The organism is Paraburkholderia dipogonis, from assembly GCF_046027395.1.
GTDB classification, from domain to species: domain Bacteria; phylum Pseudomonadota; class Gammaproteobacteria; order Burkholderiales; family Burkholderiaceae; genus Paraburkholderia; species Paraburkholderia dipogonis_A.
In genome coordinates this window covers 1-55215 of sequence record NZ_JAQQEG010000023.1, presented here as the reverse complement: position 1 = coordinate 55215, position 55215 = coordinate 1, and the positions used below count along the sequence as shown (strand labels likewise).

The 55215-nt window shown below is 61.1% G+C and carries 58 protein-coding genes and 1 pseudogene (1 of these 59 only partly in view); 31 read left to right on the top strand and 28 right to left on the bottom strand.

The features are described from left to right. Both PQR32_RS23685 and PQR32_RS23680 read right to left on the bottom strand, forming a co-directional pair. A protein-coding gene (locus tag PQR32_RS23685; protein ID WP_408206136.1) for a PDR/VanB family oxidoreductase crosses the window boundary here: on the bottom strand, positions 1-591 show its 5' portion. It extends 372 nt beyond the left edge of the window; only the first 591 of its 963 coding nucleotides appear in the window; the start codon lies at positions 589-591; the stop codon falls past the left edge of the window. A gap of 27 nt (positions 592-618) precedes the next feature. Continuing rightward, the gene (locus PQR32_RS23680) at positions 619-1941 is read right to left on the bottom strand and encodes a Rieske 2Fe-2S domain-containing protein (RefSeq protein WP_408232382.1); all 1323 of its coding nucleotides are present in this window, start codon (positions 1939-1941) and stop codon (positions 619-621) included. 281 nt (positions 1942-2222) lie between these two features. Between PQR32_RS23680 and PQR32_RS23675 the strand changes: the two genes are divergently transcribed. From PQR32_RS23675 to PQR32_RS23665, 3 genes are all read left to right on the top strand, one after another. After that, complete coding sequence (locus PQR32_RS23675) at positions 2223-3578, top strand: MFS transporter (protein WP_408232379.1); 1356 nt, start codon at positions 2223-2225, stop codon at positions 3576-3578. After that, positions 3575-4657, top strand: coding sequence for a CaiB/BaiF CoA transferase family protein (locus PQR32_RS23670; RefSeq protein WP_408232376.1), 1083 nt, complete (start codon positions 3575-3577; stop codon positions 4655-4657). The genes PQR32_RS23675 and PQR32_RS23670 overlap by 4 nt, the downstream gene beginning before the upstream one ends. Positions 4658-5189: 532 nt before the next feature. Continuing rightward, complete coding sequence (locus PQR32_RS23665; RefSeq protein ID WP_408232373.1) at positions 5190-5627, top strand: hypothetical protein; 438 nt, start codon at positions 5190-5192, stop codon at positions 5625-5627. Between the two features lie 125 nt (positions 5628-5752). On the opposite strand, the gene arsN2 is transcribed toward PQR32_RS23665, so the two are convergent. Genes arsN2 through PQR32_RS23650 form a run of 3 tightly spaced genes read right to left on the bottom strand, consistent with a single transcriptional unit; the run spans position 5753 to position 8203 of the window. Next, the gene (gene arsN2 / locus PQR32_RS23660; RefSeq protein ID WP_408206146.1) at positions 5753-6202 is read right to left on the bottom strand and encodes an arsenic resistance N-acetyltransferase ArsN2; all 450 of its coding nucleotides are present in this window, start codon (positions 6200-6202) and stop codon (positions 5753-5755) included. A gap of 34 nt (positions 6203-6236) precedes the next feature. After that, the gene (locus tag PQR32_RS23655; protein WP_459251909.1) at positions 6237-7496 is read right to left on the bottom strand and encodes an MFS transporter; all 1260 of its coding nucleotides are present in this window, start codon (positions 7494-7496) and stop codon (positions 6237-6239) included. Between the two features lie 5 nt (positions 7497-7501). Beyond that, positions 7502-8203, bottom strand: a complete 702-nt coding sequence (locus PQR32_RS23650; RefSeq protein ID WP_408232368.1) for a hypothetical protein — start codon at positions 8201-8203, stop codon at positions 7502-7504. 246 nt (positions 8204-8449) lie between these two features. Between PQR32_RS23650 and arsH the strand changes: the two genes are divergently transcribed. Genes arsH through PQR32_RS23635 form a run of 3 tightly spaced genes read left to right on the top strand, consistent with a single transcriptional unit; the run spans position 8450 to position 9962 of the window. Further along, positions 8450-9139: an arsenical resistance protein ArsH gene (gene arsH / locus PQR32_RS23645; RefSeq protein ID WP_408232586.1), complete on the top strand. Its 690-nt coding sequence runs from the start codon at positions 8450-8452 to the stop codon at positions 9137-9139. A 10-nt stretch (positions 9140-9149) separates the two neighbouring features. Further along, complete coding sequence (locus tag PQR32_RS23640; protein ID WP_087645399.1) at positions 9150-9488, top strand: ArsR/SmtB family transcription factor; 339 nt, start codon at positions 9150-9152, stop codon at positions 9486-9488. After that, positions 9489-9962, top strand: coding sequence for an ArsI/CadI family heavy metal resistance metalloenzyme (locus tag PQR32_RS23635; RefSeq protein WP_408232365.1), 474 nt, complete (start codon positions 9489-9491; stop codon positions 9960-9962). Positions 9963-10074: 112 nt separating this feature from the next. Here PQR32_RS23635 and PQR32_RS23630 read toward each other — a convergent pair whose 3' ends face one another. After that, positions 10075-10416 (bottom strand): ArsR/SmtB family transcription factor, encoded by a 342-nt coding sequence (locus PQR32_RS23630; RefSeq protein WP_408232362.1) that lies wholly within the window; start codon positions 10414-10416, stop codon positions 10075-10077. Between the two features lie 198 nt (positions 10417-10614). On the opposite strand from PQR32_RS23630, the gene PQR32_RS23625 reads away from it, so the two are divergent. Both PQR32_RS23625 and arsB read left to right on the top strand, forming a co-directional pair. Beyond that, on the top strand, positions 10615-11130 hold the full coding sequence (locus tag PQR32_RS23625) for an arsenate reductase ArsC (protein ID WP_408232360.1): 516 nt from the start codon (positions 10615-10617) through the stop codon (positions 11128-11130). Positions 11131-11132: 2 nt separating this feature from the next. After that, positions 11133-12206, top strand: coding sequence for an ACR3 family arsenite efflux transporter (arsB, locus tag PQR32_RS23620; RefSeq protein WP_408232357.1), 1074 nt, complete (start codon positions 11133-11135; stop codon positions 12204-12206). Positions 12207-12290: 84 nt separating this feature from the next. Here arsB and PQR32_RS23615 read toward each other — a convergent pair whose 3' ends face one another. Continuing rightward, positions 12291-12599: an acylphosphatase gene (locus PQR32_RS23615; RefSeq protein ID WP_408232354.1), complete on the bottom strand. Its 309-nt coding sequence runs from the start codon at positions 12597-12599 to the stop codon at positions 12291-12293. Between the two features lie 46 nt (positions 12600-12645). Here PQR32_RS23615 and PQR32_RS23610 point away from each other — a divergent pair, with 46 nt between their 5' ends. After that, positions 12646-12840 carry a hypothetical protein gene (locus tag PQR32_RS23610; protein ID WP_408232351.1) on the top strand — a complete coding sequence of 65 codons (195 nt, stop codon included), beginning with the start codon at positions 12646-12648 and terminating at the stop codon, positions 12838-12840. Between the two features lie 40 nt (positions 12841-12880). Here the strand turns inward: PQR32_RS23610 and PQR32_RS23605 are convergent, their stop codons facing one another. Further along, positions 12881-14479, bottom strand: a complete 1599-nt coding sequence (locus tag PQR32_RS23605) for a hybrid sensor histidine kinase/response regulator (protein WP_408232348.1) — start codon at positions 14477-14479, stop codon at positions 12881-12883. A 502-nt stretch (positions 14480-14981) separates the two neighbouring features. Here PQR32_RS23605 and PQR32_RS23600 point away from each other — a divergent pair. After that, entirely contained in the window at positions 14982-15212 is a 231-nt protein-coding gene (locus PQR32_RS23600) for a response regulator (RefSeq protein WP_408232345.1), read from the top strand. A gap of 222 nt (positions 15213-15434) precedes the next feature. Here PQR32_RS23600 and PQR32_RS23595 read toward each other — a convergent pair whose 3' ends face one another. Further along, positions 15435-16469, bottom strand: a complete 1035-nt coding sequence (locus PQR32_RS23595; protein WP_408232583.1) for a flavodoxin family protein — start codon at positions 16467-16469, stop codon at positions 15435-15437. A gap of 252 nt (positions 16470-16721) precedes the next feature. On the opposite strand from PQR32_RS23595, the gene PQR32_RS23590 reads away from it, so the two are divergent. The 3 genes from PQR32_RS23590 to PQR32_RS23580 all read left to right on the top strand — a co-directional run bounded on the left by PQR32_RS23590 (position 16722) and on the right by PQR32_RS23580 (position 19814). After that, positions 16722-17858 carry a glutathione-independent formaldehyde dehydrogenase gene (locus tag PQR32_RS23590; RefSeq protein WP_408232342.1) on the top strand — a complete coding sequence of 379 codons (1137 nt, stop codon included), beginning with the start codon at positions 16722-16724 and terminating at the stop codon, positions 17856-17858. A 239-nt stretch (positions 17859-18097) separates the two neighbouring features. After that, positions 18098-18931, top strand: a complete 834-nt coding sequence (locus tag PQR32_RS23585) for an aromatic-ring hydroxylase C-terminal domain-containing protein (RefSeq protein ID WP_408232339.1) — start codon at positions 18098-18100, stop codon at positions 18929-18931. A 10-nt stretch (positions 18932-18941) separates the two neighbouring features. Then, a complete protein-coding gene (locus PQR32_RS23580) occupies positions 18942-19814 on the top strand; it encodes an alpha/beta fold hydrolase (RefSeq protein WP_408232580.1) in 873 nt (290 codons plus the stop codon). A gap of 767 nt (positions 19815-20581) precedes the next feature. On the opposite strand, the gene PQR32_RS23575 is transcribed toward PQR32_RS23580, so the two are convergent. The 6 genes from PQR32_RS23575 to PQR32_RS23550 form a co-directional block, all read right to left on the bottom strand. Further along, positions 20582-21406, bottom strand: coding sequence for an SIR2 family NAD-dependent protein deacylase (locus PQR32_RS23575; protein ID WP_408232337.1), 825 nt, complete (start codon positions 21404-21406; stop codon positions 20582-20584). Positions 21407-21505: 99 nt separating this feature from the next. Continuing rightward, entirely contained in the window at positions 21506-21850 is a 345-nt protein-coding gene (locus PQR32_RS23570) for a putative phosphothreonine lyase domain-containing protein (RefSeq protein WP_408206178.1), read from the bottom strand. A gap of 132 nt (positions 21851-21982) precedes the next feature. Further along, positions 21983-22609, bottom strand: a complete 627-nt coding sequence (locus tag PQR32_RS23565) for an RNA 2'-phosphotransferase (protein ID WP_408206180.1) — start codon at positions 22607-22609, stop codon at positions 21983-21985. Positions 22610-22664: 55 nt separating this feature from the next. Continuing rightward, the gene (locus tag PQR32_RS23560; RefSeq protein ID WP_408232333.1) at positions 22665-23042 is read right to left on the bottom strand and encodes a hypothetical protein; all 378 of its coding nucleotides are present in this window, start codon (positions 23040-23042) and stop codon (positions 22665-22667) included. Between the two features lie 33 nt (positions 23043-23075). Then, positions 23076-23762, bottom strand: coding sequence for a hypothetical protein (locus tag PQR32_RS23555; protein WP_408232330.1), 687 nt, complete (start codon positions 23760-23762; stop codon positions 23076-23078). Between the two features lie 95 nt (positions 23763-23857). Further along, complete coding sequence (locus PQR32_RS23550; protein ID WP_408232328.1) at positions 23858-24277, bottom strand: hypothetical protein; 420 nt, start codon at positions 24275-24277, stop codon at positions 23858-23860. A gap of 385 nt (positions 24278-24662) precedes the next feature. Here PQR32_RS23550 and PQR32_RS23545 point away from each other — a divergent pair, with 385 nt between their 5' ends. Then, a complete protein-coding gene (locus PQR32_RS23545) occupies positions 24663-24902 on the top strand; it encodes a helix-turn-helix domain-containing protein (protein WP_408206188.1) in 240 nt (79 codons plus the stop codon). A 390-nt stretch (positions 24903-25292) separates the two neighbouring features. On the opposite strand, the pseudogene PQR32_RS23540 reads toward PQR32_RS23545, so the two are convergent. Beyond that, positions 25293-26063 (bottom strand): annotated as a pseudogene (locus PQR32_RS23540) (thymidylate synthase); the annotation flags it as partial. Positions 26064-26327: 264 nt separating this feature from the next. Next, on the bottom strand, positions 26328-27722 hold the full coding sequence (locus PQR32_RS23535) for a sigma-54 dependent transcriptional regulator (protein ID WP_106283797.1): 1395 nt from the start codon (positions 27720-27722) through the stop codon (positions 26328-26330). A 536-nt stretch (positions 27723-28258) separates the two neighbouring features. Here PQR32_RS23535 and PQR32_RS23530 point away from each other — a divergent pair. From PQR32_RS23530 to PQR32_RS23490, 9 genes are all read left to right on the top strand, one after another. Then, positions 28259-28756, top strand: coding sequence for a hypothetical protein (locus tag PQR32_RS23530; RefSeq protein ID WP_408232326.1), 498 nt, complete (start codon positions 28259-28261; stop codon positions 28754-28756). 95 nt (positions 28757-28851) lie between these two features. Next, positions 28852-29379 carry a FapA family amyloid fibril periplasmic chaperone gene (locus PQR32_RS23525; RefSeq protein WP_408232323.1) on the top strand — a complete coding sequence of 176 codons (528 nt, stop codon included), beginning with the start codon at positions 28852-28854 and terminating at the stop codon, positions 29377-29379. Continuing rightward, the gene (locus PQR32_RS23520; protein ID WP_408232320.1) at positions 29376-30011 is read left to right on the top strand and encodes a FapB/FapC family functional amyloid domain-containing protein; all 636 of its coding nucleotides are present in this window, start codon (positions 29376-29378) and stop codon (positions 30009-30011) included. The genes PQR32_RS23525 and PQR32_RS23520 overlap by 4 nt, the downstream gene beginning before the upstream one ends. A 26-nt stretch (positions 30012-30037) precedes the next feature. Next, positions 30038-31429 carry a FapB/FapC family functional amyloid domain-containing protein gene (locus PQR32_RS23515; RefSeq protein WP_408232317.1) on the top strand — a complete coding sequence of 464 codons (1392 nt, stop codon included), beginning with the start codon at positions 30038-30040 and terminating at the stop codon, positions 31427-31429. A gap of 99 nt (positions 31430-31528) precedes the next feature. Next, a complete protein-coding gene (locus PQR32_RS23510) occupies positions 31529-32242 on the top strand; it encodes a C39 family peptidase (protein WP_408232314.1) in 714 nt (237 codons plus the stop codon). Between the two features lie 7 nt (positions 32243-32249). Beyond that, complete coding sequence (locus PQR32_RS23505; RefSeq protein ID WP_408232311.1) at positions 32250-33077, top strand: peptidase C39; 828 nt, start codon at positions 32250-32252, stop codon at positions 33075-33077. 102 nt (positions 33078-33179) lie between these two features. Further along, complete coding sequence (locus tag PQR32_RS23500) at positions 33180-34616, top strand: hypothetical protein (protein ID WP_408232308.1); 1437 nt, start codon at positions 33180-33182, stop codon at positions 34614-34616. 24 nt (positions 34617-34640) lie between these two features. Next, positions 34641-36209, top strand: a complete 1569-nt coding sequence (locus tag PQR32_RS23495; protein WP_408232305.1) for a sigma 54-interacting transcriptional regulator — start codon at positions 34641-34643, stop codon at positions 36207-36209. A gap of 219 nt (positions 36210-36428) precedes the next feature. Further along, positions 36429-36929: a dihydrofolate reductase gene (locus PQR32_RS23490; protein ID WP_408232302.1), complete on the top strand. Its 501-nt coding sequence runs from the start codon at positions 36429-36431 to the stop codon at positions 36927-36929. A 144-nt stretch (positions 36930-37073) separates the two neighbouring features. Here the strand turns inward: PQR32_RS23490 and pmbA are convergent, their stop codons facing one another. Next, positions 37074-38444: a metalloprotease PmbA gene (gene pmbA / locus PQR32_RS23485; protein ID WP_408232299.1), complete on the bottom strand. Its 1371-nt coding sequence runs from the start codon at positions 38442-38444 to the stop codon at positions 37074-37076. A 289-nt stretch (positions 38445-38733) separates the two neighbouring features. Here pmbA and yjgA point away from each other — a divergent pair, with 289 nt between their 5' ends. Next, positions 38734-39348, top strand: coding sequence for a ribosome biogenesis factor YjgA (gene yjgA, locus PQR32_RS23480; protein ID WP_408232296.1), 615 nt, complete (start codon positions 38734-38736; stop codon positions 39346-39348). After that, entirely contained in the window at positions 39329-39985 is a 657-nt protein-coding gene (gene mog / locus PQR32_RS23475; RefSeq protein ID WP_408232293.1) for a molybdopterin adenylyltransferase, read from the top strand. The genes yjgA and mog overlap by 20 nt, the downstream gene beginning before the upstream one ends. 107 nt (positions 39986-40092) lie before the next feature. Here mog and orn read toward each other — a convergent pair whose 3' ends face one another. Continuing rightward, positions 40093-40704: an oligoribonuclease gene (gene orn, locus PQR32_RS23470; protein WP_408232290.1), complete on the bottom strand. Its 612-nt coding sequence runs from the start codon at positions 40702-40704 to the stop codon at positions 40093-40095. A gap of 146 nt (positions 40705-40850) precedes the next feature. Here orn and PQR32_RS23465 point away from each other — a divergent pair, with 146 nt between their 5' ends. Genes PQR32_RS23465 through PQR32_RS23455 form a run of 3 tightly spaced genes read left to right on the top strand, consistent with a single transcriptional unit; the run spans position 40851 to position 43379 of the window. Continuing rightward, positions 40851-42110: a M48 family metallopeptidase gene (locus PQR32_RS23465; protein WP_121307382.1), complete on the top strand. Its 1260-nt coding sequence runs from the start codon at positions 40851-40853 to the stop codon at positions 42108-42110. Then, positions 42107-43057, top strand: a complete 951-nt coding sequence (gene rsgA, locus PQR32_RS23460) for a ribosome small subunit-dependent GTPase A (RefSeq protein ID WP_408232286.1) — start codon at positions 42107-42109, stop codon at positions 43055-43057. The genes PQR32_RS23465 and rsgA overlap by 4 nt, the downstream gene beginning before the upstream one ends. Position 43058: 1 nt before the next feature. Next, entirely contained in the window at positions 43059-43379 is a 321-nt protein-coding gene (locus tag PQR32_RS23455) for a putative signal transducing protein (RefSeq protein ID WP_408232283.1), read from the top strand. A 186-nt stretch (positions 43380-43565) separates the two neighbouring features. Here the strand turns inward: PQR32_RS23455 and PQR32_RS23450 are convergent, their stop codons facing one another. From PQR32_RS23450 to rpsP, 6 genes are all read right to left on the bottom strand, one after another. Next, complete coding sequence (locus tag PQR32_RS23450; protein ID WP_408232280.1) at positions 43566-44504, bottom strand: CobD/CbiB family protein; 939 nt, start codon at positions 44502-44504, stop codon at positions 43566-43568. A 114-nt stretch (positions 44505-44618) separates the two neighbouring features. Further along, entirely contained in the window at positions 44619-45335 is a 717-nt protein-coding gene (locus tag PQR32_RS23445; protein WP_408232277.1) for a CoA pyrophosphatase, read from the bottom strand. Positions 45336-45428: 93 nt separating this feature from the next. Then, the gene (gene rplS, locus PQR32_RS23440; protein ID WP_106283809.1) at positions 45429-45818 is read right to left on the bottom strand and encodes a 50S ribosomal protein L19; all 390 of its coding nucleotides are present in this window, start codon (positions 45816-45818) and stop codon (positions 45429-45431) included. A gap of 145 nt (positions 45819-45963) precedes the next feature. After that, positions 45964-46731 (bottom strand): tRNA (guanosine(37)-N1)-methyltransferase TrmD, encoded by a 768-nt coding sequence (trmD, locus tag PQR32_RS23435; RefSeq protein ID WP_408232273.1) that lies wholly within the window; start codon positions 46729-46731, stop codon positions 45964-45966. A gap of 25 nt (positions 46732-46756) precedes the next feature. Beyond that, a complete protein-coding gene (rimM, locus tag PQR32_RS23430; RefSeq protein ID WP_408232270.1) occupies positions 46757-47491 on the bottom strand; it encodes a ribosome maturation factor RimM in 735 nt (244 codons plus the stop codon). Positions 47492-47611: 120 nt separating this feature from the next. Continuing rightward, a complete protein-coding gene (gene rpsP / locus PQR32_RS23425; protein WP_007180912.1) occupies positions 47612-47866 on the bottom strand; it encodes a 30S ribosomal protein S16 in 255 nt (84 codons plus the stop codon). Between the two features lie 172 nt (positions 47867-48038). On the opposite strand from rpsP, the gene PQR32_RS23420 reads away from it, so the two are divergent. Both PQR32_RS23420 and PQR32_RS23415 read left to right on the top strand, forming a co-directional pair. Further along, on the top strand, positions 48039-49223 hold the full coding sequence (locus PQR32_RS23420) for a PQQ-dependent sugar dehydrogenase (protein WP_408232267.1): 1185 nt from the start codon (positions 48039-48041) through the stop codon (positions 49221-49223). A gap of 273 nt (positions 49224-49496) precedes the next feature. Further along, the gene (locus PQR32_RS23415; RefSeq protein ID WP_408232264.1) at positions 49497-49964 is read left to right on the top strand and encodes an NINE protein; all 468 of its coding nucleotides are present in this window, start codon (positions 49497-49499) and stop codon (positions 49962-49964) included. A 16-nt stretch (positions 49965-49980) separates the two neighbouring features. Here the strand turns inward: PQR32_RS23415 and PQR32_RS23410 are convergent, their stop codons facing one another. Beyond that, positions 49981-51126, bottom strand: a complete 1146-nt coding sequence (locus tag PQR32_RS23410; RefSeq protein ID WP_408232261.1) for a PA0069 family radical SAM protein — start codon at positions 51124-51126, stop codon at positions 49981-49983. 97 nt (positions 51127-51223) lie between these two features. Beyond that, positions 51224-51712, bottom strand: a complete 489-nt coding sequence (locus tag PQR32_RS23405; protein WP_073427188.1) for an Lrp/AsnC ligand binding domain-containing protein — start codon at positions 51710-51712, stop codon at positions 51224-51226. Between the two features lie 166 nt (positions 51713-51878). Between PQR32_RS23405 and PQR32_RS23400 the strand changes: the two genes are divergently transcribed. Continuing rightward, the gene (locus PQR32_RS23400; RefSeq protein ID WP_408232257.1) at positions 51879-53165 is read left to right on the top strand and encodes a D-amino acid dehydrogenase; all 1287 of its coding nucleotides are present in this window, start codon (positions 51879-51881) and stop codon (positions 53163-53165) included. A 120-nt stretch (positions 53166-53285) separates the two neighbouring features. On the opposite strand, the gene PQR32_RS23395 is transcribed toward PQR32_RS23400, so the two are convergent. Next, entirely contained in the window at positions 53286-55076 is a 1791-nt protein-coding gene (locus PQR32_RS23395) for an acyl-CoA dehydrogenase (RefSeq protein WP_408232254.1), read from the bottom strand. Between the last annotated feature and the right edge of the window lie 139 nt (positions 55077-55215).

Below are 55215 nucleotides of genomic sequence, written 5' to 3'. Positions count from 1 at the left end.
GCAGCAATAAAAATGGGTGCCACCGGGGGCTTCAGAGACGAGCCGTCGAATGTCTATGCGGGCGCCTTCGCTTTCAAGATGTAGCTTGACCCTGTTGTCTGCTTCGGGAACCAGCGCGAGCTCTTCTGCATATGCCGCCCGAGCGCGATGGCGAGCAGCGAAATGCAGCTGCCACCTCGCGCCCAGGCGCTCAAGCCGGCGAATCATCGACACCACCGGCGTGATGCCAATGCCGCCGCAAATCAACACGGAGTTCTCAGCTTGTTCGTTCAGAGGGAAGTTGTTGAGCGGCGCAGAGATGGTGAACCGGTCTCCTACTCGCGGCGTCATGTGCATCCACGCCGAGCCACCGCGTCCCGAAACCTCACGCTGTACCGCAATCACATAGCGATGTCGTTCATGTGGGTCATTGAGGAGTGAGTAGCTCCGCACCCGGTTTTCGGGAAGATAAAGGTCGATATGTGCGCCTGCTTCGAATGCCGGAAGCAAAGGAGCATCAATCGGGCGGAACTCATAGGATGCGACGTCATCCGCTTCAAGCCGAATTTGGGTAAGGCGGACGTCGATTCGGTCGGCGTTAGGCTGGGACATAGTGACCTGGCAATGAGCGTTCGACGATTAGGGCGTGTATCCGAAGTCGGTACCGAGCCGAGCCTTCATGAACTCCGCTCCATCTGCGGTCCAGGATGAACCAGCTGGCATCGTGAGGGAGACCGCGCGGACCATCCACAAGTCTGGCTTGTCCAATGGGACCGGAGATGTCCGCTCAGATGCGAGCTTGCGGATGTTCTCGAGCAGCATGCGGCGCGTCATTGCAATGCCGGTGTCGCTTATGCCGAGGTTTTCCTTGCGGCGGTCATAGATGGGCGATACGCCCGATTGGCAGGCGGCGTCCTGTACCCACAGGCCGGGCAACCCCGAGAACCAGGTCTTGGTCTGAGCGTCGTAATTAAACAAAAATCCCGACGCGAGATTGAACTTGGTCCAATACTTCGCGTACGGCTGGGATACCGGACGGGGCTCGAACGCGTCCTTGCTGGCGTGGCCGGTCTCACGACCACCGTAGCCTTCCTTGAACACCTTGCGGGACTTCTCGTACAGCGGCGTGGCCGGTGTGTAAGAGAACATCAAGCAGAGCGTGTTCTCGTCGTCGATGGGTACCCAGGCGTGGCCGCTGAGCTCGGGATACTTCGACTGAGGAGGCACCAGCGTGTAGAACGGGAATAGGAACTGGTTCACACGCCAGTAGTGGTTCTTCTCGTCGAGCGCACGACGAGACGCGATGCTGATGCCGAAATCGCGCCGTTGGCATTCGAACACCGGGCGCAAGTCTTTCTTGGCGGTCCAGTCGTTGATAGAACCTTGCGCGTCGATACGGCCATGAAGAATCGGGGCATGGGCTGAATCGATTTCGCCCTCGACAGCCTGCAGCCAGTTGCATTCCTGGACACGGAAGCTGAAGTGCACGTTCTCCATGGGAACCATGTTCCATTCGAGGTCCGGCAGTGGAGGCAGTGCATCACGCGGCGCTTCGCCCATGTATGCCCACACGATGCCGTTGCGCTCCTGACACGGATAGTTCTTGATGCGGACCTTCTCCTTCAGGCGGCTCTCTTCGGGCTCGGCCGGCGTATCCAGCACGCGACCGTCGACGCCGAACTGCCAGCCGTGATACACGCAGCGCAGACCGCACTTCTCATTGCGACCGAAGACTAGCGGCGCGCCGCGGTGAGGACAGACATGGTCAATGAGACCCACTCGCCCCTCGCTATCGCGAAACGCGAGCAAGTCTTCACCCAGCAGCCGCACACGTTGCGGCTCGCCGTCGGCGACCAGGTCCGACGACGGCAAAAACGGCAGCCAGAAGAGGCGCATGAACTGACCGGTGGGGGTACCTGCGCCGACGCGAACCAGCGCTTCGTTGTCTTCGTGAGAAAGCATTGTGGGACTCCACATTTTCAAATTGGTGGGACCAATTTAAGTGAAGACGCAGGGTTGGTCAACTGCTCAAGGAGGGGAAAACTTGGCTTCTGAACGAATCAATGCATCGATGCCCATACGCATAATTTGCCGCAAATTATTGATTTATATACGTTTACTTCTCGCACGACACGGCTTCAATCCTCCTCGATAGGGATTTCCCGGACTTGGTAGGATTTCTGCGAAATCTTATATTTGCACCCACCAGATTGGCCCATCCACATATAAAACTTGGAGAACACGTGTCCCTGCCACAGAGAACGACCATCGAAGCGGCTCTCGACGACGGCCGCCCCGCAGCCGCGATTGGGATTGACGGCGCGCGCACGGTTTCCCGCATCGGCCAGCGGCTGATGTGGTACTTGATTGCCCTTTATGTCGTGTCGGTGCTCGACCGCGGCAATCTGAGCTTTGCCTCGTTTTCGATGAACAAGGAGCTCGGGCTTACTCCGCAGATGTACAGCATCGGGCTGGGCATCTTGTTTCTGGGCTACTCGTTGTTTGAGGTGCCGAGCAACCTTGCGCTGGCGCGATTCGGGGCGCGAATTACGTTGACACGTATTGCCATGCTGTTCGGATTGGTGACCATGTGTATGGCGTTCGTGACTGGACCAATCAGCTTCTATACCGTGCGCGCGCTGCTTGGTATTGCCGAAGCGGGGCTGACCCCGGGTGTGTTCTTGTACTTGAGCTACTGGATTCCCGACAACTACCGCGCGCGATACAACGCAATCTTTACGTACTCGGTTCCGGCAGCGTACGTTCTCGCGTCGTTGGTGTCCGGCGCCATCCTGCAGCTCAATGGAACATTCGGGCTTCCCGGCTGGAAGTGGCTGTTTCTGCTGGAGGGTTTGCCAGCTGTAATGCTCGGGGTGTTCGGGATTTTCTACCTCACCGACCGACCGAATCAGGCGAAGTGGCTCTCGAGAGACGAGAAAGCCTGGTTGGCCAACGAACTCGAAATCTCGAATTTGAAGAAATCGCCGACTGCGGAACTGAATACCTTTGCAGCCCTCCGGCAGCCTGTGCTCTGGGTGCTCATTCTGGGATACGTTGGCATCTTCTGCGGCAACGCGACGGTTGGTGCTTGGTTGCCCCAAATCCTTCATCTTTACGGCGTGCCGTTAACCCACATTGGCCTGGTAGCAGCGATTCCGCCGCTTGCCGGCATGGTTGGAATGACAATGCTGTCGCGTCGCTCCGACCGCCTAAAGGAACGAGTCGGGCATACAGTCGCGTGCACGCTCATTGCCGCCATTGGATACGCGACGGTTGCCATCTCCAGCAACCTTTCGACGGCGCTCATCGGCTTCATGCTCGCCAACATCGGGGTCTACGCATCGTTGGCTATCTTCTGGTCGATTCCGCAGACCTATCTCCCCCAACGGATTCGCCCCGCTGTGATTGCAGTCATCAGCTCATTCGGGGCAATCGTAGGCGGCTGGCTCGCTCCGTTGCTAATCGGCCGCATACAGCAGCAAACCCATAGCCTATCCACTGGAATGGTCGTTGTCGCAGTGCTGTTCCTGCTCTCTTCCATGTGCGTGCTTTTCGCCGGCCGGAGACTCGCCACACAAGCTAAGAAGGATGCTCAATGAGCTACGTAGGACCTCTGAAGGGACTTAAGGTAGTCGAGTTTGGTGCTGTTGGCCCGGTACCTTTCTGCGCGATGCTTCTCGCGGATATGGGCGCAGATGTGATTCAAATCACTCGCCCTACGGCCACCGTCAGCCAGAGCGATTTCACCCAACGTGGGCGCCGCTTCGTTTCGCTCGACCTCAAGAGTCCGGAGAACAGAGACGAAGCGCTGCGCCTCATTTCGGTCGCCGATGTTGTCCTCGAGGGTAACCGCCCTGGCGTGATGGAGAAGCTAGGCCTCGGTCCGGACACTTGCATGGCACGTAATTCGCGACTCGTCTATGGACGGATGACAGGATGGGGGCAACATGGCCCGCTTGCAACCAGTGCCGGACACGACATCAACTACATCGCCATCACTGGCGTGCTCGACGCTATAGGCACGCAGGGACGCCCGGTCGCTCCCCTGAACCTCGTGGGCGACTATGGCGGCGGCTCGATGTTCCTCGCCTTCGGCATTCTGGCGGCGGTGCTAGATGCCCGCGCTAACGGACAAGGCCAAGTGATTGACGCTGCCATGGTCGACGGTGCGAGCTACCTGATGTCGCTGTTCTACCGTCTTCGCGCGCAAGGGAAATGGCAGGGACCGCGCGCCACGAATGAACTCGACGGTGGCGCGCCGTGGTATGACACGTATCAAACGGCGGACAAAAAGTGGGTCGCAGTAGGCGCAATTGAAGAACCGTTCTGGCAGCTGATGCTCACGAAGTTGGGATTTGCTCCCGAAAGTTTTCCGTCGAGAAAGGACAGGGGCAACTGGCCAACTATCCGAGAGAAGCTGGAGAATGCATTCGTCGGGAAGACGCGCGAAGAATGGAGCGCAATCTTCGATGGAACCGATGCATGCGTGAGCCCCGTCTTGTCCATGGACGAAGCGCACCAGAACGACCACCTGAAGGCAAGAGAAACATTCGTCGATGTCGGCGGCGTCGTACGGCCTGCGCCAGCTCCTCGGTTCAGCAACTCGAAGCCCGCTCATCAAAGGACTGACCCAGCCAAGGTCGAGATTGCGACCTTGATTGCGTATTGGAGCCACTAGGATAATCGTCGCCTTTAAGAGATTCGGGTACAAGGCGAGGCTGTCCTGTCGAAGAACCTTGGAGGCGGCGAGACGCACCTTCGCTTCGAATTTCGCGCATCCCAAGCGTCGCGTTTGGCTACTCGTCAAACGAAGGCGACGCGCCAATTAATGTACTTGCGACTGATATTTGAGGTGCGCACCACAGCGAAGACGATACATCGTGTATTCCAAAAAGACACCGGGATGTCTTTTGCCCAGTGGCGCCAACAGGCGAGGCTCTTTTCGCGCTTCGTCGGATAGCAGACGGAGAGCGAGTCATTGACGTTGCTTTAGACAGCGGGTACGCCAACTAAAGTGCGTTCGCGGTGTTGTTCAAGAAGCATTTTGGCGCGCCCCCTTGGGCCTTCTACAGCTGACCCGTCCGCGGTTCGTAGACACTTCACTCCGCGGCCGCGTCGAGCAACTTGAGTGTCGCGGCCGCCGCGCCCTCAAATCCAAGTCCATGTTGCGGACTCGTGTTTGGCTCCCGAAGATTAATCCGAATGAGCCTATGAGCTGCATTCCGCTCACTGAACCGCCGCCCCGTGGGCAGCAACTTAGTCGACAACGGTCTTGTCGCCGATACTACCGTCGTATCGTCGACAGTGGCGGAGCCGCTGAAGGTGCGCGTTTGCATCTCGCATATCAGTTGGCTCTTTATCACCTCATTGAGATTCATGGTACCGAGGTGGTCAGTGCATTGATACTGGATACCCCGAACCAGCAGGACCAGGCGCAGATGAACTACGAGGTCATCCATAAGGCAATTATGAAGTATGTGCGGAACGATACTCAGTTGATTCTTTGCGCGACGCGGTCTCCCGCTCTCAAGGCGTATGAGATGGGCGCGCACGTAATCGAACTGAATAGCAAAAAGCTGCTCACAGAGAGAGCTTTCGGTGACGTGCAGGTGCACTTCGACGAGGTGCGTTCGGTGTGGAACGGATAGCTTAGGCCCCCGGAAAGTGCAAACAATCATACTAACGAAGAAGCGGGATTGGTTGGCGTTTCCGGCGTCGCGCATGGGGGGATAACCACGACACGTGCTTCGCCGTCCTGTCGACGACGTGGGTATTACGCGCGAGTGGATTTCAGCTTCTTTCTCATGCAGACGGCAGTACTTGGACAAAGCTGCGCGAACTGCGTGCTGGTCTGAATCCCCGCTGGCGCGCTCGGGCGGTCGTCGAATGCGTAGCCGGCCCGCCGAAAGAAGTCGGTCGCGGTCGTCGTGAGCAACCATAACTCCGATATGCCCGAAGCGAGCGCCGTCTCTTCTGCATGTGCGAGCAGCTTGCTTCCCAATCCAGCCCTGCGCTCAGGCCCTGCAACCGCCAATGACCGCAGTAGCGCGTCGGCTCCAAACCTCTCCAGGCCAACGCTGCCGACCACTGACCCGTGGGCATCTTCTGCGACGGCAAAATCGCGTAACAGGTTGGGTGTGACATCGGAAGCCGGCAACTCATTCATTGCGAGCAATGCCGCAATGGCGTCGAGGTCTTCGCTTCGCGCGGAACGTACCTTCATAGTCGGAGTTGTCTCTTACGATTTAGAAGCGAAATCAGGCGGCTCTAGTTGCCGTGTGACGGCTGACTCGAACAGCGACGAAGAACGCAATTGCTGACACTATCGAAACAAGGAACACGGTCCACTCGACAGCTAAATAACCGCGAGTGAAGCTCCAAATGCTGGCCGCGGCAATCGGCGCTATTCCCTTGGCGACGTTCGACGGGAACGAAAGCATGCCGCTAACTGCGCCGTAGCCTTCGGTCCACATCAGGTCCTGCACGATGGTGCCGCGGAGGATGGTCATCATGCCATTCGCAGCGCCGTAGCAAAGCGCGAATAACCAAAGCATTGCAGCCGAATGACCGGCACCTATCAGAATAACGGTCGAGAGCGGGAATAGCGTCACGATGATGATGCCCACGGTACTAACATGAACCGTGCGACCGAAGGTGAACCAGACGGCCCGTGCGGCTACCTGAGCGGGTCCGATGAGCGCCATGGTCGTTACCAGCACGGCGTTCGACACGCCGCGCTCGACCATGAGCGGCACCAGATGAAATGTGAGTGCCGCGAACGTCGCGTAGTAGGCAGTGAAGCAGACAGCGAGCGCCCAGAAAATTGGCGAACGAAGCGCGCGGCGGGTAGCCGCATCGTTCGCCAGTTTGACCTCACCACTGGTCGGCCGTACTCCCGCGTCAGCCTTCGACGAACGGATTGCCAGCACGTGGATAGGAAGGCAGACGAGGAGGTTCAGTGCAGCCAGGACAACAAGCGACGTGCGCCACCCGACTGAGCCAACGAGGAACTGGGTCAACGGAATAAAGACCGTACTGGCGAACCCGGCCACCAGCGTAATGAGCGTGATTTTGTTACGGAAGCTTCGTGGATACCGGTGCGTTACAACGGCGAAGACAGGGTCGTAGAAGGTGGCAGCCATCGAAATCCCGAGGCCTATCCATACAACGAAGAGGACCGTCAGCGAATGCGCGCCTGCCCAGAGCAGCAGCATGGCCGCGGCGACGACCGACCCGATAGCCATGATGCGACGCCCCAGTCCATGGTCAATCCAGCGCCCGATGGGATAGGCCGCGAACCCTGAAACCAGTAACCCTACGGAGAGCGCGGCGTTCATCGCCGTCCGACTCCAGCCCATGGTTTGCTCCATGGGAACGACCAGCAGGGAAAAAGAATAATAAACGGAACCCCAAGACACCAGTTGTGCCAGCGCCAAGGCCCACGTAACGAGCCGGTCTTGGATGTCTGCTGGCGCGGTACCACTCGCGTTCTCATCCCGAGTTGACATCGTGCTCAATTTCTTCAGCCTCTCATCTGGTTCAGTGTGTTGACGGTGGCACCGCCGGTGCGGAATGCGTCGCAGCAAAAGAACGTAGTGGAAGCGAGTCTGTGGGCGATGATGGTGCCGACCCGCTCATGGAGGGGCCAACTATTGCGTGTCACCGCCATCGGCGGGGTTGTCTGTACGGCGCCGAGAAAGCCGATTCCTTCCCGTTCGCAATACCGCTGGACGCGTAGCGCGACGAACCGCTCTCTCAGGCGTGCAGATGCCCCAGTGACGCCTCCTTTCTCATGACGCGCGGTCAATGCGACAAAAAACTTCGAGCCCTCGTCGGCGAGACGATTGCGGACTCGCAGCAACGGCGTCTTCCAGTCACACGGCGGCCAGACACGGCTCAGGACTTCCGCATCCATGACGAGGACAGCCGCCGACGAGCCGTCTGCAGCCAGGAATCGCGCAAGCTCAAGTTTCTCGTCGACCGCTGCTGTTAATGCAATCGCTGATGTCGCGTATCCAGTCTCCAACTCAAACGCCTGTGCTACGTCCGCCGGGAGCGACCCGCACCATGATTTTGTCGTAGCGCGCCCGCCAGCAGATTGTGTCGCTGCTTCAGCAGTTCGCCCGTGTGCCATCAGCATGAGGAATCCCCGCATGGAGCGGCAATGCCACCCTCCCGATACCGGTAGGAGCGAGTCAGTCAAAACCTGGTCGTCGTAGTCCATGGCAGCCTCAGAAGATTTCACATTTCCAGAATACCGGAAATGTCGTAGAATGCAAGTATCGGAGTGAGAACGTGGCCGTATTCGGCAGGGCTGCAAAGCCGTCTTGAATCGACGGAACGCCTCCATATAATTGGAAATGTCAAATAGCAGGGTAATGAGATGACAGTTCACGCAATCAATGGCGACCGGACCTTCCCGGCCGCCAGGACAGATTTTTTCGACACCGATATTGCAGCGCGCCTCGGCATGGAGGGGCAGCCACCGGTCAGGATTCTGCTGCTCTACGGTTCGCTGCGTCAGCGCTCGTACTCGCGGTTGCTCGTCGAGGAAGCTGCTCGCCTGTTGCAGACGTTCGGTGCGGAAACGCGGATTTTCGACCCGCGCGGTCTGCCACACGCGGACGACATCGACGTGAAGAACCATCCCAAGGTCAAGGAGCTGCTCGAGCTGTCGCTGTGGTCAGAGGGGCACGTGTGGTGCAGCCCAGAGCGCCACGGCACCATCACCGGTCTGATAAAGACGCAGATTGACCATCTGCCGCTGGTGAGCGGCGGTATCCGTCCGACGCAGGGGCGCACGCTCGCCGTCATGCAAGTCAGTGGTGGCTCGCAGTCCTTCAACTCGGTTAATCAACTGCGTCAGCTTGGCAGGTGGATGCGGATGTTCACCATCCCCAACCAGAGTTCTGTCGCAAAGGCGTTCGAGGAGTTCGAAGAGGATGGGCGAATGAAGCCGTCCCCGTACTACGACCGCTTGGTTGACGTCATGGAGGAACTCGTCAAATTCACGCTGCTACTTCGCGGGCGTGCCGACTATCTTGTCGACCGGTACAGCGAACGTGTGAAGGAACACCGTCCGCTCGACCCGGCGACCGACCTGGCCTCCCAAGCAATCGCTGGTCATTCCCGCAAAGAAGCGCAGGCGAGCAATCATTAAGAGGCACGTCATGGCAACCCTGGATTCGAAGCTGGCAGTCAAGGCGCTCGCAGCGCTCGCACATGAAACCCGTCTCGCGGTCTTCCGTCTTCTGGTGACAGCTGGACGCTCGGGTATGAGTCCAGGAGCGATTGCCGAAAAGCTGGGGCTCCCGGCGCCCACGCTGTCATTTCACCTGAAGGAGCTCGCCCACGCGGAGCTCATTGAAGGCAAGAGTCAGGGCCGGTTCATCATCTACTGCGCCAGCTATGACCACATGCAGACGCTCATGGATTTCCTGATGGAAAACTGCTGCGCGGCGGAGCAAGCAGAGCAATGCGGCTGCGCGACCAACGAAACGGAGGCGTAAATGAAGCGATTTCACGTGCACGTTGTTGTCCCGACGCTTGACGAAAGCGTGCGTTTCTATAGCACCATGTTCGGCGCGGAACCGTCGGTACTCAAGGACGATTACGCGAAGTGGATGCTGGAGGACCCCCGCATGAACTTCGCCATTTCAGCGCGTGGCGGTGAGACTGGCGTCAATCACCTCGGCTTTCAGGTCGACAGTGACGAAGAGTTGGCTGCTCTTCGCGAACAGGTCGTAGCCGGTAGCGTCGCGGTACAGGACCAACCTAGCGCCCAGTGCTGCTACGCCAGCTCGAACAAGTACTGGACGCAGGACCCGGCTGGCGTCCCGTGGGAGACGTATCACACCCTCGGCGGCATCCCGATGTTCGGAGCGGACAGCCGGGAGTCGGCCGCTCCTGAAGCGGGCGGGGCCTGCTGTGCCCCGGTTACCTCGATTCCGGCCGTGATTGAGAAAAAAGTCGGCTGCTGCTGATTGGCGGCGACAAAAACAAACGGCCGCCCAAGGTTACGAGGCGGCCGTTGCAGTTGGATGATGCGCAGGATGGAAGTGTGTTTCTGCGCGACTTACCGCATTAAGCGTCTGTTCATGCGGTCACGGGCTTGCACTTCACTCTCTTGGCGGGCTTGCATGCAGCCGAGCCCACTCCCTGGCAGCAGTTCTCGGTCAGAAAGCCAACCAGGTCGTTCATGTGCTCGATTTCGGGCCCGTAGTATACGAAGCGCCCTTCCTGGCGAGACGTTACCAGGCCAGCATGCGTCAGCTCCTTGAGATGGAAGGAGAGCGTCGCGCTAGCCAGGTCAAGATGCTCCTGGATGACTCCGACGTTGAGACCCTCCGGCCCGGCTGTGACGAGCAGGCGAAAAATAGCCAGGCGCGTCGGCTGTGCGAGCGCGGCCAAAGCTTTGATGGCGTCTTTTTCCTTCATAAGGCTCTGTCTTCAAGGTTATGTGCCGATTCTAACGCGACGCCGCCGGCGTCGGGCGGAACTGCAGCCCCACGAATGTCACGGCTGCTTGTGACGAACGCACATTGCGCCCGCGCTTGCTGCGTCACAACGTTTCCATTATATTGGAGATATAGAGTTAACCATTCCACCGCGACTAGGCGTCGTCAGGAGAAGTCTGTGACAGAACACCGAAAATACAATGTCTTATTCCTCTGTACCCACAACTCCGCACGCTCCATTCTGGCGGAAGCGGCATTGAATGAACTCGCGAGCGACCGCTTCGTGGGGTACAGCGCCGGCAGTCACCCTGGCACTGCTCCGAACCCTTTTGCGCTTGACCTGCTGCGTTCACAGGGGATTTCGACCGAAGGGCTACGCAGCAAGAGCTGGGACGAATTCGCTGAAGACGGCGCACCGCAAATCGATTTCATTTTTACTGTCTGCGACAACGCAGCTGGCGAGGTATGCCCGATTTGGCCCGGTCACCCTGCGAAAGCACACTGGGGCGTAGCTGACCCCTCGACGGCCGAAGGCTCTGACGACGCCAAGCGCAAGGCATTCCTGCAGGCCTACGTGCAGATGAAGAAGCGCATCGAGCTCTTCGCGAATCTGCCGCTCGAAAAGCTGGACCGCGTTGCGGTCCAGCAGGAAATGCAGAACATCGGCACGTCGCTGCGTGAGAAGGGAGAGTAACGATGGCAGGCAGTCAACCAGTCGCGAAGGCCGCTCGGCGGGCGCCGAGCGGCATCGGTTTTTTCGAGCGCTATCTGTCCGTGTGGGTCGCGCTATGCATTGTGGTCGGCATCGTTCTCGGCAAGCTGTTGCCCGGCGCTGTCCACACCGTATCTACGCTGGAGTTCGCCCACGTCAACATCCCCGTCGGGATTCTGATTTGGGTCATGATTATTCCGATGCTGTTGCGCATTGACTTCGCATCGCTCGGCAAGGTTCGCACCCAGCTGAAAGGCATTGGCGTGACGCTGGTCATCAACTGGGCGGTCAAGCCGTTCACGATGGCGTTTCTGGCATGGGTCTTCGTGCGGCACGTATTCGCGTCGCTGCTGCCCGCTGACCAGCTCGACAGCTACGTGGCCGGCCTGATTCTTCTGGCTGCAGCGCCTTGCACAGCGATGGTCTTCGTCTGGAGTCAGCTGACGAAAGGTGACCCGTACTTCACGCTGTCCCAGGTCGCGTTGAACGACCTGATTATGGTGTTCGCGTTCGCCCCGGTCGTGGGTCTGCTGCTCGGCATCTCGAACATTGCGGTGCCTTGGGATACATTGCTGACCTCTGTGGTGCTCTACATCGTCATCCCCGTCATTATTGCGCAGGTTATTCGCAAGACTCTCCTACGTCAGGGCGAGCAGACCTTCCAGAAAGCGCTCTCGAAGATTGGCCCATTCTCCATCGCTGCGCTGCTACTGACACTTGTGCTGCTCTTCGCGTTCCAGGGTGAGCAAATCATTGCTCAGCCTCTCGTCATCCTGCTTCTCGCGGTGCCTATCCTGATTCAGGTGATTATCAACTCGTCTCTCGCCTATCTGGCGAACCGGCAACTGGGCGTATCGCACGACGTTGCTGCACCGTCCTGCCTGATTGGCGCGTCCAACTTCTTTGAACTTGCTGTTGCAACGGCCATCAGCCTGTTCGGTCTGAAGTCCGGTGCTGCACTTGCAACAGTGGTCGGCGTGCTCATCGAAGTGCCGGTCATGCTGGTCGTAGTCAAGGTCGTCAACTCGTCTCGTAACTGGTATCAACGGTCGTCGTGACTGACTCAGCCGCTTTCCGCTGCGAAGACGGCACCGCGCGAATGCGGAAAGACGCCTTCTTTCATCGGAGCGGTTTGCTTGCCTTTACAGCGTGGGCAAACGCTCGAAGTTGTCAAATCGGGCAAACGGTGGCGGCACCTCGGTTACCTCAAGCGCGTCGACAAGCGCTGCGGACATGCCCTCGCTGAGCCAGGCGCACATGGCTGCCAGTTGCTCCGGCGAGCCCTGCAGCATCGCCTCCACCGAACCATCCATGCGGTTGCGGACCCAACCGGTGACGCCCAGTTTTCTCGCGCGACGTACACAGGCCTCCCGATAGCCCACGCCTTGCACCTGACCACGGACCTGAACCAGTCCGGTCTCGAGCGGCTCGTCCTTTTCGTGAGATTTCATGCGCGCCTACTGCAGTTACAGGTCGATGCACTTGCGGGGACGGTCAATGAAGCGGCTCGGCCGCAGCCGCATGCTTGCGCATCTTCTCTCCCACAGGCGCTTCGCGGAAATGCCAAGGGCAAGAGATGGCCTCAGAAACGCGGCGCTGCTGCAGCAAAAGCGCACCGTGATGGAACACGATTTCGCACGCTGTTTTGTGCCGTCCAGCGGAGCGCGCATATCCATTGCGGCTGCCGTGTGAAACCCGTCTTCCCTCGTTTTTTCATCGGGGTTACTCAACCCTATGAAGCTCGTAGAACATCTGCGAGGTCATCGAGCGACAGCGGCTTGGTCAGATGACCGTCAAATATCCGTTCGTCAGTCTGGAGCCTGCCGGCAGCGTTGGTGTAGCCCGTCAATGCCACCAGCTTCGTCAGGCAGCACTGCGCCCGCAGACGAAGCAGTTGCGCAAGCTCAAGGCCGTCCATGCCAGGCATTGTGATGTCAATCAGGGCAACATCCGGAGTAAATGACTCCACTATCGAGAGCGCGTCGGCCCCGCTCTGCGCGCGCTTCACTTCGTGCCCCTCCAGTTCCAGCAATGTGCCTACTGCCTCCGTCGCGTCTGCGCTGTCGTCTACAAGGAGGATGCGCATCGGCGCCATCGTGCGCCTCGCGAGTATGGTGACCTCGCCCGTGCTTTCGCAGACGATGGGGAGCTGCAGGCTGACTTCCGTCCCCTGGCCTTCGCCAGCGCTCGCAATTGTGACGGTGCCGTTGTGTGCCGTCACCAGATGCTTCACGACGGCCAGTCCAATTCCGAGTCCGCCTTCTACATGTCGGCGCGCCGAAGCCGACTGGGCAAACATGTCGAAGACGTGTGGCAGCAATGAAGATGAAATGCCAGCGCCGTTGTCCCTCACCGTGATGACCGCAGTGCGGGGCGATGAATCGTGTATCGACCCGGTACTGAGGTCTGGTGCCTCTACCAATAGAGTGATGTCGCCGCCGGGGGGGGTGTATTTCACCGCGTTCGACAGCAGATTCGACACGACCTGCGTGAGACGGGCGGCGTCCGCGTGGACGGTCACCGGATACGGCGGAGCAATGATATGCAGTCGATGCTGACCGTTGTTGGCGTCAGCTTTCATCGCCGTCACCGCGTCCCCCACGATGTCCTGAAGTAACCCGTAGGATGGACGGACGGAAAGTTTGCCGTGCCGTATCCGGGACGCGTCGAGCAGGTCGCTCACGAGACGTTTCAATAGCCGAATCTGCCTGTCGGCGATACCCAAAGCCGACAACACGGCGGAATTGTCTGAAGCGAGCTTCCGCGCTGCAGTCAGGGCGCTGTCAATCGGGGCAATGGGATTGCGCAACTCATGGCTCAGGGTCGCAATGAAATCGTCCTTGCGTGCTTCAGCCAGAGCCAGTGCATTCCTCGCTGCCTCCGCTTCAGCCGCGCGGGCTTCAGCATCAGCCTTTGCCCGCATTATGGTGAGCGCAGCGCAGGTGAAGTTCGCGAGGCTGGTAAGGATTCTGAGGTCCTCGGAGTCAAACAGGCGCTCCCTGTCGTGAGACATCACCCAAACAGTGCCCCATGGCTCAGGTTCGCCAGGAATCGGTACGACCAATTCTTCGATAATCTCGGGGACAACGTGCTGCAGACACGCGAAGTGGTTTTGGGGAAACGAGAACAGTTGCCCCGTAGCTAAATCGAGCGCAATGCCGCTCGGGCTGTCTTCCACCGGAGGCGTAGTACCTACAGCGGCGACGCATTCGCCCGAAACCGCGGCCCAGCGGAAGACCGGGGGGCCGTCGGTGCCGCGTTCCAGCAACGCAATGCCCGCGCTACCCGCCTCACACAAATTAAGTGCCATGTCCGAGAGCGTCTGGAGCATAGCGCCATCCGACGAGGTCAGCGCCCGCGCCAGACGATGCATCGATTCGCTTTCAGCAGCGAAATCGGGCGGTCGATTGGGGCGCGTGCCAAGCGCTGTTGTGGCAAGGGTGCCCGCGCAGCGTGCGCGGTCCGCTGCGGAGGGGGCAGACGGTCCGGCCATATGGCCTCCAAGTTGTAACTTGCACCACCGAAGAGCGGAAAAGATTGCCGCGCTGGATGAATTGTAGTCGCTGCGCCACAAAGACCAATCGCGGTAGCACGGCCGTCCACAGCGGCGGCAGGGCAAGGAACGTTTATTGCGGCCTCAATACGTTAACCTGTCGATGCGAAAGTGGCCCGTAAGTTGGCGACGATACCTCTTGTTGACGATGCCCCAAACATTCTGCGCCCCCTTCGATGGCTGCTGGAATGGGAAGGATTTCGCGTGCTCACGGCGCTAGACGGGCAGGCGGCGCTCGCTGCCGCTGCTATCGAGAGACCAAATCATTGTGACCGACTGAATGATGCCTCGCATTGATGGCGTTGAATTGTGTCGACGATTGAAGGCCGACGTTGCGATGGCCGGCATTCCAGTGGTGATGTTGTCGGTCGCGTTGCCGCCTCATCCGAGTGAACAGCTATGGGATGCGCTTTTGTTGAAGCCAGCCTCCATAGGTCAGCTGATAAAGCTGATTCATAACCTTCTGGACGAACCGCACCCGGAAGTGCATGAATACACGTGCGAGCACTGAACATTCGATACCTGCTCCCGCGGCCCTAAACCGGACGAAGCCGTGAACGTGACTGCGCCTCTTCTGTCGCTATCTGATACGCGACGACACCAGCTTCGCAAGCCAGTGTCGGACTGCTTCTGTTGCAGGTTAGCGCCTCCGTGAGGGCGGTTCAATGCAATGGCTCGGCCTGGCTAAGCACAGCTATCTCGCTTGCCGAATCGGGTCCAACTGAACCGTGCTTTATTTTGACCGTGGCGCTTCCAGGTTCGCGTCGGGTTCTTCGAGCTTGCCCGCTCTGATGGCGGTGACGGCGTTCGCAACGGCAAGCGCGACATTCACCACTTCCTTTTGCATATCGTCGTCTGCATCCAGGGTGGCATGACTCGTTGCATAGGGTTCGTAATAGCCGATAAACCGGTCGAGACGGGATTTGCCTCCCGCTTCAACGAAGCCCATCCAGTCCAGCCAGTCAGTCAGCGCACGGCGAGAACCTTCGATGCCCGCGACGTCGCCGTGGACGACCAGTCCGTAGGCACGGCCTGCGAGGTGCTTCGGATAGTCCCACCCAGCAAGCTCCAGCTTTTTCGCCTCTTCCGCCTTTTTCCCGTGCGTGCTCGTCGGGTCGGGATTTCCACCATCAGCACATACAAGCCTATCCATCAGGAGCTTGAGCGGGCTGCTCACCTGATACCAATACACCGGTGTGATGAAGATAACGGCGTGGGCCGCCGCAAAGCGCTCGTATATCTCGTTCATCCAGTCGTTCACCATCCCGAGCGAATGATTGGGATAGCAGCTACACGGCCAGTGACAAAGAGGCATAGCCGTTGAGACACAGCCCTTGCAGGGGTGGATGTGTAAATCGCGGTCCGACGTGAGGCGAGACAGGTCCAGCAAGTCCACTTCGATGCTGTTCGATTCGAGCGTGGTCTGGACAAGCTTCGACATACGGAAGCTTTTCGACATCTCGCCCGGACATGAATAGTCGTTGCGAGATGACGCGTTCACAAGGAGAATGCGACTCGTCGATGATGGGTCGGCCTGCTTGCGCTGTGCAGCCTTGATTCGCTCACTGGCATCACGCCATTCGACGGATAAATCGTAGTCGGGGTCGGCGAACCCCGGTCCAGCCTTCTCGGTGATAGGTGACTTACGGCCTTCCGCATAGGCTTTCCATGCTATGTCCTCCACCCGTGCTAGCGATGCATCCTCAACACGAAACGCGGGGTCATAAAATCTGGCCATGAAGCGCTGCCTGAAGGCCTCGCGCGACATCTTCTCTGTTACCTGACCCTTTCGAACCTCAATCTTCTGTTCCGTGGTGCGCTTTTTTGGGTCCTCCCCATTGTTTGCCGACATCGTGTTCTCCTTGGCGCTTGAATATCCAGCGCGTGCTGATTTTGACCATTGAGCAATTGCTGGACCAGTCGACGGCCAACCATGCCGACACCTTGAGGCACGGGAGATGCTGACTTGTTGCCACGCTGTCCGAACGGCAGTGCCGCCAATTTCAATGGAGATAGGAAAATGAAAGCACTTGTTTATGAGGGGCCACGCAAAGTCGTCGTGAAGGAAATGCCCGACGCTAAAATTGAGAAGCCGACCGACGTCCTTGTGAAAATCACGACCACCAACATCTGCGGTTCAGACCTGCACATGTACGAAGGTCGCACGAACATGGAAACCGGACGCATCCTCGGCCACGAGAATCTTGGCGTTGTCGCCGAGGTCGGAAAAGGCGTCGAGCGCATCAAGGTGGGTGACCGGGTATGCCTTCCCTTCAATATTGGCTGCGGGTTTTGCAAGAACTGCGAGAGAGGACTGACCGGATTCTGTTTGACCGCAAACCCTGGGGTCGCGGGTGCGGCGTACGGGTTCGCGGGCATGGGTCCATATAGCGGAGGGCAGGCGGAATATCTCCGTGTTCCGTTCGGCGACTTTAATTGCCTCGTCTTGCCGCCAGATGCCGAAGAAAAAGAGAACGACTACGTAATGTTGTCGGATATTTTTCCCACCGGCTATCACGCCACAGTTCTAGCTGGTGTCGAGCCCGGCGACAGTGTAGTCATCTACGGTGCAGGGCCGGTCGGACTGATGGCCGCTCTTTCTGCGTCAATAAAAGGCGCAAGCAAGGTCATGGTGGTCGATACGCATGCGGACCGGCTGGCGCTCGCGGAAAAGCTCGGAGCCATTCCGATTGATGACAGCGATGGCTCGTCGGCTGACCAGGTGATGGAGCTAACCGGTGGCGAAGGCGCCGACCGAGGCTGCGAATGCGTCGGATACCAGTGCAGTTGCAAAGGCCACGAAGTGCCCAACGCGACAATGAACAACCTCATCAAGGCGGTGCGGCCGACTGGAGGTATCGGCGTCGTCGGCGTTTTTGTCGCCGAGGACCCGAAAGCTGAAGACGCACTCGCCAAGAAGGGCCAGCTCGCGCTCGACTTCGGCCAGCTTTGGATGAAAGGCCAACATATCGCGACGGGCCAGGCGAACGTGAAGGCGTATAACCGGAAGCTGCGCGACCTCGTAGCTGCAGGCAAAGCGAAGCCATCTGAAATCATCTCTCACCAGCTACCGCTCGAAAATGCGGCGGAGGGTTACGCCCATTTCGACGCTAGAGATGACGGATGGACGAAGGTCGTGCTGAAGACGGCGGCGTAGCCGTATTGAAGGTTTTGCCGGTAACGCATTTGCCGCTGGAGTACGAAATACCCAGCGGCCCTTAGCCTGTGTCCTGACGCGGAGCGGGACATCCTCGGGCTGGCTTCTTGCTATCTGCCAGCATCGAAGAATGAAGGAGCAGCAAATGCCCGGTCGCACAGAAAGCGTACTTGAAGAACGCCGCCGTCTAGGCGGCTGGTTACCGCAAGGAAGCTGAGCTCATTGCATTTAGACAGGACTTGGCCAGGAAAGCGCGCGAACGCGCGGGCCTGGCTCTCCGCACGTCGGCCGTGCAAGAACTGGCGATGCTAATTGACGGCGACCCAGTGCTTCGTATGGACCTGAGTCGGGCCATTACAGACGCCATAGAAGTTGGGTATGAGCTTGGATACGCGCCTATCAAAGCGGTCTTCAGCGTCGAAGGCGCAGAGAATCCGGTCGCGGCGGGCATTGCACGGTTCAAGGACCCAGGTCCCGAAGGCGCAAAGGCACGCCAGGCGGCTGAGAAGGCCCTGGAACTCAAGAACCGCGAATTCAACGCACAAGGCGTTGAAATGAACCAACAGTACTCCTCGTCAGCGGTCATCCCAGACGGGCAGGTCGGCGCCGAGGAATGGAAGCGTGACCAGGAACTTTATCTGCAAGCGACCACGCGACCGGGCGCGAAGATTCCGCACGCGTGGCTCATCGACAAGCATGGCAATCGCGTCTCTACCCTCGACGTCACCGGAAAAGGGAAGTTCACGCTGGTGACGGGCCTGTCTGGTGGTGCGTGGGTCAAAGCCTCTGAGGAGCTGGGCTTGCCATTTCTGCGTATGGTCGTAACCGGTGCGAATGACTCGCAAGACCCGTACTGCGACTGGCAACGTGTGCGTGAGGTCTCAGAGGCGGGGGCGCTTCTCGTTCGTCCAGACGGATATGTCGCCTGGCGGCAAAGCGAAAACGTCTTCGACGCTTCAATGGCGAAAGGGCTCCTCCAATCTGCCCTGTCGGATGTATTGGGAAAAGCCTGGACGGGACCGCCGAACACAAAGCCAAGGAAGGCACTTCGAATGATTTCAACCATTTTGTGAGAAAGGAAGCATCACGAGCACGAACATACAGTTGACGGAAGCAGGAACCAGCAAGCTAGTGCGTATCAAGGAAGGTGACCTCGACCTTCAGATTCACTACAACGACTTGGGGCAGGGGCGCGAGACTGTCGTGATGCTGCATGGCTCGGGTCCTGGCGCGAGCGGTTGGGCGAACTTCAATCGCAACCTGGAGCCGCTCGTTGAGGCACGCTATCGGGTCATCCTGATGGACTGTCCGGGTTGGAGCAAGAGCGACCCCATTGTCTGTACGAGTTCGCGCTCAGAGCTGAATGCGCGAGTTCTGAAGGGACTGCTCGACGCTATCGACGTGCAAGGTCCAGTGCACATTATCGGCAATTCGATGGGTGGCCACAGCGCAGTCGCCTTCGCGATGGCCAATCCATCGCGCGTGTGCAAGCTCATCCTGATGGGCGGCGGTACAGGTGGGCCGAGTCAGTTCGTTCCGATGCCGACCGAAGGCATCAAGCTGCTACAGGGTCTGTATCGTCAGCCGACGATTGAAAACCTGAAGAAGATGATGAACGTCTTCGTGTACGGCACGAGCACCCTGACCGAAGACCTGTTCCAGGCGCGCCTGAACAATATGCTCGCGCAGAAAGAGCATCTCGAAAACTTCACGAAAAGTCTTGCGGCGAATCCGAAGCAGTTTCCCGATGTCGGTCACCGCCTTTCCGAGGTCAAGGCACAGACCCTCATCATCTGGGGTCGCGACGACAGGTTCGTTCCGATGGACGTGGGCCTGCGTCTGCTGTGGGGCATGCCGAATGCCGAGTTCCACATCTTCAATCGTTGTGGCCACTGGGCGCAGTGGGAGCATGCGGACAAGTTCAACCGTATGGTGCTCGATTTTTTGACGCACTAGCACGGGGGTCCTTCAATCAGGCGGCCCGGTCGGCATTTGGTACGGAACCCTTGTTCGCAGGTCCGTGGAGGCCGGCATGGTGATGGTCAACACGGCAACTGTGCGTGTCGACTATTACTTGCCTTCCTTTAGCCAGCGAAGCCACCTATCGAGCGCAATGCGTGTTCGAATGTCTGTCACCGAGGGGAAGCGTAGAGAGGGTCTGGCTCCTTCGGTGGGGGCGGGATAATGCTTCAGATTTCTTGGCAGGTGTGCTCGCTAGCTATCGCTCGCCGCAAGTAGCAGTTGCCGCGTGCGCTTCATGACCCAAGCCACTTCCCCTTGAAAGAAGTCCCACTCGCCAGAGTCGACCTTCAATCTCACGCCTTTCTCGACCCGGGTCGACGCCACATCTGGTGACAGACCCGAGCTAGCAATCTTTCGCGACACATACGCGGTTAGCTGAGTAGCAAGGTCCTCGCACGCGTCATAGCGTACCCAAAGTTGCTCCTCAGTGAGGCCGCTTAGATAACGCCCGTCGACTTCGCGAACGAGAAGTTTTGGTTGAACCCCAGTTACAGAGCCTAGGTCTTGGTCTCTCGGAAAATCATCGGGCACACGTCGGTCCGTCATCTCGTTCTCTATAGCTGTGGCAACTGCCGAGTCGGTTTAACCATTGGACACGCCTCGCATGTCGTCGCGCCGTGCGCGAATTCGCTCAGCGGAGCGCCAACAACTGGGTGCCGAGGTGTATCCGCACTATGCAGTCGACTGTGATTTACGAAAAGTCACAACTGGGCGTCAAGCATTTTGAGCGTCGCATCGGCGGTGCCCTCTAAGCCAACTCGATGCGACGGTTTCGTGTCCGACTCCCGAAGGTTAATTCGAATGAGCCTCTGCGCCGAGAATCGTTCGCTGAAGCGTCGTACCGTCGGTAGGGCTTTCCCGGCGCCCACTTCCACAACAACAAGCTTCGACACGGAAGAAATCCAGGCTGCGAGTCGCTGCTGCTGTTTCTCATAGGGAAGGCCGACCCAAGCCCAGTCTCCGAACATGAGGATATTCGGACGCGCGAGAGCGCCACAACGAGGGCAACGGGGCATCGGGCTCTCCAACTCCGAAGTTGTTTCATTTACGAGCGGATGAAAACCTATCGCCGACCACGTATCGTCCGTACAGGTCCCCAGGCATTGGAGTGTGTGAATCGACCCATGGCATTCGTGCACACGGTGTTCCGGGAACCCGGCCTTTTGGAGCTGTCCATCGACGTTGCTCGTGAACACGAACGCGCGATGACTCATGCGGTCTGCCCACCTGCGCAATATCGCGAAGCCCTCGTGCGGTACGGTGTCACGGTAAAGCTTCAAGCGGTGTCCATAGAAGCCCCAAGCCAGTTTCGGATGCTCCGCGAACATCGCGGGGTTTGCCATATCTTCGAACGAAAGACCACGGTGTCGAAGCGCTGGGTAAGCGCGCGAGAAGCCATCTCGACCGCGAAAGTCAGGAAGGCCGGAGTCGACACCCATGCCGGCACCAGCAGTGATGAGAAGTCCGTCGGCGTCCCGCAGCCAGCCGGCTGCTTTCTCCAGCTTTCCATCTCGCAAATCAGTCATCTGTGTAAGCGTCATTGTGCAAGAGAGTGTGGCGCGATACAAAGTCGACGGTGCGCGCGGGGCCAGCAACGCCACGTCGCCACGCGAGTTCAACTGCTGCTACGCGCGTAGATACCATTCGTCAGGGCCGTAAATTCTCTTCAGGGTGTCGATGTCACGCTTGTACCCGAGCTCGCCGATAAAGCCCAGCGACCGTAACACTTCACGTACGTGCAAGAGGTCTTGTTTGTCTGTCCAATCTTGCGTGTACACGCAAATGACGTGACCATCACGACCCATGCTGCGCAGAGCCGTCGATACCTTCGCAAACAATAGGTTGTCGCCTTCAACGGCGCATTTGATTTTCGCCCATGCCTGGTCGACATCGGATGAAGGCGCGAAAATGCACCACTTGCCCGTTGTAGGTCCCGAGCGGATGATGCCGCAGCTAGGGGATTTCCTCATCTGCCAGCTCCGACTGAAGTCTTCCGAGGGGCGCTCGGACCTACTCAATAGCAGCTCTTCAAGATGCGATTGCTCGTTCATTTCAAGTCGGTTGCGAAGAATGTCTTGGGTCTCGCTGAGCACACACCTCCATCACTTCTGCCCGCGCTCACCGTGTTTTAATTGAGACAGGTATATAGTCTGGACTACCGAAGTAAGCCAAACGCCGTTATCCGAGCAAGAGAAGGTGTGCCCATCGACGTACATCTGCGAAGCGTCCACGACGAGAACCAATGGTGACCCGTGGCGAGCACCTACTCGAGTTGCCGTGTCGATGTCCGTGCTCAGATGGACGGCGTGCCTGGTTCGAGGTATCAATCCTTCAACAGTGATACTCGCCCAGTTGCTCCACGCGGTGCCGTGATACAGAATGGCCGGGGGCTCTATTGCGGCATAGCCTAGGTTCACCTCTATCGAGTGACCTTGCGCCGCGCGTATTCGCTCGCCGTCTGCGGATAGTGAGAAGCGCTGTTTGTCGCTCGTCGCGACGACCGCCAGAATGACGTCTCTCGTAACTGCTGGCATCGTTCTAAACCGCTTTGACGCACCCGCAGTACGCGCAGCGCGTTCGATTGCGCGTATCAGTTCGTCGACAGATACCCAGCCCTGACTGTCGAGCCGGATGCCAATCATCTCGGGTTCATGTCGCAAAATCTTCGAAAGAAGTCTGCTAACTGCGACGTGGTCTGTCGTCAGATGCTCGTCGGCGTTCATGTTCATGTAGATGTGCATCCGCGGGAGTGTCCCAAACTAGGACCAGAACCAAGCATCAGTTTCAATTCCTTTTCTGTCGCGTGGCGCGCAACTGTTCCAACTCTTTGCTGAGCGCGTCGATTTGCGCTTGCAGGCCAGCCGCTCGTTTGAGTAGCTGCCCGACTTTATACCAATAGGCATATCCCAAGTCCCCGTCCGCCAAGCCCAATTCATGGAACTTGCGAAGCGCAATCTCAAGGTCAATATCGCTACCCGAGTTCATTTCATTTCCCTCTTTTGATGCGCGGCGGTCGTGTTCCGAGGCCTTGCACCCGAACAAAATCCCCTCTTTCACGTATCTCCTTTTGATGTGCAGCGTGACCAAGCTGAGTACGAACGCGACTGCCGGCACGACCAAAAGTGCGGAGCTATTGACGGCGAAGGTCAGCAGTTCTGTCATGACCGGCAGACGTTAGAACCTGAGGTCTCGTGCCTATGGGAAAAGCTGCACATATTGTTGCGCAAAGGTCGCGGCTTCTTTCACTACCGATTTGACATCTTCGACTGAAAGCCGTTGAAGTGGCGTATCGCCGTCTAGCGACTCAATCGATGTCGTGAAGAAGTCAAACATTGTCCATGAGTCAATTTCGCCAAGACTACGAATGACTTTTCTGAAGTCGTCACGGAAAATCATGGGCGCGAGGAAGAAGGCTGGATAGTACGACTCGGCGCCAAAAAAGAGGCGGAACATTCGCCCGGAAGCGACAAGCCTATCCAGCTTCTTTTCTGTGATGCCGGCGGCGTTGCAAAAGTCGTGAGTTCGAAGCACTTTGCCTTGAAGCACGAGCGGATAGCGCTCAGCGTTCGCTTTATTGGCCCCTGGCAAAGGCTCATGTTCCGGTGCCCCCTTCGACGCGCGTTCGACGCGCTTTCGAAGATTCCCTTCTTCCTCTTGAAGCGCCGGTACGTCAATTCCGTACACAGTAGCTATGCCCATGGCTTCACAGAGATGATTCTTGAAAAGTCGGCCGAGCGCTGCATCAGGGATTTGCATCATCGTTTCAATGACTTTCGGGTCGCACAGGATAGCGGCGACGACGGCGCGACGTAGGATATGTTGTATCCACTCTTCATTGAGTAATGTGTCGTTCTTCGTCTCACGCGTAGACCGAGGCGGCATGGCCATTCCTTTTACTTAAGCGAGGCTAAGTGCTGTGGGTGCAGAGTCGAATCGCTACTGCATCTCTCCGCCGCGCGTGCAACTACATGTGAACGCTAGGCATCGTCGTCACCCACGGACTTTCCGCACATCTGTTCTGTCACATCTTTAACCGCGCCCCCCTGTCCGCGGGTGATGGTGTGAAACCAGATGTCCCAGGTGTCGATAACATCCCAAAAGTTTCCGGGCTCGCCAAGGAGTCGGTAGATAAGGCCGTCGCTCGACTGGACGCGCATCGTTTCCTGGTTCAACGTGACGAGAGCAGAACTCACACGTCCCCGGTCAACGGAGTCGTAGCCGACGAGACGCTGCAAACCATCATCGGTCTCGAAGATTCTCCAACGCGAGAGATAGACATCGGGCTCGACCGTGGTCTGAGGAACGGGCTGACGGGCCATCAAAATCTCCTTGGTTGCTTGCGCGCGCCACTTTGCTGGCGCCAAAACGGCTGCTGTCCGGTGCCATTCGTCCGTCATGCAAAGCTGGCTCGGGAGGTCCCCGATAAAAGTCACGACAACATCAACGTTGTGCCAACTCACGGGTGCACCGGTCGACGTTGCGACGAGAGGCTATCCAGCGTGCAGGGCTGCTGAGCCGCTTCAGAAACACCACGCACGACTACCAGCGCCTTCGCGCCGTATCAACTTCGTATGCCATGAAATTCGAACTGAGCAGGCTGTCTTTGGCTTTGGCATTGCCCTATCGCTGTCGGAGCGCGCGCTTGAAGGTACGGCAAAGCATCGCTTGTCGACCTTTCGTTCATGATAAACACGTTCGAATGAGATGTATACACAGTAGATGTATAAACGGTAGACGTATAGCCGGTAGACGAAAAACTGGTGGTGGGCGAAATTCCCGTCCATGACTGACACTGAGCTGAACGAATTCGACCCGTACCTGCGCCGACGCGTTGCAGAAAACGTCTGGAAGCTGCGCACTGAACGAGGCCTGTCACAAGAAAAACTCAGCGATATGTGTGGCTTCCATCGGACGTACGTCAGTCAGGTCGAGCGGTCGGCAACCAACATCTCCCTCGACAACTTGCAAAAGTTGGCCTATGGCCTTGACGTCGACCCGGTCGCACTTCTCCGCTCGTCGTAATGGTCAATCTCTGGCCGCGGACATACCGCAAGCAGAGGCACCCAAGGCAGAAGCACTCCACGAAAATCTCAACTCGGGTAGTCAGTCATCGTCCTGATGTGGTGACGCATGAGGCTGCCCTGCGCAAACGTGGCCAGTACGGCCGCGCTCTCACGTCGACTCTTCACGGGTACTGTTGTTTGCACGCGACATTCGTCGCGGTAGCGAACGTAAGACGCGCGACGTCGCCATCGTCGAAGAGACGGGTCAATTTGGAAGGCGTTGAGATTCTGGCTTAGCGGCAATGCGCAGGGGGAAAGCTACAGCGTTGGTACTTTCTGAAGAAATACCAGAGGGAGAACCGGGTCTAAGCCTTTGTCAGTGGTAGGTTGATGCCTTTTTAGGTTCCACAAAAAGGTGCGCGTCGCCGATGAAATAGGTAAACCAGCGCGGCGTGTACCCCGTCAGACGACCGACCAGATGCAGCAACGCCGCGCCTTCGGTCAGATTGAACGGCGTGCCGAGACCGACGTCGTTGCTGCGAATGTACAGGCACAGCGAAATCTCCTTGCGCACCACATTCGGCAGAAACTGATACAGCAGATGGCAAGCCGGCAGCGCGATCTGGTCCAGCACCGCGGGGTTCCACGCATGAAACAAAATGCGCCGGTCAGCCGGGTTCTGCATGATCGTGTCGAGACACTGGCGCAACTGGTCGATCGCCTTGTACAGCAGGATTTTGTTACTGCCGTCTTCATCGAACTCGGTCACTACCTGGAAGCCACGCGCCGTCGCATCGGCAAGCTGGGCGCTCGCGTTCGCGTCCAGCACCTTGTAGGCCGGCCACTGGCGCCACTGCACGCCGTACACGTCGCCGAGGTCGTCCGGACCCTGACGATAAGGATTGGCCAGCCATTGCGGATTCTGGTTGGCGTTCGCGTCCCACACCTTGCAGCCGAGGTCGCGGAAATCCGCGGCACTGCGCGAGGCGCGCAGGAACCCGACCAGTTCGCCCACCGCCGATTTGAACGCCAGCTTTTTCGTGGTGACCGCGGGAAAACCTTGCTGAAGGTCGAAGCGCAACATCGCGCCCGGCATGCTGATGGTGCGGATGCCAGTGCGGTTCTCCTGCCACGTGCCGGTATCGAGAATCGTGCGGACGAGGTCGAGGTATTGTTTCATTCGGGTTCCTTCGACGAGACGCTGATCGGGTCGATCCGGGCGCCACGGAGATTGAGCGGAAAACCCGATTTTAACAAGCGCGGCCGGACGACGCCTGGTCATGGCGCGCGGCATCGAAAATATCGAGGGAAGAGGTGGCGCAAGGCATTGCCAGGTTGGCGGGAGCGAACGGCACGCGACCGGTCACAGGATCGCTCGATACGCGCCGGACGAACCGCTGAAATCGTTTCCGGCCCACGAGACCCGCGAGGCCCGTCAAACGATCTACAGATGCGGCACCGAAGCCGGCAATTCGCCGTGCGGCGTGGCGAGCGGTTCCCCTTCCATATGGCGCATGCCATGCGAGCACAACAGCCTATACAACGTGACGCGCGAGATGCCGAGTTCCTGCGCGGCGTCGCCAAGGCGCCCGCGGTGACGCAACAGCGCCAGTTCGATCGCCTGACGTTCGGCTGCTTCACGCGCCTGCGCGAGCGACACCGGCACGATCTCCACATATTCCGCGAGCTCGAGATCGCGCGCCGTGATCGCGCGCCCTTCCGACATCACGATGGCGCGCCGCACGCGGTTGATCAGCTCGCGCACATTGCCCGGCCAGCCGTAGTTATGCAGCGCCGCGATCGCGTCCGGCGCGAAGCCGCGCAAGCGGCGGCTTGCATCTTTCTTGAAACGTTCCAGCATGTGCCGCGCCAGCAGTTCGATGTCCTTGCCGCGCGCGCGCAGCGGCGGTTCGTCGATCTGCAGCACGCACAAGCGGTGGTAGAGGTCGGAACGGAACCGTCCTTCGATCATCGCCGCCGTCATATCCACGTGCGTGGCCGAAATGATGCGCACGTCGACGTCGATCGCGCCGTGCCCGCCCAGCCGCTCCACCTTGCGCTCCTGCAAAAACCGCAGCAGGCTCGCCTGGCTTTCGAGCGGCAGGTCGCCGATTTCGTCGAGAAAGAGCGTCCCGCCGTTCGCCGCTTCCACGCGGCCGATCTTGCGCTGATTGGCGCCAGTGAACGCGCCGCGTTCATAGCCGAATAGTTCCGATTGCAGCAGATGCGGCGGAATCGCGCCGCAGTTGATCGGCACGAAAGGCGCGTTGCGCCGCGCCGAGCGTTCGTGAATCGCGACCGCCGTCAGTTCCTTGCCAGTACCCGATTCGCCCGAGATGAATACCGGTGCGTCGGTCATCGCCACTTTGCGGATCGAGCGGAACAGCGCGAGCATGGCGTCGCACGAGCCGACCATTTCACCTTCGGCGCCTTGCGATGCATCGTTGGAAGCCGTTTCGCCGAGGGAAATCATGCCGTAGGCGTGGCCCACGGAGTCGACGATCCTGTCGCCCGAATACGGCACCGTCACGTAGTCGAAACAGTAGTCGCGTACGAGCCGGCGCAACGCGGCGTCCTGCAGTTGTCCCGGCATGGTGGCCGCGACCCAGCCGACGTTCGGCATGGTCAGGCAGGATTCGAAAGCGGCGATTTCGTGTGGCTGAAATTCGCTAGACAGATCCAGCAGGCCGCCCGCCGCCATTCCGGCGCGAACCGCCCGGCGCACGTCGCGCGCCGACCCTACGACTTCCACATGCCAGCCGCGCTGGTGAAACCGAGTATTCAGCTCCGCGCTCGGATCGCGCGAAACGTAAATCAGTTGCCGCGTTGCGGGTTCCATTATTCAGATCCTCTCGTCAACGAACGTTAAGGATGACGCACGCACCTGAAACAAGTTCAGACACGCTGACTCGTTCGGGATTCGCGATATAGCAAAAACCGAACGGCCATTCCATTCCGTGCGGACAGCTGATCCCCAAGAAAGCGGCGTGTGTGTTTGAGACGGCCCGTTAGCGGGCTTTTTTAAATCTGAAGCTCTTTTTCGAGAGCTTACTATACGCGCGCCGCTTGGAAAACAATTATGCGAATTTAATCGCGCACTCCTTAGCCAGCGCGGTTCCGCGGGCGATAAAGAGTTATTCAGCCGACGAATAAATCATTAGTGGAAGCGCTTTTCCTGGCGTAGACCCCAAGGTAGTTCGTACCGGCCAGATTAACGAATTACAGGTATTTCCTGCCCACCGTTTCAGCGCTGAAACGTTTTTGTCCGATTTCTGAATTGTGGCTCCCACGTTTTGACTCGCATCCCTCATGCATCAATGGATTGCGAGCGATGGCACACGTTTCGCTAAATGCCATGCACCAAGGAGACACATCATGCGACTCGCTTTCCGCATCGATCTGGGCAAGATTGCACCATGCGCGGCACTTTGCACCGCAATCGCGCTGATCGTGCTGCCCATTGGCGCCAATGCACAGGAAGCCGGACAGGCTCCATCCGCCACGCTGACGGAATCCGCCGAGGCAGGCTCCGCCACCTTCCCGCCCGACACGATCGCCGCGCCCACCTCATCCGACACGACAACCCGCGCCGCCACCGCATTCCGCCAGCTTGCCGCCAACGTGCTGAGCATTCCGGCCGATGGTGCATCCGTGAACGATTTTTCGCTCGACGACCAGGTGCTCTCGCGGCAACGCGGCGGCGCGGTCGGCATGGTGATGGTCGCCACCACGCCGCAACTCATGCGCGGCAACGGCGGCAGCGGCAACAACGTGACGCTGTGGGACGAGATCGCCCCGCCCTCGCCCTTACCGATTCCGATCGACGCGGCACGCGCCGCGCAGGGCAACGTCGCCAACTATCAAAGAAAGTAGCCGAACAAAATAACGAAGCACACAGGGGTGGCGGGGTGGCGGATACATCGCCCGCAGGCAAGACAACAAGACACAAGACGCAAGCAAGGACCGACATGACTACCTCCATCCGGACGCCGCGCGTACTCAGGTCGCGGGTGTCGCCGCACATCTCGTTGCCGGCGGCACTGGCAAGCGTCCTGGTCCTGCTCGGCGCCTCTTTTGCCGTCGACGCCATGGCGCAGCAGGCCGTCAATCCGGGTGACATCATCGTCGAGCGCACGGTTACGCCGCGCGACGCTTTCGTACCGGTGCCGAAGAGTCAGGACCCGGTCGCCGTGCGCGCCACCACTTTCCCGGCCAACTCATTCAATCCGGCGGTCGCCCAGATCGTGGGCGACACCGATCTGACGAATGCGCACGGGTCCAGCGGCGTAGCGGCCGGCGGCGTGCTCGGCGGTACCGGTATGCAGGCGGTCACCCAGATCCTCAGCGGCAAGACGACCGGCAACAACGTGGCGCTCAATTCCGGCGGCATCGGCCTGCCCGCGCCGGGCATCGGCGGGACCATCACCTCGTCGGTGACGGGCGCGCTGGCGCCGCTGTCGAACGCGCTCACCGGCGCACTCGGGGGTTTGAAATGAGCCCGCTCCTGCATCCACTCAAGCTTCGGACGCTGCATGCGGCGCTGTGCGTCTGCATGGGCGCCGCCCTGGTGGCGAACCACGCCCACGCGCAGTCGGCGCCGGCGATCGGCGCCACCTCGACCATCGCCAACGGCGCGGCAGCCGGCGCGACGGGCGCGTTCGCGGTCAACGAAACGGCCGGCCTGAACAACGCGCAGACCAATCAGATCACGGTATCGAACGGCGGCGTGGTCGGCAACGACAACGCCAGCATGCAAAGCGCCGCCGTGGCCGCGAAGGTCACGAATGCGCGGGCGTCGATCGAAGCCAATGCTTTTTCGAATTCATCCGGTGCGGTGCTGGTGAACCAGTCCGCAGGAGCAGGAAATCTGCAGCGCAACAGCACCCAATTGGGCACTGCGGCGCTCGGAGTCGAGACCGTCTCGGATGGGGAGCTATCCGCGATGGCCCCGAAAAACGGAGGTCTGGGGCAATCAATCGGAGTTCATAGCGTACGCGAGGCAACCATCTCCAGCGATGCATTCAAGAACGTCAGCGGGATCGTGCAGATCAACCAGACAGCCGGCGCCGGTAATGCCACGGCAAACAGTTTTGTGCTCCGTCCCCCGGCGGGCACTTTTTTTAACTGACCACATTTAAAGTATCGGAGCGAATCATGAAGCGCACTCTTATTGCCGCAGCCGTTCTCGTTGCCGCATCCGGCAGCGCGATTGCCGCACCGCAAAAGGCTTACCTGTTCAATGCCACGCTGGTCGGCGAAGCGATCGGCGTCGAAGGTTGGGTCGGCCTGTACGGCTGCGTCCACGTGTCCAGCACAGCGGGCGCGGTGATCAACAACAGCCAGTCGGTCAACGTCAACGCGACGCTCAACCCGCAAGCGCAGAGCTACACGACCGGCCGCGTGACGACCACCTACAACAACAATAGCTCGTCGATCAAGGGCAGCGGCTCGGTCTTCGCGGTGGCATCGCAAAGCCACTCGACTTCGTCGTCGGGCGCGCAGGGCTATCAGGCATCGGGCGGCTACGTGTATGGCAGCCAGAGCGCGTCGGTGGCGGGCGGCGGCTATCAGACCAGCCAGCAGGCAGCGGCGATTACCGGCGGCTTCACGCACACCAGCCAGAACGCCGGTGGCCATATCGCAGCCGGCGGCTCGATCGGCGGCAACTACAACTATGCGGCCATCAACACGCCGTTCGCCGGCGGCGGCAGGTTCCATGCGGCGGGCGGACTCCAGGCCGGCTACAACGAATCGAGCTACGCCAACACGTCGGGCGTGGCCGGCGGCTTCGAAGCATCGGAAGCATCCGGACAGGGCAAGGTATGGGGCTACAAGGCTAGCGAAGGTTCGGGCTTTGCGTCGGTCGGCGAACAATCGTCCGGCTACACGACCAGCCGGACCTCGTCCTCCGATGCCTATGCCGCGGCATTCGGCGTCGACGCAAGCCTCACCACGACCGACGTGACGACCCGAGGCTCGGTGACACAGCACACCAACACGCAAGCGGCCGCCACGCTGACCGCCACCACCGGCACCAATGCCGCCAGCGGCGTCTCGGGCAACCTGGGCATCAACATCGCGGAAGGCATCAGCAACGCCCAAAGCAATGACGTGTCGCTGGCCTCGGTCGATGTCGGCAACGTGTTCGGCAATGCGCAGATCTTCAGCACGCAATCGTCGAGCGGCACTGCCCGGATCAACAACTTCAATCTGAATGCGTCGATCGGGGATGGCTCGCTGTCGGGGGTGACGGGCAACGTCGGGGTGAACGTCGCCTCGGGTATCGGCAACGTACAAAACAACAGCCTCGCCGGTGCCGTGACGACGACCAAGGCGGGCAATGCGCTGACCACCGCGATGGTCGCCACGGATGACAACTCGCAAACCGCCGGCATGACGGTCACGGGTCAATTCCAGGGCACCGCGATGCTGGGCGCCAACTCGTTGACCAATGCGTCCGGCAACATCGGCGTGAATATCGCCGGCGGCGCGGGCAACCTGCAGCACAACGGCCTCGCGATCGCTGCGCTGAACAGCGGCCACTAAGCGGGCGACAGGCAGAAGAAAAGAAGCCAGCAAGTAGTTGGGGGAGGACGCGCCGGCAGCCATCGCAGCGGCCGGCGCGTATAGAAGGGGGAGACCAGCATGTCGGGGTTCAAGAGGTACCCAGCGCTACGGCTCGCCGTAGCGCTGGCCAGCTGCACGCTGTGCGTGGGCCAGAGTTACGCGCAGGCGAGCATCGACACGTCCACGCTGGCGGGCGTTCCGTTGAAAAAGACGGTGCGCTCGATGAAGGACATCCGCTACAGCCACATCGTCAATCAGCAGTTCGATTACAGCTGCGGTGCGGCGGCGCTGGCCACGCTCCTCAAATACGGCTATGGCATCGATATTCCGGAGACCGAACTGATCCGCCGGATGATGGTGTTCTCCACGCCCGAGGTCGTTGTCAAGAATGGCTTCTCCATGCTCGACATGAAGAAATTCGTCGAGACCATCGGTTTGCGCGGCCGCGGCTTCCGGGTCAACGCCGACGCGCTCCAGCATTTGCAGATTCCCGTGATGGTTCTGATGAACATCGACGGGTACGAGCATTTCGTGATCGTCAAGCATGCGCAGGATGGCCGCGTGTTCATCGCGGATCCTGCCCTCGGCAATCGCATCCTGCTCGAAGAGGACTTCGTCCGGACCTGGAACGGTCTGGTATTCGCGGTCCTCGGCAAACCCTTCAGGGAGGATTCCCCGCTCTTGCAGGACAACGAGTCGCTCGCGCTCAAGCTGCGCGCCAGCGCGCTGGCCAACGGCACCGCTGCGACTCCCTTTGTCGAGTACGGCTTGATCAAGGCAGACCTGTTCTGAACCAACCATGAAGCAACACCTCACCCAGCTCGGGCTCGCGATCTGCACCATGACGTGCGGCTTAAGCGGAATAAGCGGCAACGCCCAGGCAGCATCAGACGCCAGCTCGCCGCCGTTGCCTGAATTTCTCGCTTCTCATGACAGCGGCCCCCCCGCCGTCAAGGTGCAGATGGTGGACGACGACGTCCTCGCCGGCCAGACCGGCAAGTATGCCGGCGGCACGATGATCTCCGGCTTCGTTCTGAACCTCATCTCGCAATGGCAACTGCCCAACGGCGTGACCGCCGTCGCCCAGGGCACGCTCGGCGCGGCCCAGAACGCGTTCGGCCAGGTGACCACCACCGTCAGCACGCTCGCGAGCGTGACCGGCGGCGGCCCCGGCAGCCATGCCAATGCTGCCAATTCGGGCGCCAATCCCAACGCTCAGGCCAACGGTGGCCAGAGCATTGCGGTCAACGGTGTTTCACAAGTGACACAGGTGGCGGGCGACCGTAACAGCGGCGCCAACTCCGCGCTCATCGATTTCAACAACAACGCCGTGACGCTGACGGGCACCGCCAATGCCCCGTCAGCCGCGGCCAGCAATTCGACCGGCTCCGTCAAAGCCGGCATCTCGTTCGGCAGCAACGGCATCAGTGTCGCGCTGCAGACGCCGGCTGGGCTCGCCACCCAGACCGTCACACCGGGCAACGGGCAAATCGCCCAGTTGCTGCAGATTGCAGGCAATAACCAGCAAGTCGCCAACGCATTGCAGCTGCATTTGCAAACTCAGCCAATGTCGGCCTCGATGATCCGCCAGTTAGGCGTACTACAAGCTCTGCAAAACAGGAGATAGGCATCCGGGCCGCCACCCGCCGACCGTAGCAAGGCAGTACACGTAAGGCCGCACGCCGTCTGGACCGGGGGACGCGCGGCCCGAACACCGGGGGAACACAAAATGAGCACTCTTTCATCGAAGAAGGTGCCGCGCATGGCACTGGCGGCCATCCCAGCCGCCGTCATGCTATTCGCACTTTCGCAAGGGGCGAGCGCCCAGGCGCTCGTTGGACAATCGGTCGAAGAACGTCTGAATACGTTGATGCGGGTCGTCGACGAGCAACAGCGGCAGATTCATTCACTCGAGCGCCAGGTGACCAATCTGGAGATGTCGCAACGCGGCCGCGGCGTACCGGGCGCCGGCGCGCCGGCCGGCAGCGAAACCGTGGCCGAACAGCCCGGCGCGGACGGCCTACCGGTACCGCTGCCGCCGCTCGCCCAGGTCAATCCCGGCGCCCCCGCGCCCGGCGGCAACACGGGCACGGCGACCGGCGTGCCCGTCTATCCGCCGCCGCCCGCAGGCAGCAGCGCGGGCGGCCTGCCGCCCGCGAGCGACGGCAGCGGCGCCATCGGCCAGACGCAGAAAGCGGCCGAACCGGTGCGCACGCAGGCCGAAGAAGCGGTCGTGCAGCGCGAGCATGCCCCGCTCTTCGACCACAAGCTGACAATGGACTGGGGGATCAGCGACACCTACTACGATCGCCGTCAGTTGCAGTTGTCGGGCTTCCTCGCGCTCGACGCGATTTTCCTCGGCAACATCAACCTGGGCGAGACCAAGTCGCACCAGGTGATGGCGGACCTCGATACGCGCTACGGCCTGACCGACCGCATGAGTATCGACGTCGACGTGCCGTACATCTACCGGCATAGCAACTTCATTGTGGGCGGCGCGGGCGGCGCGGCGAGCACGATGTCCGATGCGTCGGTGAACGGCAGCAATATTGGCGACGTCAACTTCGGGATCTACTACCAGTTCCTGAAGGAGACCAACAGTCTGCCGGACGTGGTCGGCAGCCTGCGCATCAAGGCGCCGACCGGCACCTCGCCGTTCGGCGAGAAGCTGGTGCAGCTGGACGCCAACAATACCAATCTGGTGGCGCCGAGCAAGCTGCCCACCGGCACGGGCTTCTGGAACGTCACGGCCGGCGTCTCGCTGTTGAAGACCTATGACCCGGTGGTGCTGTTCGGCAGCGTCTCCTACACCTACAACATCGCGCGCTCGTTCGCGGACATCTCGTCGGTGCAGGGCCAAACCCAGCCGGCGACGGTCAAGCTCGGCGACATCGTGCAGTTCGGCGGCGGCGTAGCGCTCGCATTCTCCGACAAGGACTCGGCCAGCATCTCCTACACGATGGCGCTCGCACCCGAATCGAAGACGCGCGCGCCCGGGGGCTCATACGAAAAGGTGCCAGGCAGCGAGACGACCGCCGCGGCGCTCAATTTTGGCCTGAACCACGTCGTGAACAAGCACCTGACCATCAACGGCTCGGTCTCCGTGGGCTTGACGCCCGACGCGCCGAACTTCGTGGTCGGCATGCGGTTTCCCTACACATTCTGACGTGCCAACGATACGAGGTCGAACGTGCGTGAATCACCTCATCTGACCAGTGTTGCTCCGGTAGCCGGAACGGGATCGGGAGCGCTTACGACACGGGTGCTGCCGAACGGGATAAATGCGAGCCGGCCCGCCGATGTCGCGACAAGCCAGCCCTTGGCGGTCGTGGCGTCGATCGGCGACGCGGCGCCGTTGGCCGCGGTGGCCGGCTCCGGCGTCGAACGGCTGTTGGTCTACGTGGCGCGTACACCGGACGACACGCTGATCGCGCATCTGAAAAGCCGCGGCTGGCACGTCGTGGCGGCACGCTCAGCGCATGAACTCGGCCGTCTGTTGAAACCCGATGTGGCTTGCGCGGGCATCGTCGATGTGGCGAGCTTTCCGCCGCGCGATCTCGCCGGCCTCGAAGCGAGCCTGCGCCAGCAGCAGGTCGGCTGGATCGCGCTCGCCACCAGCGAACGGCTCAACGATCCAGTGGTGCGGCGCCTCGTGCGCCACTACTGTTTCGACTTCGTGAAGATGCCGGTGGCCAATGCCACGATCGACTATCTGGTCGGCCACGCGTTCGGCATGGTGACGCTGTGCGATCCCGAAGTCGCGCCGCCCATGAGCGAGTCGGGCGACGAGGAAATGGTCGGCACCTGCGAAGCCATGCGGCAACTCTTTCGCACCATCCGCAAGGTGGCCAATACCGACGCCAGCGTGTTCATCTCCGGCGAGTCGGGCACCGGCAAGGAGCTGACCGCGCTCGCGATTCACGAGCGATCGCCGCGCCGCAAGGCGCCGTTCATCGCGATCAATTGCGGCGCGATTCCGCACCATCTGCTGCAGTCCGAATTATTCGGCTATGAACGCGGCGCGTTCACCGGCGCGACTCAACGCAAGATCGGCCGCGTCGAGGCCGCCGACGGCGGCACGCTGCTGCTCGACGAAATCGGCGACCTGCCGCTCGAGAGCCAGGCGAGCCTGCTGCGCTTTTTGCAGGAAGGCAAGATCGAGCGGCTCGGCGGACGCGAATCGATTCCGGTCGACGTGCGGATCATTTCCGCGACGCACGTCGATCTGGAAGGTGCGATGCGCGACGGCCAGTTCCGCGCCGACCTGTTTCATCGGCTCTGCGTGCTGCGTGTGGACGAACCGCCGCTGCGCGCGCGCGGCAAGGACATCGAAATTCTCGCGCAGCACATCCTGCACAAGTTCAAGACCGACAGCGCGCGCAAGATCCGCGGCTTCACGCCGTCGGCGATCGAGGCGCTCTACAACTACAACTGGCCCGGCAACGTCCGCGAGTTGATCAACCGGGTGCGCCGCGCGATCGTGATGGCGGAGAACAAGCTGATTTCCGCCGACGACCTCGATCTCGCGCACTTCACCGCGCAGCAGAGCATGACGCTCTCGCAAGCGCGCGAGGCCGCCGAGAAGCGCGCGATCGAAGCGGCGCTGCTGCGTCATCGTCATCGGCTGAACGAGGCGGCCTTGGATCTGAATATTTCGCGTGTGACGCTGTATCGGCTAATGGGTCAGCACGGCTTGCGCGAATTGAGCGCCGCCGACGAGAAGGCGGCATTCGCCGCGGACGATAGCGCGCAGGAATGAGGCGGCGCGGGCTGGCCACGGCCGGCGGCATCTCGTGAAGCTGCGTGACGCCGCGTGATCAACAGCCGCAGCCGGCTGCGGCGAGCGCGTGGTTGGCACGGCGCGTCCCGGCCGGCTGCGCTGCCGCCGCACCGGCGGCGGCCGGGCCGAAACCCGCCGCGGCGGCGCGGACCCGTGCGTCAGGTAGAATCAGTCCGGTTACGTTCCCCTTTCCATTCGATGACGACGCTCACCTTGATCGTCGCTCGCGCCAACAACGGCGTGATCGGCCGCGACAACCAGTTGCCCTGGCGACTTCCCGAAGACCTCGCGTTCTTCAAGCGCACGACCATGGGCGCGCCCATCATCATGGGCCGCAAAACGCATGAGTCGATCGGCCGGCCGTTGCCGGGACGCCGCAACATCGTCGTGACACGGGATGCCACCCGGCGTTTTCAGGGCTGCGACGCGGCCACGACGCTCGAAGACGCGCTCAAGCTCGCCGCGCAGGATCAGGCGCCGGAAGCGTTTCTGATCGGCGGCGCGCAGTTGTATGCGGAAGGTTTGCGGCAGGCGGACAAGCTGATCATCACCGAGATTTCCGCCGACTTCGAAGGCGACGCCACTTTTCCCGAACTCGACGAAAACGAGTGGGAAGAAGTCGCGCATGAAACGCATCGCGCGGATGCGCCGAACGATTTCGACTACGCGTTCGTGACGTATAAGCGCAAAGGCGCTTGAGGTCGCTGGCTCGCGGCGTACTTGCCGCCCATGCGCAGACGGCCGCCGCCCGCCTGATATAAAAAACGTCACGCAATAGATTGCGTGGCGTTTCCGCTTCTACTAGCCAACCAACAGGGCCGCTGGGATGCGGCCGGGAACCGCTTACTGCCCCGCGATCGTCATCCGCTCGATCAGCACCGAGCCGGTCTGCTTGGTGCCGCGCGTAATCGTATCCGCGCCGATCGCCACGATATGGTGGAACATCTCCTGCAACGTGCTCGCCACCGTGATCTCCTCGACTGGATACTGGATCTTGCCGTTCTCGACCCAGAAGCCCGACGCGCCGCGCGAATAATCGCCCGTCACGTAGTTCACGCCCTGCCCCATCAGTTCGGTCAGCAACAGGCCGGTGCCAAGCTTGCGCAGCATTTCTTCGAAGTCGTCCTCGGGGCGCGTGTTCGAACTCCGCAGCGATAGATTGTGCGAACCGCCGGCATTGCCGGTGGTCTGCATGCCGAGCTTGCGCGCCGAATAAGTGGACAGGAAATAGCCTTCCACCACGCCGTCCTTCACCACCGAACGCTGTTTGGTGCGCACGCCTTCTTCGTCGAATGGCGCGCTGCCCATGGCGCGGGCCACGTGCGGATCTTCGACCACCTGCACGTGCGGCGCGAACACCGGCTTGCCGAGGCTGTCGACGAGGAACGAGGTCTTGCGATACAACGCACCGCCGCTCGTGGCCTGCACGAACGCGCCGAGAATGCCCGCGGCGAGCGGCGCTTCGAACAGCACCGGCACCTTGCGCGTATCCAGACCGCGTGCGCCGATGCGCGCCAGCGCGCGCTGCGCCGCGTAACGGCCCACCGCTTCCGGATCGGCCAGATCCCCGGCGCTGCGGGTCGACGTGTACCAGTCGTCGCGCTGCATGTTGCGGGCGCTGCCCGCAATCGGCGCGCACGCGATGTAATGGCGCGAGTACGGATAACCCGCCAGAAAGCCGCGCGAAGTGGCCAGCACGAACTGCGAGTGCTGTGCCGAGACGCTCGCGCCTTCCGAATTCTTGATCTGCGGATCGGTCGCGAACGCGGCATCTTCCGAGCGGCGGGCGATTTCCACCGCTTCGTCAGCGGACAGATTCCACGGGTGATAGAGATCGAGATCGCGCGGCGCCGTTTCCAGCAACTCCGCTTCGGCGAGACCCGCGCAATCGTCTTCCGCCGTGAAGCGGGCGATGTTGTAGGCCGCCGCGACCGTGTCCTTCAAAGCCTGCGACGAAAAGTCCGAAGTGCTCGCGTTGCCGCGCTTGTTGCCGATGAACACCGTCACGCCGACCATCTTGTCGCGGTTGTGTTCGATCGTCTCGACTTCGCCGCGCCGCACGGAGACGGACAGGCCGTCGCCTTCGGAGATCTCGGTCGCCGCGTCGGTACCGCCGAGCGACTTCGCGTGACGAAGGATGTCCGAGGCGATTTCCTTCAGTTCATCCTGGGTATGCGGAAAAAAGCGCTGCTTGACGTCCATGTCTGCTGCCATTGTCGTTGCCGTCCTGTTCGGGGCCGAGCGGCCCTGGGTGTGTTCGCTAGGTTCGCTGGATTCGCACCGGTCGCGCACATGCCTGGCGCATGCGCGCACGCCTGTGTCTGCGTCTGTGTCGTGCTACGTATCCCGCGATCATAGCAAGGTACGCGACGCCGTACCTGGCATTCGCTGATGCTCGCCTCGCCGCCGCCAGAGCGCCGCATTGTCATCGCTTCGCAATGCGCGAGGCCTTGTGCGCGGCAGCGCGGCGGGTTCGGCAGGCGCGGCACGCTACAATATCGGAATGACACGCAAAACCCGCATTCAAACCATCGAATCCGCCGAGCCGGAAGTCGACGAAAACGGCTACGACCGTCCCAGTAAGTCCCAGCTCAAGCGCGAAATGCACGAGCTGCAGGAACTGGGCTCGGCGCTGATCGCGCTGCCCAAAGACGCGCTCAAGCGCATGCCGATGCCCGAAAAGCTCGACGACGCCGTGCGCGAAGCGCGCCGCATCACCGATCACGAAGGCAAACGCCGCCAGGTGCAATACGTCGGCCGCGTGATGCGCTCGCTGCTGGACGAGGAAACCGCCGCGCTGCGCACCGCGCTCGACACCTATAACGGCGTCAACAAGGCGGAAACGGCCAAGCTCCACTGGATCGAGCGCACCCGCGAGAAGCTGCTCGCCGACGACGCCGCGCTGACCGAGTTCATCCGCCAGCACCCGAACGCCGACCCGCAGCAAGGCCGCACGCTGATCCGCAACGCCCGCAAGGAAGCGCAGCAGAGCAAGCCGCCGCGCTACTTCCGCGAACTGTTCCAGTGGATCAAGAACGCGGACGGGCCGTCCGCGCAGACCGATGCCGACGCCGACGGCGCTCTGGACGAAGACGACGATGACGACCGCGACGCGTAATCCCACAGGTAAGCAGACGCGTAATCACCCCGACGAAATCGTGATCGGCCTCGTGTCGATCAGTGATCGCGCGTCCACCGGCGTGTACGAGGACAAGGGCATTCCGGCCTTGCAGGAATGGCTCGGCGCGGCGCTGAGCTCGCCGTGGCAAGTGGTCACGCGCCTGATTCAGGACGACGCGCCGACGATTTCCGCCACGCTGACCGAACTGGTCGACGAGGTGGGCTGCGATCTGGTGTTGACCACCGGCGGCACCGGCCCGTCGCGCCGCGACGTGACACCCGAGGCGACGCTTGCCGTCGCTACCAGGGAAATGCCGGGTTTCGGCGAGCAGATGCGGCAGATCAGCCTGAATTTCGTGCCGACCGCGATTCTGTCGCGCCAGGTCGCGGTGATCCGTGAAACGGCGGAGCACGCGGCGCTGATCATCAACCTGCCGGGGCAGCCGAAGTCGATCAAGGAAACACTGGAAGGCTTGCGCGACGCCGAAGCAGGCGGCGCGGTGAAGGTGCCGGGCATTTTCGCCGCGGTGCCGTACTGCATCGACCTGATCGGCGGACCGTACGTGGAAACCAACGCCGACGTGGTGAAGGCGTTCCGGCCGAAGAACGCGCAGCGCGCGCCCCGGCCGGCTTAGGCTTGAGCTTGGGCGCGTGGGGTTGACTGACACGTCGACCCTGACGAGGTGCCCCCGGCAGGACGCGCCAGGCAGGATCGAGCGGATTCAACCCGGCACGTGTGTTCTTATTCCGCCGCGGCGTCAGCGTCCGGCGCCGACGGGATCAGAAAGTGCTCGCGGTAGTACTTCAGTTCGTCGATCGACTCGTGGATATCGGCCAGCGCCGTGTGCATCGCGCGCTTCTGGAAACCCTTGTAGATGGCCGGCTGCCAGCGGCGGCACAGTTCCTTCAGCGTGCTGACGTCGAGGTTGCGGTAATGGAAGAAGCGCTCCAGATCCGGCATCCAGCGGGCCATGAAGCGGCGGTCCTGGCAGATCGAGTTGCCGCACATCGGCGATTTGCCCGGCGGCACGTAGACGCTCAGGAAATCGCGGACCTGTTCGGTGGCGTCGGCCTCGCTTACCGTCGACGCCTTCACACGGTCGATCAGGCCCGAGCGGCCGTGCGTGTTCTGATTCCACTGATCCATTTTGGCAAGCGTCTCGTCGCTCTGATGAATCGCCAGAACCGGACCTTCGACCATCCTCTCGAGCGTCGAATTCGTCACCACCACCGCGATTTCGATGATGCGGTCGGAATCGGGCTCGAGCCCGGTCATTTCCATGTCCAGCCAGACGAGATTCATGTCGCTGCGCACAAGCGGCGGCTGTTCGGTGGATGCGAGGATGTCAGTCATGAAGGCAGCCCTGATGGCCGGGCAAACGGCTCGTCTGCAAGCCCGCGTGCCACGGCGATTGTTCGTTTGAGATTGGTTTGAGCGTGTTCCCGCCGCGCGGCGGGAAGAAACATATAATTCTCGCATAGATACCACGGAATCCCCGGATGCCTACCCTGTACTTCACCGTTCTGTTCGTCGTCGCCGTCGTGGCGATGGTCGGCACCAAACTGTGGCTCGCGTCGCGGCAAATCCGCTTCGTGGCCGGCCATCGCGAGCAGGTGCCGAGCCAGTTCGCCGGCACCATCGCGCTCACCGCGCACCAGCGCGCCGCCGACTACACCGTCGAGCGCACGCGTCTGACCATGATCGAGATCGTCGTCAGCGCGGCCGTGCTGATCGGCCTCACGCTGCTCGGCGGCGTGCAGGCGCTGGATCTCGGCATCTCCGACTGGCTCGGCCGCGGCTACATCGGCCAGATCGCGCTGGTCGCCGCCGTGATCGCGATCACCAGCGTGATCGACCTGCCGTTCGATTACTACCGGCAGTTCGTAGTCGAGCAGCGCTTCGGCTTCAACCGCATGAGCAAGGGCATTTTCTTTGTCGACCGGATCAAGGGCGTGCTGCTCGGCGCCGCGTTCGGCCTGCCACTACTGTTCGTCGTGCTGTGGCTGATGAACCAGGCCGGCAGCCTGTGGTGGCTGTGGACGTGGATCGTCTGGGTCGCCTTCCAGATGCTCGTGCTGGTGCTGTATCCGTCGTTTATCGCGCCGCTTTTCAACAAGTTCGAGCCGCTCAAGGACGAAGCGCTGAAAAGCCGCATCGAAGCGCTGATGCAGCGCTGCGGTTTCGCCGCCAAGGGCCTCTTCGTGATGGACGGCAGCCGCCGTTCAGCGCACGGCAATGCCTACTTCACCGGCTTCGGCGCGGCCAAGCGGATCGTGTTCTTCGACACGCTGCTCGCGCGCCTGTCGGGCAGCGAGATCGAAGCCGTGCTCGCACACGAACTCGGCCACTTCAAGCGTCGTCATGTGATCAAGCGCATGCTCGTCACCTTCGCGATCAGTCTCGCGATGCTGGCCCTGCTCGGCTGGCTCACGCAGTGCGTGTGGTTCTATGAAGGGCTAGGCGTGCGGCCGTCGCTGATCGGCGGCAATAGCGGCCTCGCGCTGGTGCTGTTCTTCCTCGCGCTGCCGGTGTTCCTGTTCTTCGTGACGCCGCTGGGCAGCCTCAGCTCGCGCAAGCACGAGTTCGAAGCCGACGCGTTCGCCGCGACGCAGACCGATGCGCAAGACCTCGTCAACGCGCTCGTCAAGCTGTACGAGGACAACGCGTCGACCCTGACGCCCGACCCGCTCTACACCGCGTTCTACTACTCGCATCCGCCGGCGTCGCAGCGGATCGACCGCCTGCTGCGGCACGCATGAGCGGCCGCTCCCCGAAAGCGCCGCGCGCGCCGTCCAGCACGCGCGTTGGCGGCCTCGTGGTGGCCGCGCATGGCCGCCACTATCTGGTCGCGCCGGATGACGGCGGCGCCATGCTCCAGTGCTTTCCGCGCGGCAAGCGCAGCGAAGTGGCGGTCGGCGATCGCGTGATTTATGAGCTGGCGTCGGCGGACCAGGGCGTGATCGTCGAGATCGGCGAGCGGCGCAATCTGCTGTATCGCTCGGATCAGTACAAGTCGAAGCTGTTCGCTGCAAACCTCGATCAGTTGTTGATCGTGCTCGCCACCGAACCGCATTTCAGCGAAGACCTGCTCGGGCGTGCACTCGTCGCGGCTGAGGCGAACGAGCTGAAGCCGCTGATCGTGCTGAACAAGACCGACGTCACCGATGCGCTCGAAGGCGCGCGCAAGCGGCTCGAATCGTATCGCGCGCTGGGTTATACGGTTGTGGAAGTGTCGATCAAGATGCAGCCCGAGGCCGCGCGTGCCGCGCTGATCGAACATCTGCACGGTCATTCGACGCTGCTGCTCGGCCAGTCCGGCATGGGCAAATCGACGCTTGTGAATCTGCTGATTCCCGATGCCGAAGTCGCCACGCGCGAGATTTCCACTGCGCTGAACAGCGGGCGCCATACGACGACCTTCACGCGTCTCTATCCGCTGCCGGACAGCGCGGACGGCGAAGGCGGCGCGTTGATCGACTCGCCGGGCTTCCAGGAATTCGGCTTGCATCATTTGACCGAAGGCCGGCTCGAGCGCGCGTTTCCGGAATTCCGGCCGCTGCTGCCGAACTGCCGGTTCTATAACTGCCACCACTTGCATGAGCCCGGTTGCGCGATTCTCGAAGCCGTCGCGGATGGCCGCATCCGCCGCGAACGGCATGCGCTGTATGCGCAACTCGTGCACGAAGCCAGCCAGATCGTCCGCTGACATGAAACTCATGCGCGCGCCGAATCTGATCATCGGACAGCATTGGGTCAACGTGCTGGCGACCGCGGGCATTGCTTGCGAGTTGCACAATCGCTATCTGAACGGCGCGCTCGGCGATATCCCGGCGGATCAGTGCTCGCCTGAGCTTTGGCTCGTCGATGAACGTGATGAGGCGATGGCGCGACGGTTGATCGATGCGGCTTTGCGTGGGCCGGCGGCGGGGTCGCCTGGCTGGCGATGTCGTCAGTGCGGTGAGGCGCTCGAGGCGCAGTTTACGGTGTGCTGGCAGTGTGGGACGGCGCGGGATCCGCGGGACGGGTGAAGGGGCGCTTTCCTGATTTTCTGACCGTGGCATCGTGGCTGCGGTATAGGCAAAAAACCCCGGGCGCCGCGCTTCACGGCGCGATCTTCCACGCCGGAAAAACAAAACCTACGCTTCGAAGAAACGTAGGGCTGGTCAGCAGTCTGAAGCCGGTTTTCTTTTTCGAGTGGCGCTAGCTTGGCGACGTCAAGCCAGCCACACCGCAATCGTCAGCATCAGCAGCAGAATCATCCACAACACCACCGCGCGCCACACCAGGCCCACGGCCGATTGCAGCGTGCGCGGCGTGCAGTCGTCGCCGACCTGCATCGGGCCGCCGTCGCCGGTGGCGAGCGCGTCGAGGCTCGACGGTTCAGCCAGCGGCCCGCTCAGACGTGCGCCCAGGGCGCCGCTGCCCGCGGCCAGCAAAACGCCGTCGTTCGCATCCGGCCATTGGCGCGCATGATTGCGCCATGCATAAATCGCGTCTTCGAAATTGCCGACGATCGCAAAGCCCAGCGACGTCAGCCGCGCCGGCACCCAGTCGATCACGAAGAAGGCGCGCTGCGCGAAGCTCGAAAACGCGACGGTGCGGTCGTCGACCGGGCGTGCCCACGTGCGCGCCAGATACTCGGCAATCCGATACAGCACCGCGCCCGCCGGTCCGACCGGAATCAGGAACCAGAAGAACACGCCGAACACGTGCCGATGCGAAGCGACCACCGCATGAATCAATGTATGGCGCACGATCTCGCTGACAGGCATGTCGACGGTATCGAGACCGGTCCATTCGTTCAGGATTTCACGCGCGCGCGGCACGTCGTCGTTATTCAACGCGAGGTGGATGTCCGTGAAGTAGTGGCTGAACTGGCGGAAGCCCAGCGTGAAGTACAGCACCGCGACGTTCCACAGGAACGCGAGCGCAAAGTGAATGTGATAGAGCACGTAGTAGACGAGCGCGACGACCAGCGTCCAGGGCATCACCACCACGAGCCAGGCGAGCAAGCCATGCTTCGGCTTGCCGGCATCGAATCCGTGCGCCGCCGACTCCGCATGGTATTGAAGCAACGCGGACACCGGATTGTTCGGCGACAACGCGCGTACCTGTTCAATGATCAGAGCCAGCAATACGGAGAAAAAAGTCATGCGATGCGCCGTGCTTTTCGAGTTTTACGATTGTTTTATAACGATAGCACAGGGTCGGATGCCACTGAGCGCGGACGTCGACAAACACCTGACAACTGCACAGTCCGGCACGGCTCACGCCGCGAGGAAGCGATAGAAGTTGCGCAGCATCGCCGCCGTCGCGCCCCAGATGAAATAGTGGCTGCCGACTTCACTGCCATTCTCCCTAGCTTCAGCCGATGCAGCGCGCGGATACGGCATGGCGAAAAAGCGGCGCTCGCCGCCTTCATAGCGGAACACGCGCACTTCGTGGTGCACGGGATTCATCAGAAAGGCGAGTGGCACTTCGAAGACTTCGGCCACTTCGAGCGCGTCCGCCTTCACCGTGAACGGCGGATGCACGAGGCCGATCACCGGCGTCACACGAAAACCTGTGCCCGTCAGATAGTCGGGCAATGCGCCGAGAATTTCCACACGCGATGGATCGAGACCGACCTCCTCCTCCGCTTCCCGCAGCGCGGTGGCGGTGGCGTCGGCGTCGAAGGGTTCGTGACGGCCGCCAGGGAAGCTCACCTGGCCAGCGTGATCGTTGAGATGGTCGGCACGCTGGGTCAGCAGCACGGTCAGGCCGTGCTCGCGGACCACCAGCGGCACCAGCACCGCCGCGACTCGCGGATCGGCGTGGGTATCGCGCCAGGGCGCGTCGACGACGAGCTCGGGGGTCCAGGCAAGACGCTGTTCGAAGCGTGCGCGCAGGCCATCAGGCGTGAGACGGTCGCCGGCCACCGGCGGCAGATCGGCGCCTGTCGCTTCGACAGGCAGGGTTTCAGGCTCAAAGACGGGGCGGGTCAACGGGTCTCTCGAAATGAGCGGATAGGGGACATGCCGCTATTTTGACCTGGCAAACAAAAAAGCACCCGCGAGGGGTGCTTTTTCTTACAGCATTTACGCTTCGGCAGCGTTGCGATCTTTCTTCGCAACCAGCTTTTCCTTGATCCGGGCCGACTTGCCCGAACGGTCGCGCAGGTAGTACAGCTTCGCACGACGCACATCGCCACGACGCTTCACGACGATGCTTGCCAGCAGCGGCGAGTACGTCTGGAACGTACGCTCGACGCCTTCGCCCGACGAAATCTTGCGGACGATGAACGACGAATTCAGACCACGGTTACGCTTGGCAATCACGACGCCTTCGTAAGCCTGAACACGCTTACGCGTACCTTCAACCACGTTCACGCTGACGATCACCGTATCGCCGGGGGCGAATTCGGGGATGGTCTTCTCGCCGAGGGCGCGGCCGATTTCTTCCTGCTCGAGTATTGCAATCAGATTCATCACTGACTCCTAAGTCCATCTTGTCGGCGTTCGTACCTGCCTCGCAAATTTGCTTGGCTACGGCCCCGATAGAGGATGGGTTCACATCTGGCGCCGTGCACGCATGCGCGGCGCCGCCTAATGTCCGCTCGAAAGACCCAAGGCTTTACGCCTTCGACTCTTCCTTCGCGAGACTCGCAAGCCATGCCTCGTCGGCACGGCTCAACATCTTGTTCTTTCTGGCCTTCACGATCAGATCGGGCCGTTTGTTCAACGTGTTGCGCAAGGCTTCACGCCGACGCCACGCTTCGATCTCCGCATGATGGCCGCCGAGCAGCACATCGGGCACACGCACGCCGTCGTATTCCTCGGGGCGCGTGTAATGCGGGCAATCCAGCAGCACGTCGACAAAACTATCCTGCACCGCCGACTGCGAGTCGTTGAGCACGCCGGGCAACTGACGCACCACGGCGTCCATCAAGGCCATGGCCGGCAATTCGCCGCCCGACAGCACGAAGTCGCCAAGGCTGACTTCTTCGTCGACAACACGGTCGAGCAAACGCTGATCGATCGCTTCATAGCGCCCGCACAACAGAATCAAACCGGGCTCGGCCGCGAATTGCATGACGCGGTCGTGATTCAGCGTGGCGCCTTGCGGCGACATCATCACGACGCGCGACGCGCCGATGCCCTGCTCCGCCTGCGCCGCTTTCGCCGCGCCAATCGCATCTTCCAGCGGCTTGGCCAGCATCACCATGCCGGGCCCACCGCCATACGGGCGATCGTCGATCGTGCGGTAGTTGTCGGTCGTGAAATCGCGCGGATTCCACGTACGCAACCCGTAGCGCTCCTGCTTCACCGCACGGCTGGTGATACCCCAGTCGGTCAGCGCGCGAAACATGTCTGGAAAGAGCGTGACGACATCGAACTGCATCGCTCTCTCCGTTCAGCGAATGATTTTAGTAATCGGCTTCCCAGTCGACAGTGATCTGCTTCGCCGCCTGGTCCACCGTTTTGACAAATACGCCGACGAACGGGATCAAACGCTCGCCGGTGACCGGCTTGCCGCTTTTGTCGGTAGCCGGATATTCGATACGCATCACCGAGTGCGCACCGTTGTCGATCATGTCTGCAACCTTGCCGAGATTGACCCCGGCAACGTTCACCACATCCAGACCGAGCAGGTCGACCCAGTAGAATTCGTCGGCTTCGAGGGTCGGAAATTCACTGCGGCTGATATAGATGCGGGAGCCGCGCAGTGCCAGCGCCACATCACGGTCAGTAACGCCGCCCAGATGGGCAACCACACTGTCGCTATGCGTTTTCGCCTGCAATGACGGCGCCGACTTGCGCTCCTGGCCTTTGAGCAGCCACCAGCGCTTCGCGCTCAGCAAAGCGTCGCCGCCGTGGCCGGCATCCGCATGCGCGGCTACCTTGACCCAGCCCTTGAGGCCGTAAGCGTCGACGATTGCGCCAACCTCGACCGCGTCGGTCGGCCAGCTTTCCACCGTTTCCATGCGCATTTCTGCCGCACCGGATCCGGCGTTTGCAACTTGGGCTTTCGCCTTGCCTTCGGCTTTTTCGACCGGCTTGCGGACGAATGCACCGAACGGCGCCTGATCAGACGTCTTCGCGCGCGGGGCTGCTGCTTTTGCCTTCACGGGACCAGAACTGCCGGAATCACGCTCAGACATAAGAGAACCTCACTGCCAGCTTCGACGCCTGCATCAGCAAAACAACTCGCGCATCGGACTGCTCACGCACACCGCGCGAGCCGCCGGTCGAACCGACGACGATACGCATGCTAGCTACCATTAAGCAGCCGGCTGCGCCTTTGCAGCTTCCTTCACGAGACGCTCGACGGTCGGCGACAGTTGTGCGCCAACGCCTTGCCAGTACGTCAGGCGATCCTGAGCGATACGCAGGGACTCGCCCTTCGTAGCGACCGGGTTGTAGAAGCCAACGCGCTCGATGAAGCGGCCGTCACGACGGTTACGCGAATCGGTTGCGACGATGTTGTAGAACGGGCGCTTCTTGGAGCCGCCACGAGCCAAGCGGATGATGACCATACTAGAATCCTTGAAAACCGGGGTTCGGAACGACTGAAACACGCGATTATAGCGGGAAACCGACGCCATAACAAACACTTACCCGGATAAACTGAGCGACGGGGTCGCACCGGCCACACCGGCGGGAACCCCGAACCACGTCGAAACGCCCGAACCACCTGACGGAGCGCCCGTGAAACTCCTGCCGCCAATTGCGTTTTTGCGCGCTTTTTTAACCGCTGCCGCGCGGTTCGCCATCTTGGCGCGCGCTTTGCGAAGCCAGGGCCGGCGCGCAGGCGCGGCCGTGTTGCTCGCCGCAACCGCCCTGCCGGCGCTCGCCGCGCTGCCGGTGGACCGAATCAAACTGCCGGCAGGCTTCCATATCGAGGTCTTGTCGGACGCCGTGCCGAGCGCGCGAGCCATGGCGCTCTCGCCGAAGGGCATTCTTTATATAGGCAGCCTCGACGGCCACGTCTACGCGCTCGAATTGCAAAACGGACGTGTGACGGGCCGCCACGTGATCGCTTCCGGCCTGGAAACGCCGGCGGGCGTGGCGTGGCACGATGGTGCGCTCTATGTATCGGCGGTGTCGAAAATTGTACGCTTCGATGCGATCGACACCCACCTGAACGATCCGCCCAAACCCGCCGTCGTGATCGACACGTTGCCCACGGAGACGCACCACGGCTGGAAATTCATCGCTTTCGGCCCGGACGGCAAGCTATACGTGCCGCAAGGCGCGCCCTGCAACGTCTGCCTGAAAGATCGCAACCGCTTCGGGCTGATTGGTCGCATGGATCCGGACGGCAGTCACTACGAGGTCGTGGCGCGCGGCATCCGCAATTCGGTCGGTTTCGCGTGGCATCCCGTGACGCACGAACTGTGGTTCACCGACAACGGCCGCGATCTACTGGGCGACGATGTGCCGGACGACAAGCTCAACCGCGCGCCGCGAGCCGGGATGGATTTCGGCTTTCCGTACTGCCACGGCGGAGACACTCCTGATCCCGAGTTCGGCAAAGACCATCCGTGCAGCGCATTTACGCCGCCCGCGGTCAAACTCGGTGCGCATGTCGCGGCGCTCGGCATGCGCTTTTACAGCGGCTCGATGTTTCCGCCCGCTTACCGGAACAGTATTTTTATCGCCGAGCACGGATCGTGGAATCGCAGCAAGAAGATCGGCTATCGCGTCGTCCACGTGACTACGGACCCCGACGGCAGCAACGCTCGGCAGGAAGTCTTTGCCGAAGGCTGGCTTCAGGCCGGCGAGACTGAATGGGGACGCCCAGCCGACGTGTTGCCACTGCCCGACGGTTCGCTCCTGATCAGCGACGACTACGCAGGCGCGGTCTATCGCGTCACGTATTCGGCGCCGTAGCTTGCCTCAAGCGACTCACCGCTTCGAACGCCGGGCGCTCGGAAGGCCCGGCTAGTCAGCCGAAACTCGCCGCACTCGCCGCCGCCGATCCGGCGCATCTTGCACAACCCGCTCGGCCAACCGACCCGGTCCGGCGTTTCTCGCCATACCCGCGCCGCCGCCGCGACCACCCGTCACGTGGCCGGCGGCCCCTGGCGGGCGTAGAATGCGCGTCGGTCCGCGCGAGCCGCGCGCCGCTCCTTTCGACCCGCCTGTCACTCTGCTCTGGCCTACATGTTTACCCTTGTTTCGACTTCCCCGCGTTTCAGATCCAAGACGATTACCGCCGCACTGGCGTTCTTCTTCGGCAGCCTCGGCGCTCACCGTTTCTATCTGTACGGCGTGCGCGACATTTACGGCTGGGCCCATGTGATCGGCACGCTGATCGGCATTCCGGGCGCCATGCTGTTGGTAGCTAGCGAACGGTCGTCGATGCTCGGCTGGGTGCTGGCCTTTCCCGGCGCGGTTTCGCTGCTCGCCGCGTTTCTCGCCGCAATCGTCTACGGGCTGCGCCCGGACGAAAAGTGGGACGCGCAGTTCAACGCCCACACCCAGCGCAAAAGCCGCTCCGGCTGGACGGTCATTTTCATCGTGATTTTTTCGCTGCTGATCGGCGCCTTCCTGCTGATGACAGGCCTCGCCATTTCGTTCCAGACGTACTTCGAAAGCCAGGTGCAGGCGGCCAAAGCGCTCTCGCAATGAGCCGCCGCGCGCCGCGCTAAAAAAGATCCAGCTGAGGATCGTCGCGCGCGGGTTCGGCGGGACGCGGCGCCTCGACCCGGCGAAAGTGCGACATATCCAGAATGCCGCGGTCACGCCGGTTCAGGCCCAGACGGCGCACCGCCTTGTGGAATCGCTGCTTGAGCAGATCCGCCCACAAGCCTTCGCCCTTCATGCGCGTGGAGAACGACGAGTCGTAGTCCTTCCCGCCCCGCATGTCGCGCACCCGGCTCATCACCCGGTCAGCGCGATCGGGAAAGTGCGCGGCGAGCCAATCCTTGAATAGCGGAGCGACTTCCCAAGGCAGACGCAGCACGATATAGCTCGCATTGCTTGCGCCGGCCTCGGCACAAGCCTCCAGCACACGTTCCATATCCGGTTCCGTGACGAACGGAATCACCGGCGCGATGCTGACGCCGACCGGAATGCCCGCCTCGCTCAACGTGCGGATGGTGCGCAGCCGCCGCGACGGCGTCGCGGCGCGCGGTTCCAGCGTGCGAGCGATCTCGGCGTCCAGCGTGGTGATGGTGATGGCTGCCATGAATTGCCCGCGCGCCGCCATGGGCGCCAGCAGATCGAGATCGCGTTCGATCAAAGACGATTTCGTAATCGCTGCAAACGGATGCTGACGCTCGTTCAAAACTTCGATCACCCTGCGCGTGAGCCGCAAGTCACGCTCGACGGGCTGCCAGGCGTCCGTATTGACGCCTAGCGCGATCGGCTCCGCCACATATGATTTCTTCGATAGCTCCCGCCCGAGCAATTCCGGCGCATTGACCTTCGCGTAGATCCGGCTTTCGAAGTCGAGCCCCGGCGACAGCCCCAAATAGGCGTGTGTGGGCCGCGCAAAGCAATAAATGCAGCCGTGCTCGCAACCACGATACGGGTTCAGCGACACGCTGAATGGAATATCCGGCGATGCGTTGCGCGTAAGAATGGTCTTGGCCCGCTCTTCGAAGACCTGTGTGCGCAAGACTTTCGGCTCGTCATCGTCTTCCGGCGCCGAGAGCCAGCCGTCGTCCACCGCTTCGCGCTGGTCGACTTCGTAGCGGCCTTGCAGGTTCGTCACCGCGCCACGGCCCTTGCGAGGCGCGGGCGGCGCGATCGGAAATTCGTTGACGAAGTGAGAGTCGGAGTCGGTCACGGTTGGAACACGCAAAACGGAAAACGGCGCAAAACACCTGTACAAATATACAGTGTTTACGCCGTTTGTCGAGCCCCGCCGAGCGCTGTTGTGCCGCCTACTCCCCGACCGCGATCGTCAACGTTTCCTTGATCTCCTCCATCACCACGTAGCTTTTCGACTGAACCGCGCCGGGCAACTGCAGCAGGATGTCACCGAGCAGCTTCCGGTAATCGGCCATTTCGCCGATGCGCGCCTTGATCAGATAGTCGAAGTCGCCCGACACGAGGTGGCATTCCAGCACCTCGGGGATCTTCTGGACCTCGCGGCGGAACTGGTCGAACATGTTGCCGCTCTTGTGGTCCAGCGTGATCTCGACAAACACCAGCAGTGCCGCGCCCAGTTCCGCCGGGTTCACGCGCGCGTGGTAGCCGGTGATTACGCCGTCGCGTTCCATCCGCTTGACGCGCTCGATGCACGGCGTCACCGACAGTCCGACCTGTTCGGCCAGGTCTTTCATGGCCATGCGGCCGTCCTGCTGAAGCAGCCGCAGGATCTTGTGATCGAGTTTGTCGAGGGACCGGACCGGTTGGCGCTGTGTACGCATGGTGTTTTTTCTGAAAATCCTGAAAATACAATAACAAAACCTACCTGACTGTTAATAGTATAGCGGTTAACACTGGGCGAACGGCATTACACCTCGTTAATCGAACGAATCCAACGAATCGACGAGCGCAGCGCCCTCAGACCTCTTTTGAATACCTGGAGCAGCTATGCGAGTCGTCGTCTTGGGCAGTGGCGTTGTCGGCGTGACCAGTGCGTATTACCTGGCGCGCGCGGGGCACGAAGTGACCGTTATCGATCGCGAGGCCGGACCGGCGCTCGAAACCAGTTTCGCCAATGCCGGCCAGATCTCGCCGGGCTATGCATCACCGTGGGCCGCGCCTGGCGTGCCGCTGAAGGCCGTCAAGTGGATGTTCCAGAAGCACGCGCCGCTGGCGATCCGCCTCGACGGCACGCAATTCCAGTTGCAGTGGCTGTGGCAGATGCTGCAGAACTGCACGTCGTCGCGTTATGCGGTGAACAAGGGCCGCATGGTGCGCCTCGCCGAATACAGCCGCGACTGCCTGCAAGCGTTGCGCGCCGAAACCGGCATTCAGTACGAAGGCCGCGCTGGAGGCACGCTCCAGGTGTTCCGCACGCAGCAGCAATTCGACGGCGCCGCGAAAGACATCGCCGTGCTGCAGGAAGCGAATGTGCCGTATGAACTGCTGTCGGCGGCCGAACTCGCGCGGGCCGAACCTGCGCTCGCCGCGGTGTCGCACAAGCTGACCGGCGGTCTGCGCTTGCCGGGCGATGAAACCGGCGACTGCCAGATGTTCACCACGCGCCTCGCCGCGCTGGCTGGAGAACTCGGCGTCAAATTCCGCTACAACACGCCGATCGACGCACTCGCGATGGCCGGCGACCGCATTGCCGGCGTGAAGTGCGGTGAGGAACTGGTGCGCGCGGATTCGTTCGTCGTCGCGCTGGGTTCGTACTCGACGCAGTTCCTGTCGGGTCTCGTGAAGATGCCGGTCTATCCGCTGAAGGGTTATTCGATCACCGCGCCGATCGTCAACGAAGCGTCCGCGCCGGTTTCGACCGTGCTGGACGAAACGTACAAGATCGCGATCACGCGTTTCGACGACCGGATTCGCGTGGGCGGCATGGCCGAGATCGTCGGCTTCGACAAATCGTTGCGCCAGGCGCGCCGCGAAACGCTGGAACTGTGCGTGAACGACCTGTTCCCGGGCGGCGGCGATACGTCGAAGGCCACCTTCTGGACCGGTCTGCGCCCGATGACGCCGGACGGCACGCCGATCGTCGGCCGCACTCCCGTGCCGAACCTGTTCCTGAACACGGGCCACGGCACGCTGGGCTGGACGATGTCGTGCGGCTCGGGCCAACTGCTCGCCGACGTGATGTCGGGCAAGCAGCCGGCCATCAAGGCGGACGATCTGTCGGTGCATCGCTATCTCGGCGAGATTGGCGGCGCACATCGCCCGGCTTATGCTTAAGTTTAACGATGACGCTTCGCGAGAGCAGTTAGGCTGGTTTGTGATCTCACAGACCAGCCCGACAAAACCAAACGGCGCCGAAGCGCCGTTTGGTTTTTTCAAGCGAAGTAAAAAGCAGCGTCAGAACTGATCTTCCGACAAAGCCAGCACACTCTCTCCACCCTTCGCGCTGACAATCGACGCCTCGAACGCCGACGCCAGCGGCAGCACATGCTCCGCGTAGAACTGCGTGGTTGCGATCTTGGCGCCGTAGAACGAAGGATCTTCGTCGCGCTTTGCCGCCGCTACGAGCAGCGCACGCGCCATCTGCCAGCCGCCCAGCACAATGCCCGCGAGCTTCAAATACGGCACGCTGCCGGCGAACACCGCGTTCGGATCGCCCTTCGTGTTGGCGACAACAAAATCAACCGCCGCGCTCAACGAACGATGTCCTTGCGCGAGATACTTCTTCATCGAGTCGAACGCCGGGCCTTGCTGCGCGCCGAGTGCCTCGATCGTTTCCGCCACCCCTGCAAGCAGCGCCTTCGCCACCTTGCCGCCGTCGCGTACGGTCTTGCGGCCGATCAGGTCGTTGGCCTGAATCGCGGTCGTGCCTTCGTAGATCGTCAGAATGCGCGCATCGCGGTAGTACTGCGCGGCGCCGGTTTCTTCGATAAATCCCATGCCGCCATGCACCTGCACGCCGAGGCTCGTGACGTCGATCGACAACTCCGTGCTCCAGCCCTTCACGATCGGCACGAGGTATTCGTAGATCGCCTGATGTTCGGCGCGCGTGCCTTCGTCCGCGTGACGATGCGCGATGTCGCAGTGCGCCGCGGCCACATAAGCCAGCGCGCGCGATGCTTCGGTAAGGCCGCGCATGGTTGCGAGCATACGGCGTACGTCGGGGTGTTGAATGATCGCGACCGGCTGCTTCGCCGAGCCATCCACGGGACGGCTTTGCACGCGATCTTTCGCGTACGCCACCGCCTTCTGGTAAGCGCGATCCGAAACGCCGACGCCTTGCATGCCGACCGCGAAACGCGCCGCGTTCATCATGATGAACATGTACTCGAGGCCGCGATTTTCTTCGCCGATCAGATGACCGATCGCGCCGCCGTGGTCGCCGAATTGCAGCACCGCGGTCGGGCTCGCCTTGATGCCGAGCTTGTGTTCGATCGACACGCAATGCACGTCGTTGCGCTCGCCGAGCGAACCGTCTTCATTGACGAGGAACTTCGGCACGATGAAGAGCGAAATGCCCTTCACGCCTTCCGGCGCATTCGGTGTGCGCGCCAGCACGAGATGCGCGATGTTCTTCGCCATGTCGTGCTCGCCCCACGTGATGAAAATCTTCGTGCCGAACAGCTTGAACGAACCGTCGCCCTGCGGCTCGGCGCGCGTGCGCACCATCGCGAGATCGGAGCCGGCCTGCGGCTCGGTCAGATTCATCGTGCCGGTCCATTCGCCGGAAATCAGCTTCGGCACGTAGGTCTGTTTTTGCGCTTCGGTGCCGGCGGTGAGCAGCGCTTCGATCGCGCCATCCGTCAGCAACGGACACAGCGCGAACGACAGATTCGACGCGTTGAGCATTTCGACGCACGGCGTCGCGATCAGCTTCGGCAGGCCTTGGCCTTCGTAGTCGACCGGATGCTGCACGCCTTGCCAGCCGCCTTCGCCGAACTGGCGAAACGCTTCCTTGAAGCCGGGCGTCGCGGTGACCACACCGTCTTTCCAGCTGCTCGGATTGCGATCGCCTTCGACATTCAGCGGCGCCAGCACGCCACCGCACAGTTTCGCCGACTCTTCGAGGACGGCCTGCGCCGTCTCGAGGTTAGCGTCTTCGAAGCCCGGCAAGGTCGCGATGTCTTCGAGACCGGCCAGTTCTTTCATGACGAACAGCATGTCCTTGATGGGCGCCGTATAGCTCATTTCAGTTCTCCTCCCGCTTCTGATATAAAAAAAGGGCGCTGGACTTGATCGGTCCCGCGCCCTTCATGTGCTGCCAGACGCCTTTTAAACGGCGCTACGGCGCTTAGCCGAGTTCGCTAACGAGTTCGGGCACGAGCGT

Bases quoted from the DNA above. Each gene is read 5' to 3' on its own strand.
- PQR32_RS23550 (WP_408232328.1), bottom strand. From the start codon at position 24,277: ATGACGGACGAATGGCACCGGACAGCAGCCGTTTTGGCGCCAGCAAAG.
- PQR32_RS23610 (WP_408232351.1), top strand. From the start codon at position 12,646: ATGAAGCGGCTCGGCCGCAGCCGCATGCTTGCGCATCTTCTCTCCCAC.
- PQR32_RS23680 (WP_408232382.1), bottom strand. From the start codon at position 1,941: ATGCTTTCTCACGAAGACAACGAAGCGCTGGTTCGCGTCGGCGCAGGT.
- arsN2 (WP_408206146.1), bottom strand. From the start codon at position 6,202: ATGAAGGTACGTTCCGCGCGAAGCGAAGACCTCGACGCCATTGCGGCA.
- PQR32_RS23405 (WP_073427188.1), bottom strand. From the start codon at position 51,712: ATGCGTACACAGCGCCAACCGGTCCGGTCCCTCGACAAACTCGATCAC.
- PQR32_RS23650 (WP_408232368.1), bottom strand. From the start codon at position 8,203: ATGGACTACGACGACCAGGTTTTGACTGACTCGCTCCTACCGGTATCG.
- PQR32_RS23545 (WP_408206188.1), top strand. From the start codon at position 24,663: ATGACTGACACTGAGCTGAACGAATTCGACCCGTACCTGCGCCGACGC.
- PQR32_RS23630 (WP_408232362.1), bottom strand. From the start codon at position 10,416: ATGAAGGAAAAAGACGCCATCAAAGCTTTGGCCGCGCTCGCACAGCCG.
- PQR32_RS23500 (WP_408232308.1), top strand. From the start codon at position 33,180: ATGAGCACTCTTTCATCGAAGAAGGTGCCGCGCATGGCACTGGCGGCC.
- PQR32_RS23395 (WP_408232254.1), bottom strand. From the start codon at position 55,076: ATGAGCTATACGGCGCCCATCAAGGACATGCTGTTCGTCATGAAAGAA.
- PQR32_RS23515 (WP_408232317.1), top strand. From the start codon at position 30,038: ATGAAGCGCACTCTTATTGCCGCAGCCGTTCTCGTTGCCGCATCCGGC.
- PQR32_RS23510 (WP_408232314.1), top strand. From the start codon at position 31,529: ATGTCGGGGTTCAAGAGGTACCCAGCGCTACGGCTCGCCGTAGCGCTG.
- PQR32_RS23555 (WP_408232330.1), bottom strand. From the start codon at position 23,762: ATGCCGCCTCGGTCTACGCGTGAGACGAAGAACGACACATTACTCAAT.
- PQR32_RS23635 (WP_408232365.1), top strand. From the start codon at position 9,489: ATGAAGCGATTTCACGTGCACGTTGTTGTCCCGACGCTTGACGAAAGC.
- PQR32_RS23570 (WP_408206178.1), bottom strand. From the start codon at position 21,850: ATGAGGAAATCCCCTAGCTGCGGCATCATCCGCTCGGGACCTACAACG.
- PQR32_RS23450 (WP_408232280.1), bottom strand. From the start codon at position 44,504: ATGACTTTTTTCTCCGTATTGCTGGCTCTGATCATTGAACAGGTACGC.
- pmbA (WP_408232299.1), bottom strand. From the start codon at position 38,444: ATGGCAGCAGACATGGACGTCAAGCAGCGCTTTTTTCCGCATACCCAG.
- PQR32_RS23640 (WP_087645399.1), top strand. From the start codon at position 9,150: ATGGCAACCCTGGATTCGAAGCTGGCAGTCAAGGCGCTCGCAGCGCTC.
- PQR32_RS23520 (WP_408232320.1), top strand. From the start codon at position 29,376: ATGAGCCCGCTCCTGCATCCACTCAAGCTTCGGACGCTGCATGCGGCG.
- PQR32_RS23505 (WP_408232311.1), top strand. From the start codon at position 32,250: ATGAAGCAACACCTCACCCAGCTCGGGCTCGCGATCTGCACCATGACG.
- rpsP (WP_007180912.1), bottom strand. From the start codon at position 47,866: ATGGTCATCATCCGCTTGGCTCGTGGCGGCTCCAAGAAGCGCCCGTTC.
- rplS (WP_106283809.1), bottom strand. From the start codon at position 45,818: ATGAATCTGATTGCAATACTCGAGCAGGAAGAAATCGGCCGCGCCCTC.
- PQR32_RS23535 (WP_106283797.1), bottom strand. From the start codon at position 27,722: ATGGAACCCGCAACGCGGCAACTGATTTACGTTTCGCGCGATCCGAGC.
- PQR32_RS23530 (WP_408232326.1), top strand. From the start codon at position 28,259: ATGCGACTCGCTTTCCGCATCGATCTGGGCAAGATTGCACCATGCGCG.
- PQR32_RS23560 (WP_408232333.1), bottom strand. From the start codon at position 23,042: ATGACAGAACTGCTGACCTTCGCCGTCAATAGCTCCGCACTTTTGGTC.
- PQR32_RS23615 (WP_408232354.1), bottom strand. From the start codon at position 12,599: ATGAAATCTCACGAAAAGGACGAGCCGCTCGAGACCGGACTGGTTCAG.
- mog (WP_408232293.1), top strand. From the start codon at position 39,329: ATGACGACCGCGACGCGTAATCCCACAGGTAAGCAGACGCGTAATCAC.
- arsB (WP_408232357.1), top strand. From the start codon at position 11,133: ATGGCAGGCAGTCAACCAGTCGCGAAGGCCGCTCGGCGGGCGCCGAGC.
- yjgA (WP_408232296.1), top strand. From the start codon at position 38,734: ATGACACGCAAAACCCGCATTCAAACCATCGAATCCGCCGAGCCGGAA.
- PQR32_RS23605 (WP_408232348.1), bottom strand. From the start codon at position 14,479: ATGCTCCAGACGCTCTCGGACATGGCACTTAATTTGTGTGAGGCGGGT.
- PQR32_RS23670 (WP_408232376.1), top strand. From the start codon at position 3,575: ATGAGCTACGTAGGACCTCTGAAGGGACTTAAGGTAGTCGAGTTTGGT.
- PQR32_RS23490 (WP_408232302.1), top strand. From the start codon at position 36,429: ATGACGACGCTCACCTTGATCGTCGCTCGCGCCAACAACGGCGTGATC.
- PQR32_RS23600 (WP_408232345.1), top strand. From the start codon at position 14,982: ATGATGCCTCGCATTGATGGCGTTGAATTGTGTCGACGATTGAAGGCC.
- PQR32_RS23400 (WP_408232257.1), top strand. From the start codon at position 51,879: ATGCGAGTCGTCGTCTTGGGCAGTGGCGTTGTCGGCGTGACCAGTGCG.
- orn (WP_408232290.1), bottom strand. From the start codon at position 40,704: ATGACTGACATCCTCGCATCCACCGAACAGCCGCCGCTTGTGCGCAGC.
- rsgA (WP_408232286.1), top strand. From the start codon at position 42,107: ATGAGCGGCCGCTCCCCGAAAGCGCCGCGCGCGCCGTCCAGCACGCGC.
- PQR32_RS23595 (WP_408232583.1), bottom strand. From the start codon at position 16,469: ATGTCGCGCGAGGCCTTCAGGCAGCGCTTCATGGCCAGATTTTATGAC.
- PQR32_RS23575 (WP_408232337.1), bottom strand. From the start codon at position 21,406: ATGACTGATTTGCGAGATGGAAAGCTGGAGAAAGCAGCCGGCTGGCTG.
- PQR32_RS23465 (WP_121307382.1), top strand. From the start codon at position 40,851: ATGCCTACCCTGTACTTCACCGTTCTGTTCGTCGTCGCCGTCGTGGCG.
- PQR32_RS23415 (WP_408232264.1), top strand. From the start codon at position 49,497: ATGTTTACCCTTGTTTCGACTTCCCCGCGTTTCAGATCCAAGACGATT.
- PQR32_RS23665 (WP_408232373.1), top strand. From the start codon at position 5,190: ATGAGCTGCATTCCGCTCACTGAACCGCCGCCCCGTGGGCAGCAACTT.
- PQR32_RS23565 (WP_408206180.1), bottom strand. From the start codon at position 22,609: ATGAACATGAACGCCGACGAGCATCTGACGACAGACCACGTCGCAGTT.
- rimM (WP_408232270.1), bottom strand. From the start codon at position 47,491: ATGTCTGAGCGTGATTCCGGCAGTTCTGGTCCCGTGAAGGCAAAAGCA.
- trmD (WP_408232273.1), bottom strand. From the start codon at position 46,731: ATGCAGTTCGATGTCGTCACGCTCTTTCCAGACATGTTTCGCGCGCTG.
- arsH (WP_408232586.1), top strand. From the start codon at position 8,450: ATGGAGGGGCAGCCACCGGTCAGGATTCTGCTGCTCTACGGTTCGCTG.
- PQR32_RS23590 (WP_408232342.1), top strand. From the start codon at position 16,722: ATGAAAGCACTTGTTTATGAGGGGCCACGCAAAGTCGTCGTGAAGGAA.
- PQR32_RS23455 (WP_408232283.1), top strand. From the start codon at position 43,059: ATGAAACTCATGCGCGCGCCGAATCTGATCATCGGACAGCATTGGGTC.
- PQR32_RS23525 (WP_408232323.1), top strand. From the start codon at position 28,852: ATGACTACCTCCATCCGGACGCCGCGCGTACTCAGGTCGCGGGTGTCG.